The sequence below is a fragment of the Desulfosediminicola flagellatus genome (genome assembly GCF_005116655.2).
GTDB lineage: Bacteria > Desulfobacterota > Desulfobulbia > Desulfobulbales > Desulfocapsaceae > Desulfopila > Desulfopila flagellata.
Map to the genome: position 1 here is coordinate 4,726,030 of NZ_CP050698.1, position 57,671 is coordinate 4,783,700.

At 44.7% G+C, this 57,671-nt stretch carries 43 protein-coding genes and 3 tRNA genes (2 of these 46 only partly in view); 21 read left to right on the top strand and 25 right to left on the bottom strand.

Annotated features, from left to right (window positions below; all coding sequences use genetic code 11):
- The 3 genes from FCL46_RS19550 to FCL46_RS19560 all read right to left on the bottom strand — a co-directional run.
- A protein-coding gene (locus FCL46_RS19550; RefSeq protein WP_136805807.1) for a protein kinase domain-containing protein crosses the window boundary here: on the bottom strand, nt 1-527 show its start. 850 nt of this gene lie to the left of the window's left edge; only the first 527 of its 1,377 coding nucleotides appear in the window; its start codon is at nt 525-527; its stop codon lies beyond the left edge, outside the window.
- 3 nt (nt 528-530) lie between these two features.
- A complete protein-coding gene (locus FCL46_RS19555) occupies nt 531-1,256 on the bottom strand; it encodes a metallophosphoesterase family protein (protein WP_136805808.1) in 726 nt (241 codons plus the stop codon).
- A 67-nt stretch (nt 1,257-1,323) separates the two neighbouring features.
- Nucleotides 1,324-3,162, bottom strand: a complete 1,839-nt coding sequence (locus tag FCL46_RS19560; protein ID WP_136805809.1) for an ABC-F family ATP-binding cassette domain-containing protein — start codon at nt 3,160-3,162, stop codon at nt 1,324-1,326.
- A 303-nt stretch (nt 3,163-3,465) separates the two neighbouring features.
- Here FCL46_RS19560 and FCL46_RS28600 point away from each other — a divergent pair, with 303 nt between their 5' ends.
- From FCL46_RS28600 to FCL46_RS19580, 4 genes are read left to right on the top strand one after another with little or no spacing between them, the layout of a single operon-like run.
- Nucleotides 3,466-4,458 (top strand): M23 family metallopeptidase, encoded by a 993-nt coding sequence (locus tag FCL46_RS28600; RefSeq protein ID WP_136805810.1) that lies wholly within the window; start codon nt 3,466-3,468, stop codon nt 4,456-4,458.
- Nucleotides 4,459-4,486: 28 nt separating this feature from the next.
- Nucleotides 4,487-4,939, top strand: coding sequence for a bactofilin family protein (locus FCL46_RS19570; protein WP_228723255.1), 453 nt, complete (start codon nt 4,487-4,489; stop codon nt 4,937-4,939).
- Nucleotides 4,940-4,966: 27 nt separating this feature from the next.
- Complete coding sequence (locus FCL46_RS19575; protein WP_136805811.1) at nt 4,967-5,209, top strand: hypothetical protein; 243 nt, start codon at nt 4,967-4,969, stop codon at nt 5,207-5,209.
- Complete coding sequence (locus FCL46_RS19580) at nt 5,206-5,988, top strand: ATP-grasp domain-containing protein (protein WP_136805812.1); 783 nt, start codon at nt 5,206-5,208, stop codon at nt 5,986-5,988. Before FCL46_RS19575 ends, FCL46_RS19580 begins: the two co-directional genes overlap by 4 nt.
- A gap of 283 nt (nt 5,989-6,271) precedes the next feature.
- Here the strand turns inward: FCL46_RS19580 and FCL46_RS19585 are convergent, their stop codons facing one another.
- Nucleotides 6,272-6,592, bottom strand: coding sequence for a TusE/DsrC/DsvC family sulfur relay protein (locus tag FCL46_RS19585; RefSeq protein WP_136805813.1), 321 nt, complete (start codon nt 6,590-6,592; stop codon nt 6,272-6,274).
- A gap of 550 nt (nt 6,593-7,142) precedes the next feature.
- Between FCL46_RS19585 and FCL46_RS19590 the strand changes: the two genes are divergently transcribed.
- Entirely contained in the window at nt 7,143-9,032 is a 1,890-nt protein-coding gene (locus FCL46_RS19590) for a peptidylprolyl isomerase (RefSeq protein ID WP_136805814.1), read from the top strand.
- A 428-nt stretch (nt 9,033-9,460) separates the two neighbouring features.
- Nucleotides 9,461-13,645 carry a DEAD/DEAH box helicase gene (locus FCL46_RS19595; protein WP_136805815.1) on the top strand — a complete coding sequence of 1,395 codons (4,185 nt, stop codon included), beginning with the start codon at nt 9,461-9,463 and terminating at the stop codon, nt 13,643-13,645.
- Nucleotides 13,646-14,032: 387 nt separating this feature from the next.
- Here the strand turns inward: FCL46_RS19595 and FCL46_RS19600 are convergent, their stop codons facing one another.
- The 3 genes from FCL46_RS19600 to FCL46_RS19610 all read right to left on the bottom strand — a co-directional run bounded on the left by FCL46_RS19600 (nt 14,033) and on the right by FCL46_RS19610 (nt 17,084).
- Entirely contained in the window at nt 14,033-14,494 is a 462-nt protein-coding gene (locus FCL46_RS19600; RefSeq protein WP_136805816.1) for a cereblon family protein, read from the bottom strand.
- A gap of 64 nt (nt 14,495-14,558) precedes the next feature.
- Nucleotides 14,559-16,115 carry a uroporphyrinogen-III C-methyltransferase gene (gene cobA, locus FCL46_RS19605; RefSeq protein WP_136805817.1) on the bottom strand — a complete coding sequence of 519 codons (1,557 nt, stop codon included), beginning with the start codon at nt 16,113-16,115 and terminating at the stop codon, nt 14,559-14,561.
- A gap of 288 nt (nt 16,116-16,403) precedes the next feature.
- Complete coding sequence (locus FCL46_RS19610; protein ID WP_136805818.1) at nt 16,404-17,084, bottom strand: adenylate kinase; 681 nt, start codon at nt 17,082-17,084, stop codon at nt 16,404-16,406.
- A 394-nt stretch (nt 17,085-17,478) separates the two neighbouring features.
- Here FCL46_RS19610 and FCL46_RS19615 point away from each other — a divergent pair, with 394 nt between their 5' ends.
- From FCL46_RS19615 to FCL46_RS19630, 4 genes are all read left to right on the top strand, one after another.
- Entirely contained in the window at nt 17,479-18,783 is a 1,305-nt protein-coding gene (locus FCL46_RS19615) for a homoserine dehydrogenase (protein ID WP_136805819.1), read from the top strand.
- Between the two features lie 19 nt (nt 18,784-18,802).
- Entirely contained in the window at nt 18,803-20,020 is a 1,218-nt protein-coding gene (locus tag FCL46_RS19620) for a cofactor-independent phosphoglycerate mutase (RefSeq protein ID WP_136805820.1), read from the top strand.
- A 3-nt stretch (nt 20,021-20,023) separates the two neighbouring features.
- Nucleotides 20,024-20,464 carry an acyl-CoA thioesterase gene (locus FCL46_RS19625; RefSeq protein WP_136805821.1) on the top strand — a complete coding sequence of 147 codons (441 nt, stop codon included), beginning with the start codon at nt 20,024-20,026 and terminating at the stop codon, nt 20,462-20,464.
- Nucleotides 20,465-20,522: 58 nt separating this feature from the next.
- Nucleotides 20,523-20,599: transfer RNA gene (locus FCL46_RS19630), tRNA-Met, on the top strand.
- 110 nt (nt 20,600-20,709) lie between these two features.
- Here the strand turns inward: FCL46_RS19630 and FCL46_RS19635 are convergent.
- Nucleotides 20,710-21,525 (bottom strand): TAXI family TRAP transporter solute-binding subunit, encoded by an 816-nt coding sequence (locus tag FCL46_RS19635; protein ID WP_136805822.1) that lies wholly within the window; start codon nt 21,523-21,525, stop codon nt 20,710-20,712.
- A gap of 543 nt (nt 21,526-22,068) precedes the next feature.
- Between FCL46_RS19635 and FCL46_RS19640 the strand changes: the two genes are divergently transcribed.
- From FCL46_RS19640 to FCL46_RS19650, 3 genes are all read left to right on the top strand, one after another.
- Nucleotides 22,069-22,145: transfer RNA gene (locus FCL46_RS19640), tRNA-Met, on the top strand.
- Nucleotides 22,146-22,579: 434 nt separating this feature from the next.
- Entirely contained in the window at nt 22,580-24,925 is a 2,346-nt protein-coding gene (locus FCL46_RS19645) for a peptidase U32 family protein (RefSeq protein WP_136805823.1), read from the top strand.
- Between the two features lie 222 nt (nt 24,926-25,147).
- Nucleotides 25,148-25,224, top strand: a tRNA-Met gene (locus FCL46_RS19650).
- A gap of 120 nt (nt 25,225-25,344) precedes the next feature.
- On the opposite strand, the gene FCL46_RS19655 is transcribed toward FCL46_RS19650, so the two are convergent.
- The 10 genes from FCL46_RS19655 to FCL46_RS19695 all read right to left on the bottom strand — a co-directional run bounded on the left by FCL46_RS19655 (nt 25,345) and on the right by FCL46_RS19695 (nt 36,888).
- Complete coding sequence (locus FCL46_RS19655; protein WP_136805824.1) at nt 25,345-26,703, bottom strand: MATE family efflux transporter; 1,359 nt, start codon at nt 26,701-26,703, stop codon at nt 25,345-25,347.
- Nucleotides 26,704-27,387: 684 nt separating this feature from the next.
- Nucleotides 27,388-28,824 carry a carbon starvation CstA family protein gene (locus tag FCL46_RS19660; RefSeq protein ID WP_136805825.1) on the bottom strand — a complete coding sequence of 479 codons (1,437 nt, stop codon included), beginning with the start codon at nt 28,822-28,824 and terminating at the stop codon, nt 27,388-27,390.
- Between the two features lie 265 nt (nt 28,825-29,089).
- Nucleotides 29,090-30,814 carry a LytS/YhcK type 5TM receptor domain-containing protein gene (locus FCL46_RS19665; RefSeq protein ID WP_136805826.1) on the bottom strand — a complete coding sequence of 575 codons (1,725 nt, stop codon included), beginning with the start codon at nt 30,812-30,814 and terminating at the stop codon, nt 29,090-29,092.
- Nucleotides 30,815-30,818: 4 nt separating this feature from the next.
- Nucleotides 30,819-31,598 (bottom strand): LytR/AlgR family response regulator transcription factor, encoded by a 780-nt coding sequence (locus FCL46_RS19670; RefSeq protein WP_136805827.1) that lies wholly within the window; start codon nt 31,596-31,598, stop codon nt 30,819-30,821.
- Nucleotides 31,599-32,117: 519 nt separating this feature from the next.
- Nucleotides 32,118-32,690, bottom strand: coding sequence for a pentapeptide repeat-containing protein (locus FCL46_RS19675; protein WP_136805828.1), 573 nt, complete (start codon nt 32,688-32,690; stop codon nt 32,118-32,120).
- A 10-nt stretch (nt 32,691-32,700) separates the two neighbouring features.
- The gene (locus tag FCL46_RS19680) at nt 32,701-33,513 is read right to left on the bottom strand and encodes a ZIP family metal transporter (RefSeq protein WP_136805829.1); all 813 of its coding nucleotides are present in this window, start codon (nt 33,511-33,513) and stop codon (nt 32,701-32,703) included.
- Nucleotides 33,514-34,132: 619 nt separating this feature from the next.
- A complete protein-coding gene (locus tag FCL46_RS19685) occupies nt 34,133-35,320 on the bottom strand; it encodes an anaerobic nitric oxide reductase flavorubredoxin (RefSeq protein WP_136805830.1) in 1,188 nt (395 codons plus the stop codon).
- A gap of 689 nt (nt 35,321-36,009) precedes the next feature.
- A complete protein-coding gene (locus FCL46_RS28505; protein WP_267313641.1) occupies nt 36,010-36,132 on the bottom strand; it encodes a hypothetical protein in 123 nt (40 codons plus the stop codon).
- Nucleotides 36,133-36,284: 152 nt separating this feature from the next.
- A complete protein-coding gene (locus tag FCL46_RS19690) occupies nt 36,285-36,548 on the bottom strand; it encodes a hypothetical protein (RefSeq protein WP_136805831.1) in 264 nt (87 codons plus the stop codon).
- A 166-nt stretch (nt 36,549-36,714) separates the two neighbouring features.
- Complete coding sequence (locus tag FCL46_RS19695; RefSeq protein ID WP_136805832.1) at nt 36,715-36,888, bottom strand: DUF3553 domain-containing protein; 174 nt, start codon at nt 36,886-36,888, stop codon at nt 36,715-36,717.
- A gap of 1,440 nt (nt 36,889-38,328) precedes the next feature.
- On the opposite strand from FCL46_RS19695, the gene FCL46_RS19700 reads away from it, so the two are divergent.
- The gene (locus FCL46_RS19700) at nt 38,329-39,006 is read left to right on the top strand and encodes a GntR family transcriptional regulator (protein ID WP_136805833.1); all 678 of its coding nucleotides are present in this window, start codon (nt 38,329-38,331) and stop codon (nt 39,004-39,006) included.
- A 277-nt stretch (nt 39,007-39,283) separates the two neighbouring features.
- On the opposite strand, the gene ald is transcribed toward FCL46_RS19700, so the two are convergent.
- The 6 genes from ald to FCL46_RS19730 all read right to left on the bottom strand — a co-directional run bounded on the left by ald (nt 39,284) and on the right by FCL46_RS19730 (nt 47,962).
- Nucleotides 39,284-40,396 carry an alanine dehydrogenase gene (gene ald / locus FCL46_RS19705; protein WP_136805834.1) on the bottom strand — a complete coding sequence of 371 codons (1,113 nt, stop codon included), beginning with the start codon at nt 40,394-40,396 and terminating at the stop codon, nt 39,284-39,286.
- A 116-nt stretch (nt 40,397-40,512) separates the two neighbouring features.
- A complete protein-coding gene (locus tag FCL46_RS19710) occupies nt 40,513-41,907 on the bottom strand; it encodes an aminotransferase family protein (protein ID WP_136805835.1) in 1,395 nt (464 codons plus the stop codon).
- Between the two features lie 337 nt (nt 41,908-42,244).
- On the bottom strand, nt 42,245-44,023 hold the full coding sequence (gene xsc, locus FCL46_RS19715; RefSeq protein WP_136806081.1) for a sulfoacetaldehyde acetyltransferase: 1,779 nt from the start codon (nt 44,021-44,023) through the stop codon (nt 42,245-42,247).
- A gap of 622 nt (nt 44,024-44,645) precedes the next feature.
- Nucleotides 44,646-45,986: a TRAP transporter large permease gene (locus FCL46_RS19720; protein WP_136805836.1), complete on the bottom strand. Its 1,341-nt coding sequence runs from the start codon at nt 45,984-45,986 to the stop codon at nt 44,646-44,648.
- A gap of 21 nt (nt 45,987-46,007) precedes the next feature.
- Nucleotides 46,008-46,580, bottom strand: coding sequence for a TRAP transporter small permease (locus FCL46_RS19725; protein WP_136805837.1), 573 nt, complete (start codon nt 46,578-46,580; stop codon nt 46,008-46,010).
- A 389-nt stretch (nt 46,581-46,969) separates the two neighbouring features.
- Nucleotides 46,970-47,962 (bottom strand): TRAP transporter substrate-binding protein, encoded by a 993-nt coding sequence (locus FCL46_RS19730; protein ID WP_420811286.1) that lies wholly within the window; start codon nt 47,960-47,962, stop codon nt 46,970-46,972.
- Nucleotides 47,963-48,979: 1,017 nt separating this feature from the next.
- Here FCL46_RS19730 and FCL46_RS19735 point away from each other — a divergent pair.
- The 5 genes from FCL46_RS19735 to FCL46_RS19755 are packed head-to-tail and all read left to right on the top strand — an operon-like array spanning nt 48,980 to nt 53,394.
- Nucleotides 48,980-50,095, top strand: coding sequence for a tyramine oxidase subunit B (locus FCL46_RS19735; protein WP_136805839.1), 1,116 nt, complete (start codon nt 48,980-48,982; stop codon nt 50,093-50,095).
- Nucleotides 50,096-50,153: 58 nt separating this feature from the next.
- Nucleotides 50,154-50,471 carry a (2Fe-2S)-binding protein gene (locus FCL46_RS19740; RefSeq protein WP_136805840.1) on the top strand — a complete coding sequence of 106 codons (318 nt, stop codon included), beginning with the start codon at nt 50,154-50,156 and terminating at the stop codon, nt 50,469-50,471.
- Nucleotides 50,468-51,877, top strand: coding sequence for an FAD-dependent oxidoreductase (locus FCL46_RS19745; RefSeq protein ID WP_136805841.1), 1,410 nt, complete (start codon nt 50,468-50,470; stop codon nt 51,875-51,877). Before FCL46_RS19740 ends, FCL46_RS19745 begins: the two co-directional genes overlap by 4 nt.
- Nucleotides 51,867-52,985, top strand: coding sequence for an NAD(P)/FAD-dependent oxidoreductase (locus tag FCL46_RS19750; protein WP_136805842.1), 1,119 nt, complete (start codon nt 51,867-51,869; stop codon nt 52,983-52,985). The genes FCL46_RS19745 and FCL46_RS19750 overlap by 11 nt, the downstream gene beginning before the upstream one ends.
- 40 nt (nt 52,986-53,025) lie before the next feature.
- Nucleotides 53,026-53,394 carry a cupin domain-containing protein gene (locus FCL46_RS19755; protein WP_136805843.1) on the top strand — a complete coding sequence of 123 codons (369 nt, stop codon included), beginning with the start codon at nt 53,026-53,028 and terminating at the stop codon, nt 53,392-53,394.
- Nucleotides 53,395-53,628: 234 nt separating this feature from the next.
- Here the strand turns inward: FCL46_RS19755 and FCL46_RS19760 are convergent, their stop codons facing one another.
- Entirely contained in the window at nt 53,629-54,411 is a 783-nt protein-coding gene (locus FCL46_RS19760) for a sulfite exporter TauE/SafE family protein (protein WP_136805844.1), read from the bottom strand.
- Nucleotides 54,412-54,812: 401 nt separating this feature from the next.
- On the opposite strand from FCL46_RS19760, the gene FCL46_RS19765 reads away from it, so the two are divergent.
- Nucleotides 54,813-55,547 carry a spondin domain-containing protein gene (locus FCL46_RS19765; RefSeq protein ID WP_136805845.1) on the top strand — a complete coding sequence of 245 codons (735 nt, stop codon included), beginning with the start codon at nt 54,813-54,815 and terminating at the stop codon, nt 55,545-55,547.
- A 968-nt stretch (nt 55,548-56,515) separates the two neighbouring features.
- Nucleotides 56,516-57,671 carry the 5' portion of an IS91 family transposase gene (locus FCL46_RS19770; RefSeq protein WP_136805846.1) on the top strand. The gene runs 17 nt beyond the window's last position, so 1,156 of the gene's 1,173 nt are visible here — the first part of the coding sequence; it begins with the start codon at nt 56,516-56,518; the stop codon falls past the right edge of the window.

Genomic DNA, 57,671 nt, shown 5'->3' on the forward strand with positions numbered 1-57,671 from the left:
CCGGGGATTGACATTTTCTCTTCACCACGCACTCTGGACAGTCCGAAATCGATAATCTTGACACGATCGTCATTAGTGATCATCAGGTTGTACGGCTTGATATCACGATGGACAATTCCTGAAAAATGCAATCGCTCCAGACCTTTTAAGGTTTGGGTCATATAGAGAAATGTTCGAGACACACTTACTGGGCGTGATTCCTCTTCTACCTTGTAGCCTTCCCCTATCAATTCGCCAATGGAGTGAGAAAAATATTCAAGTACGATAAACGGAGAACCTTCAAACTCATCGCAATCAATGATTTTTGCTATGTGATCATGGGAGATGGCCCCCATGATTCTGGCCTCTTCGACAAATATTTCTTTAAGACGCTCTTCACCAACCAGATCGGCAAAAATGTCATCACGGGGTTGTAGAATTTTCAGCGCAACTACCCTGCCGGTTATCGGTGCCAGCGCTTTATAAACCGTGCTCATCCCCCCGCGCCCAAGACGACCGATTATTTCATATCTGCCTGCTCTATTCATACTTCACCGTAAGCGATCTGCATATGCCTGTGGAAATCCCCGTGAAACAATTTTTTTTGCTGTCGATTCTATATCATACGCAACGGCACGAACCTCAAGACTCCACGCGTCACTATCCCAGATCAAATACTTAGCTCTGTTATCTCCATCCCTGGGCTGCCCGACACTACCGCAATTAACAAAGTACCTTCTGTCTCTATCGAGCAATTGTATACCCGGGACCAGTTTTTTACGAATAACTTCTCCATCCACCAGCGACACCAGCTTCAATTGATGCGTATGGCCTACAAAAAAGAGTTTGTCGGAACTGTTTGCCAAAACTTTTTCTATATGCTGCTGTTTCATCATATAGAGATAGATCGTGACAGAATCGGGTGGTGCCCCATGAACAAAAACAGCCTCACCTCGTCTGACAGAGGTTGGTAATTCACAGCAATAGTTGAGGCAATCCTCTGAAAGCAGACCTTCAGTGGAAATATTGTTTTCTTTAGCCTGAAAATTCAGCCAGTCACGCGCCCGCTTGCTGGCAAGGGCAGCTTCGTGGTTTCCCAGTATGGCGGTGTACCCTAGTTGAATAACCTTGAGAACCACACCTTCAGGGTCAGGACCATAGCCGACAAGATCACCAAGGCATATAACCTCATCAACTATACATGTACCAAGGTCACGTGCAACAGCATTCAAAGCCTCAAGGTTGCCGTGAATATCAGATAGAACAGCTATTCTCATAGATCCCTCAACATGTGAATTAACAGGCTACGTAACGTGTATGAAATGTTTTTCAGATGAAGGCAGCTTATCCGTTCTTCTTCTCCTCAAGCTCATCCCAACGAGAGTAAAGCGTATCTACGATGATCTGAGTCTGCTCCAACTCTTCCCAGCAGGCAGCAGCATCTGAAGGGCTGGATACTATCTCCGGCAGAGCCATCTTCTGCTGCAACTCTTCAAGCCTCATCTCAGCATCGAGAATTTTCTCTTCCATTTGATCATATTCCCGCTGATCCATATAGGAGAGTTTGCCTTTTTTCTTTGCAGGCTGTTTTTCGCGACTTTTTTTATCTGTTGCGGATGTATTCTCGACAGCCTTCGCTTTACCCGTCAGATCTTTAAGCCACTGGCTATACTCAGCATAATAGGCGACTTTACCAGTGCCGTCAAACCCCAGTAACCGTTCGCAAACTCTATCAAGCAGGAAACGATCATGGGTTACCAGAACGAGTGCACCCGGAAATTCAAGCAAGCTCTCTTCAAGCATATCAAGAGAAGCAATATCCAGGTCATTTGTCGGCTCATCAAGTAACAGAATATCTGCAGGTCGCCGCATAAGGTTAGCGATCAGGATACGGGCCTGCTCACCACCCGAAAGTTGTCCAACGGGTGTTTCCAACTGGTCTGTACGGAAAAGAAACTTCTTAGCCCATGAAACGACATGAAGAGATCTGTCTCTGAAAACAATAGAGTCCCCCTCAGGAGCCAGCGCCCTCCGCAGGGTTATATTCGGGTCAATGTCTTCTCTTTTCTGATCAAAACTGACAATCTGAACATTATCGGCAACCCGCACAGTACCCTCATCCGGTTTGAGGCCGTCTTCTCTTCCGGCAGCTTCAAGAATCTGCATGAGTGTCGATTTACCGCAACCGTTTCTACCAAGGAGACCGAGCCGCGATCCTGGCGAAAGAAGCACATCAAGGCCTGAAAAGAGTGTTCTCCCCTCGTATCCTTTCCCGATACCTTCAGCTTCAAGGAGTTTTTTGGTTTTTCTACCTGTGGCATCGAAATCGATCTGTACTGCACCGGATGCCCTGTTTCGGCTTTTTACCTCAGACAGTTCATCTTTAAGCTTATACGCCTCGTCAATACGATATTTTGCTTTGGTAGCCCGTGCCTTGGGTCCTCGACGTAGCCACTCGGTCTCTCGACGAACCTTATTGGATAATCGTAATTCCTCGACTTCCTGATTTTCAAGAAATGTCTCACGCGCTTCAAGAAATTCGGAGTATCTTCCGTTAACCTGCAGTGAGCCGTTTGGATATACGCGGGAAAGCTCGATAACCCTGTTTGTACAGTTTTCAAGAAACCGTCGGTCATGACTGACGAGCAGCCATGCCTGGGGACCATCTGCAACGCCGCCTCCAAGTATATTTTCAAGCCATAAAATCCCTTCGATATCAAGATGGTTAGTCGGCTCATCCATCACGAGAATATCCGGACTGGTCAGCAGAGATCTACAGATGGAAAGTCGTTTACGCCAACCGCCTGATAATTGCCCTACAGGTATCTCGCTATCGATAAATTCAGCACGACTCAACAGTGACTGCACTCTGTGCATCCGCTCGGTCTGGTCGTACTCGGTGCCATTAAGCGCCTGAAGAAGATTTTCTGCAGCTCCCAGGGAATCATCGAAGTCATCTGACTGTGCCAGATATGATAAGCGAACATGTTTCTGCCGCTGAATTTGCCCGGAATCCCGGTCCTCGAGGCCGCATATGATTTTCAGAAGTGTTGACTTGCCTGATCCATTCGGACCTATTAAACCTATTCGATCTCCGGCATTGATTACCAGGTCGATGTCATTGAACAATTGCTGTGCGCCAAACGCTTTGCTAAGAGAGTGACAGCTAAGAATATTTGCCATTATTTGCCGTAAAATATGAGATTCAAGGATAAAGGAAAACTAAAAGTACTACAAAAAGGGAGCAGCCGGGATTCTGCTATATGCATCAACATCGCGGAATCACTGGAGCAACATCTGAAACTGGTCAAATTATCATCAGTGATCTGTTCATTATCGTTCAGATTTACTGTTGATAAAATCTCATCTGCTGGGTATAAGCTATATTCGATTCACAGTAATTTTCAGCCACTTAGTTACGTATTCTCTTTTGGATAGAGTACTTTGTGCCGACCTATTTGATAATCACTTTAGACTAATTTTGCAATGAACGAACAGTTGCATATCATCATCACAGGGAATAGCGGCAAGACGGTAAGGCTCCCGCTTGCAAAAAAGAAGCTATTGGTCTATTCGATTTCTGCCGTTCTCCTAATTGTAATCCTTTCTATCACCAGTGTTTTTTCTGTATCACTCATCAGTCGAAACCGGTCTATAGCAAAAGAACTCGCATCCCTGCAATCAAAAGTTGAGAATAGCGACGAAGTAATTGCAGAGATTAAACGCAAAGCAGATGAAGAACGGGAAAAACTCAACGTCGAGGTTGCCAGCTTACGAGAGCATAATGAAACACAGGCGGCAGCATTCAAAGAGGAAAAAGAGCTTCTCATCTCGACTGCTGTAAGTGAACTCAATGAGCGAAGCGGCCTTATTGAGACCATTATGGACAATATCGGTGTAAAGGTTTCCGACAAGGAAAACAGTAAAAGCCAAAGCAGCGGCGGACCTTTTATTGAAAAACAACCCGCGGAGCATGATGCACTGCTTTACAAGGCCGACACATACTTGAAAACCATACAGCAAATCCCGCTAGGCCTTCCCGTTTACGGCCAGATTACCTCAAGATTCGGCAGTAGAAAAGATCCACTCAACGGAAAGTCCAGTTTTCACGAAGGCATTGACTTCAGAGGCAAACGCGGAGATAAAATCTACGCAACTGCTGATGGTATTGTCAAAAAAGCATTCAAGAATGGCAGCTATGGCAACTATGTAGTTATCGATCACCTGAATGGTTACACTACATCGTTTGCCCATATGCAAAAATATGTTGTAAAGAAAGGCGACAGAGTTAAACGTGGCCAGCTTATCGGCCAGGTTGGAAACACCGGTCGTTCAACCGGACCACACCTCCACTACGAGTTGCTATATAAGGGAAAACCTGTTAATCCGCAGAAGTATATACAGACTGCGAAGTTGACTGAATCTAAAGCGCCTGTAAAAATTCGTAAATCTGCCACCCCGGCAAAAGTTGTAAAATAATAAGCATCCGCTGTGGAGAAACTGTAGTATGGGAATGTTCGGAAAGAAAAACGATGTTCAGGAAGAGATGCAGAAAGCTGAAAGTGAGGCTATCGCATCAATTATAGATACCAGCATGACTATCACAGGCGAGGTTTCCTTCAAAGGGAAAACACGTGTTGATGGAACAATCCATGGCAATATTAATGGTGAGCATCTCGTCCTTAGCGAAACCGGAAAAATAGTTGGTGATATCATTGCTTCTTCATTTAATTGCTTCGGCACCCTTGAAGGCAATGTTATAGCAAAAATTATTACTGCGAGAAAAGATTGCTCCATACACGGCAAACTTCAAGCAGGAAGCCTGACTGTAGAACCTGGAGCGAGCATTGACGGTGAGATAAAAGCTGCTACAGAAGATATGATAAACGGAACGAATCAAACAACATCATCGATTTCGTCCCCTGTGAAAAAAGAAAACACGGACAAGAAAGATAAATAATCCTTAGCGTGCAATCTGCTCTTTTTTATGCCATTTTCAAAACCTAAAGTTGCAAATAGATTTAAATGTCCAAGTTGTGGTAACGACAAGGATTTCTTCGAAATCACTGATGACGTCATCACCACAACTCACTATGTCCAGAATCCGGACGGAAGTTTCACCATTGAGGACAGAAGCTCTCAATCAATGGGAGACGTCAAACTTTTTTGTGGAAACTGTGATGAAGACCTGACACTTTTCCATCAGCGATTCTCGGAGATGATCTTTTGACAGATTCCCCAATCGTCATCATAGATAACAACGATCACCTCCTTCAATCATTCCATACGCTTACCACCAGAACAATTATCAATTGCCGCCTTCGCCTGATTCCGGGTGAAGAGCATCTGCTTGTTGACCTTCTTGAACGCGGCGTACCGCTAATACCATCCGCAACTGCGCAACTTTGCAGCAGGTCTAAAGTGCATCAGGCACGAATTTTTTCCGAATTTATGCTGCCCAACACTGTCGTTGCCTACGACGTTAATTCCCTGCTCGGCTCTATATCCACATTCAACGCAAACGACATACGCGATGTTGTAATAAAGCGCGACAGGAAAAACGGCGGAATCGGTATTCATCGATTCGCTTCGATTGAAGATGTTTACAACCTTGCAGAATTGGGAAGTCTAGCCTATCCCTTCGTCATCCAACCGCTGATACGATCATTTAAAGATATTCGCTTGCTGGTACTTGGTGATTATACCGAGGCATATGAGAGAAACAATCCAAATAACTTCCGTAAAAACCTGCACTGTGGTGGCAGCAGCAAACCAGTAGAAATATCTGATGACTTGTTGGGATTTTGTCAAAACGTGTTGCAACGAGGTGTATTTCCGTATGCACACATTGACATAATGGAGATGCCGGACGGGCGGCACTATCTTACAGAGATAAACCTGCGAGGCGGCCTGAAAGGCGCAAAGATCAATTCGGGCAGGTACCAGCAATTGATTGATGACATACACAAGCGGATGATCACTTCACTTACAGCTAAAATTACGCTGTAAACTTCTTTCACCGACGACTCGTCGTTTGCTTACTGCAGCTACTCCACACTAAATCCAAAGACTTTTTCGGAGCAATACTGAACATCGCAGACATCTGCAACTTGCAGCAATACTCCTGATGTAAACCAATACATCTTGAAGCAAATACATGCAGACTCCCTCACCCCGCAAAAAAGTTAGGCATGCTCAACCCATATTGATGCAGGTCACAGTAAACAAAAAAAAAGGGAGACACCTAGAAGGCATCTCCCTTTTTTAAACTCAACGTTTAATCGCTTAAGGATTAAACACAACCGGTAGGCTTTGGAAGGCCAGCCATTTTACAAGCTCCCTTTCCTGGTCCTGATGGGAACAACTCGTAAATTCTCTTAAGAGGAAAACCGGTGGTTTTGGAAAGAATACGTACCATAGGAGCGATACCGTTCTTCTTGTAGTATTCCTGAAGTGCGTCAATAACTTTCTGATGCTCGTCGGTGAGGTCAGAAATTCCTTCTGCACTCTTAACGTAATCAATCCAATTCTCGTTCCACTCTTCCATTCCCTTGAGCAGGAAGCCGTCCTCGTCTACTGTGAAGCTACTTCCATTATGTTCGATTGTTGGCATTTTGATACCTCCTTGAAATTTTATGTTATGGCTTATACACCGTTATTAGGCTCTGCTGAAAACTAATATGGGTTATTACTATAGGCAAAAGGGTTTGTCAAGTGAATGACCAATCATTTCGACCCAACATTTGCCACTTGACCCAACGTGCTGTAATGTTAAGGCTAATTTGACACTTATCCAAGCAAAAAAAATCATTGAAAAATTTTTTTTACTCCTTATAGCCTGTCAGGTTTCACCTTTGCAACATCACAGTTTTATCTCCCGAGCAGGTAACAGAATCATCAAAACGCGATAATACTCCTTTTCTGGCATATGTCCATATTTTTTATCTTTTTGTGGTGATTTTTTACCAGGTGATAAGGGCTCGAAAACTGCTTGTGCTATACCTCCGCGATACCACCAGCTATGGGCATTTCCGGTTTTTTCCTTGCAGATAAGAAAAAGAAAGAGTAAATCGAACGTTTACCTATTTACCGATTAGCGAAAGAGCAACCGTTGCGCTGTCGAAACAGAGCGCTTTTCAAAATAACTCCAACTCGATAAACTCATGCTGCAGATACTCCGTAATAAAGCACAATCAACCGTCATTCAGGCAATTGTTGTCGTCATCGCCCTTGTTTTTGTATTCTGGGGAGTCGGTGCCAACATGATGAACAAACGCGAAGCTGCGATAACAGTCAACGGCGAGGAAATATCATTTCAGGATTATCAGCTCGCCTATGACAGAACATACGAGAGGACAGCCAGCCAGTTTGGAGGTACGCTGCCAAAAGGTCTTGCAGAAACGCTCGGCCTCAAGCAGTCCGTTATCAATCAGCTTGTTCAGAATGCTTTGCTCAGACAAGGCGCAAATGCAATGGGCATAATTGTCAGTCAGGAAGAAATCCAGAACACCATCAATACGATGGTTCAGTTTCAGGATGGCCCTGGCTTCAGCATGGATAAGTATAAAGCTCTCCTTGCAGCAAACAGGCTTACTCCTCATAAGTTTGAAACCAATATGCGCTTTGAAATGCTTTCTGAAAAAACAATCAAAGACATCGGTAAATTTGCCGCACTCACCAGTGATTTTGAAGTTGAAGAACTATATAGACAAGACAACGAGAAAGTCTCTGTAATCTACTCCGTATTCAGTCCTGAGAATTTCACTGAATCAGTGGTTGTTGACGATGAGGAACTCGCCACATGGTTTGAAACAGCCAAAGACAATTATAAGAGTGAAGCCCAGATGAAGCTGCGTTTCCTCGATTTTTCATTTGCTGAAGTTGGTAAAAAAATATCAATTGACGATGCACAGGTTCAGGCCTACTACGACGCGAACATTGCTCAGTTCACAACCCCTGAAAAGCGTCGGGCCCGTCATATCCTCATAAAAGCCGGAGCTGAAGATTCAGAGGAAGTGCACAAGGAAAAAAGACAGCGTGCTCAGGAACTTGTAACTCTTGCCAATACGACAGATGACTTTGCAAGCCTGGCTACTGAGTATTCTGAAGGACCAAGCAAAACAAATGGCGGTGAACTCGGCTACTTTACCAAGGAACAGATGGTTCCAACTTTTTCAGATGCTGTTTATGCTATGGAAGTTGGTCAAATAAGCGATGTTGTAAAAACCGACTTTGGTTATCACATCATAAAACTTGAAGACATCACCCCGGCTTCGACCTCGGAATTGAACGACGTAAAAGATGTCATCCTATCCCTTCTGCAGAATAAAGAGGCACAGCCACTCGCCTTCCAGCTTGCCAACGCTGCCTATGAGGGTATTATCGGAGCAGGCAGCCTTAATGCTTATGCTGAGGCAAACACAGATCAGCAGGTTACAGTCACTGACTATTTCCCAAAAAGCCAACCACCTGCCGGGTTATCACTCGATGGTGAATTCCTCGATAAAGCATTCTCACTCAACGCAGGTGAATTAAGCTCTCTGATTAAAACTTCCAGCGGCTATTTCATCATATTCGCCGATGATCTTAAGGAGCCTGAAACTCCGGCACTCGAAGCAGTACTCGAACAAGCCACTAAGGACTTTATAGCAGGCAAAGCAGAGGAAGCTGCGAAGAAAGCTGCTGAAACAATGCTTGAAGAACTTCAGGGCGGCAAATCATTTGCTGATGCAGCACTTTCACTCGGTACAGAAGTTAAGGATTCCGGATTTCTTGGTAGAAGAGATAACACAGAGTCAACCTTTCCAGCTTCACTTCTGGACCAGGTGTTCCGCTTAACTCAAAAGGAGCCGCTTCCACAGCAGCCAGCACCGGTATCCGGAGACTTCTATGTATTTGCTTTTCAGGAAAGACAAATTCCAGAAATTGTTGCTAAAGAGAATCTTGAGAAATACCGTCAGGCTCTTTTAAACAGCAAACAGCAGGAACTACTCGCGGCGTACATCAGTAATCTTGAAAAAAATGCCGAGGTAACGATACATTCTAATTTGTAACAATCACCTGCTTTAGCATATTTTCATAGCCCCTCCAGTCTGCATTTTGCAAGCTGGAGGGGCTTTTTCGTGTTGCTTTTATAGTCTACATGCCACACCTTAAGGGTATGTATTTTACAACGCCAATCTGCAACACAACACAATCAAATGTATTTTGCTTTCTCGAAGCCAGGATGAATATTTTTTTACGACTGCACCTTTGAATGTACAAATGGTCACAACTGTCTGAAAGAATTATTCGAAAACAACAGGCCTGGGCACAGCTTAGTAAGCATAATCCGTATTAAATAGCCTCTTACACCTTTTTTTGATTCTCTTGAAGTCGCGAGAATGATATAATCCAATGTTTCTTCTCCCGATTCAACGTATGCGTCGGTGACAGGCCAAAACACAACTGGAACGTGTAGTTTCAAACATCCCTTAACATCATGCCAACTGAAACAACTCCCCTTGAGCAATTAGATAAGTTACCCCCATTCGAGCAGTCACTCCTCCAATTTTTGTCCATCGTTTACGAACCGGCCCATACCACTCTTATAGTGAATTGCCTGCGTAAACTTGAATTCAAGAACCCACGGGGAAACCGTCCTACCGCTGCCAACCTCAATCATTACTTTTCAAAGTTTGAGCAATTAGGTTTGCTGACAGAGGATCGGCAATGCGACCCCCAGATTGTCGAGATTCTCAGCAAGCGCTCTGTGGCAGACGGTACTTTTGCAACCTACGCAGATACCATTCGCGAAGAAGCACCTGTTTCCTACTATTACGGGAAATGGACCACCCGATGCTGGCGCGCAATCCGCGAAATGCGAATCGGTATCTACATGCAGGATTTTGACCTCATTGACGACGCCGCAGAATTCTTAAATAATCAATGCCAGGAAATGATTGCTGAACACCCTCCTGCTGTACAGGTGACTACATCCCCATTTGATGTAGATTGGATTCGCAGCCTTCCTACGTCGTTTCAGTTCTACCTGTTCAGCACAGTTCTTCAGCATTTTCAGTCGCGCCTCGAAAAATGCCCTGATCTGTTCAATTACCTGCAGGATGATTCAGCGTTCTCTCATCTGACTGCTGACGAAGTGCTTCCTTTTAGAAGGCTGCTCTTCAACCAGTTACTCTTCCAGGGAGAACTCCATTCAGCACGGGAACTTGTTATTAGCCATCCGGAAGCTTTCCAGGGAACCGGCGCTCTTGGTACAATTGCCTTTCTTCAGGACAAACAGGAAGAAGCTCAAAAATCGTTCAACGAAGACCTTGCCTTTCTCCAGGAACTCACAGGTACCGATCGTGTTGCATTTTTTGGTCCGACAGGGCTCTTTTACATCCTCGCACTCCTGAAAGAATGTGACAAAGAAGACTACGGTATTGTTGCCGATCAGATCAGCAATGCTCTGTCTCTGTTCCAGACAGCACCAGAAAACGTTGCATATGAATATCTTGCCCGGGTACTCAACTCTCACCTGAATAAAGCTACACAAGATAACGAAATCATCCTGCCTGAAGATAAACAACTCTCAGGTTTGTCGGCAATATTTGCAGGATTGTGCCAGTTTTGGCTCAACAGCACTATTCAACCCGATCTGGTAATACTGCTTGAAAAAGCCTACAAACAGGCAACAAAAGATCATTACAACCTTTTCGCCGGAATTCTTGCTGAGCTTCTTGCAAAAGCCCAACATGACGAAGAGCAGTACCAGATCACAGTGGACGCCATTCACGACACGACAGGCCTTATTCCGTTGTTGCCGCTTATGGAGCCTGAAGAACCTTGGAAAAGAAGCCTTGAAGCCCTTATCCATGCGACCTCTCTTGAGTCAGAGGAGCCACAGAAAAAAGTCCGTCTCATCTGGTTACTTGATGTACAAAACAGCACAATAAACCTGGGGCCGAGGGAACAGAAACTCCTTCCTTCAGGGGGCTGGTCGAAAGGTAGGCCTGTTTCGCTTTCCAGGTTATATCAGAGTAGTAAGCTCACGTTTCTTTCGCCTCAGGATCGCAAAATATGTACAGCGATTAAGAAGACTCACAATGTCGAAACCCAGGGCGTCAATTATAACTTCGTGATGGATAAAGCCCTTGTTGCCATGATCGGGCATCCACTACTCTTTCTCCTTGAATCACCCAGTACCCCCGTCGAACTGATCTCCGGAGAACCTGAACTTCTGGTGGAAGAACGTGGTGAACTGCTGCATATTCGTTTTGCGCAGCCAATCACCTCAGACAATATCACCATCTATCAGGAAACCCCGACGAGAATTAAAGTTATAAAAATCAGCGACAACCATCGTCGAATAGCACAGATTACCGGCAAAGATGGGCTTACTGTCCCCAAATCAGCAAGTGAGCACGTACTTACCGCCATTGGTAACATTTCATCTTTCATGACTGTCCATTCGGCTATTGCTGCAGACCGAAAAAGTGGAGAGAAAAACAACATAACCTTTGTTGAAGCCGACTCGACCATCTACATGCACCTCCTCCCTTATGGCACAGGTTTCAGACTGGAAATGTTTGTAAAACCATTCACCGAGGGTGGGCATTACCTTAAACCGGGCCAGGGTGTTGAGAATATCATGGCCGAGGTAAACGGCAAACGATTACAAACACGACGAAATCTCGCACTTGAAGAAGAGAAAGCACGAGACATTGAAGAACTCTGTCCGATCTTTGATCTAGCGATGGATCTTGAGCAGGAAAATGACCGTGAATGGCATCTTCAAGACCCGGATGATTGCCTTCAGGCATTGCACGAGCTTCAGGAAATTCGAGAAAAAGTTGTTATCGAATGGCCGGAGGGTGAGAAGCTTAATATCACTCACCAGGCCTCCATGGATAACCTCAACCTGAAAATCCGCACAAATCGTCACAACTGGTTTGCCATGAGCGGCCAGATTCAACTTGATCAAAACACAGTAATCGAACTCAAAGATCTGCTGGCCAAAATGAAAACCTCCTCAGGTAGATTTATCGAACTTGGTGACGGTCAGTTCCTGGCTCTCACTCAGGAGTTTAGACGACGACTTGAGGACATGAATGCCTATTCGGGCACTATGGGCGGACTTGGCAAAGATGACGAGGATGATAACGAAATTCTTATTCACCCTCTTGCAGCGATGCCCCTTGAAAAACTTACAATGCGTGCAAAAACATTGACGGATAGCGGCTGGGAAAGTCAGCTCACCCGAATTCGTGATGCACAGGATTTCAAGCCGGATATCCCTTCTACTTTGCAAGCCGAACTGCGAGATTATCAGCAGGAAGGATTTGAGTGGCTTGCCCGTCTTTCATTCTGGGGCGTAGGTGGTTGTCTGGCAGATGATATGGGACTGGGTAAGACCCTTCAATCTCTAGCTATCATTCTAAAGCATGCCACAGAAGGACCATCATTGGTAGTCGCGCCTACATCTGTTTCTACCAACTGGATGAGTGAGGTTGTCAAGTTTACTCCAACGCTTACAATCAAGACTCTGATCGGAAAAGATCGTGAATCTATTATCAATAGTCTCGGTCCGTTTGACCTGCTAATCACCACATACACTCTTTTGCAACAGGAAGAGGACAGGCTTAAGGATGTGAAGTGGCAGACAGTCATTCTCGATGAAGCGCAAGCGATAAAGAACGCTGCAACAAAACGCAGTCGAGCGGCAATGTCTCTACAGGCAAAATTCAAGCTGATTACCACAGGTACCCCTATTGAGAACCACCTTGGTGAGTTGTGGAACCTGTTCCATTTTATTAATCCAGGTCTTCTTGGGACGCTCAACGACTTTAATGAACGTTATGCTATACCTATTGAACGTTTCCAGGACCGCGATGCACGCATGAAGCTTAAAAAGCTGATTCGTCCTTTCATCCTCAGGCGTATTAAATCGCAGGTACTTGATGAGCTGCCTTCCAGGACAGAAGTCACTCTTGATGTTGAGATGAGCCCTGAAGAGACGCATTTCTATGAAGCGCTTCGACAAAATGCCATCGATATACTTGAGAGTAATAAGGAGAAGAAAGGCCGCCATCTACAGATTCTGACAGAAATCATGAAACTCCGTCAGGCCTGCTGTAACTCGCGCCTACTTGATCAGAACAGTTCAATACCAAGTGCCAAGCTCGAAGTATTTTCTGCTGTTGTAGAAGAACTTATTGAGAGTCGACATAAGGTTCTGGTGTTCAGCCAGTTCATTGGACATCTACAGATCATTCGCGAATACCTTGTAGAAAAAGGTATATCCTACCAGTATCTGGATGGAGCAACGAGTTCTAAACTTCGTAAAGAACGTGTTGAAAACTTCCAGGCCGGCCAAGGTGATGTTTTCCTTATCAGCCTCAAAGCTGGGGGACTCGGCCTCAACCTGACAGCTGCAGATTACGTTATTCATATGGATCCGTGGTGGAACCCTGCCATTGAAGACCAGGCTTCCGATAGAGCCCATAGAATCGGGCAGACCAGACCTGTCACCATTTACAGACTTGTCTGCAAAAACACCATTGAGGAAAAAATCGTCAGACTCCATCAGGAGAAACGTGATCTCGCCGGTAGCCTTCTTGAAGGTAGTGACATGAGTGCGAAAATGAGTTCGGACGACCTGCTTGACCTGATTAAAGAAAAATAACACACAAGGAGTCTGTCGGGTTATAGCATTTTTTTCACAGATCAAGGCATTTTCGAATAATCAAGCACAGCCATATATTTGATATTGCGAGCATTGTTTTTTTTGTAAATAACGCCGAGATGGGGAATAAGGGTATAATCCGACAGGCTCCTAGGAGGCTGTCCGAGAATTAGGGTTTTGGTCAAAATCGAGAAGTTTTCAGAAAATAAGCACAGCCATATACCTAATATTGCGAGCATTATTTTCTAAAAAATCCGGAGATTTTGGGCCAAAGCCATTCTCGGACAGCCTCCTAGCACCGTTCAATCAGAGTATTGGCCTGAAAACCACCTGGCCCATACTCTGCCATATCGTCAGGCCAAATACCTGCCCTACCAAAACAGACGCTTAAAATCCCGATTGTAATTGAAGCAGTATCAAACCATAAAAATATAGATCGCCGGACTGAAACTGCCACCCCATATGCACTCCGCACTTTGAACAAAGTGCTACCTTCCAGAGAAACCCAGGGAACCACGAAAATTCAGCACTTGATTCGCCAAGCACTGCACATCCCGGAGCGTTACTAAAACACCCCAATTCATAAACAATCCCGGCTGGATTAAAAAAGGTATGGCGATGTGTACCCGAAATCTCAATTTTTCGGTCTTCAGATGTGATCTTGTGATTACAACTACGGCAAATCAGAACTGGATGCTTCTCAGGGTTCGAATCGTCCTGAGACTCAGCCTCGATTATCTTCTGCAGATCACCAACCTCCTCTTTAAAAAGAAGTAGGCCGGATGTGTAAAGGTACGGCAGGCCGGGGATAGCAGGGCCTGCCGGTATATCAGGAAGTCCATCTCTCATAAGCGGATTCCCCCGGCAACCGGCAATCATCGTAATCGCCGGTCACCATTAAGCATTATTTGGGCTACTGCTTAGTGAAATAATCCACAATCGCCTCAACCATTGCAGGAATTGTGTACTCTTCAGGTTGAATATCAACCTGCAAACCGTTATCGGTCACTGTCTTTGCAGTAATAGGACCTATTGCGGCAATTTTCACACCATTAAGCAGACTCAACAACTCTTCCTCATTCGCTGCATCTACCATGGTGAGGAAGTTGCGTACTGTAGAGGAACTAGTGAATGTTAGCATATCCACGTTGCCAGCTTCAAGTTCTTCACGCAATGCTTCTTTACGACCGGCAGGTGGTACATTCTGATAGACAGGCGCTATAGTTACCTGTGCTCCGGCTCCGCGAAGAGTCTCCGGAAGAATCTCACGGGCCTGCTGTGCCCTCGGAATAAGTATATTACGTCCTTCAATTCCCTGGTCAAGAAGACTTTCGGCAAGCCCTTCGCCGGTGAAAACACTCGGAATAAGATCTGCGTTAAGTCCGTATTGAAGCAGGTAGTCTGCAGTGCTTTTTCCTACAACACCGATATCAGGCCCTTTAAGGTCCCTGGCATCCATTCCTTTTGCAAAAAGACGCTCAAAGAAATACTTTACACCGTTAAGTGATGTAAAGAGTATCCAGTGGTACTCATCAAGTCGCTCCAACTCTCCATCGAGAACAGTATAATTCTCCACCGGTGTTATGTTGATTGTAGAGCATTCTATGCAGTTTGCTCCTGCTTCCTCAAGCCCTGCCATCAATTCACTTGCCTGCTCACGGGTACGGGTCACAATGATCTTGCGACCAAACAACGGACGCTTCTCAAACCAGTCAACAGACTCTTTAAGACTGACAACCTCACCGACAATGATAAGCGATGGAGGAGTGATTCCTGCATCTTTTACCACATCAGCTATAGTTTCAAGGGTTCCAACAACTGAGCGCTGCTCCGGAGTTGAGGCCCAGCGTACGACAGCAACAGGAGTTTTAGGATCGCGTCCATGCTTTAACAGGTTCTTGACAATGATTGGCAGATTCTTGATGCCCATGTATATAACAAGGGTACCTGCACCTGTAGCAAGCTTGGACCAGTCGATATTTGAATCTGCTTTTGTTGGGTCTTCATGGCCTGTCAAAAATGCAACAGAAGCGGTAAAATCCCTATGGGTAATAGGAATACCGGCATAGGTTGCAGCTGCTGTAGCAGAGGTAACACCGGGAACAACCTCAAAAGGGACTCCCGCCTTGTACAACTCCTGCACTTCTTCTCCGCCACGGCCGAAGATGAATGGATCCCCACCTTTTAAGCGAACAACGACTTTTCCGCTTTTAGCATGATCCACCAACATCTGGTTAATCTCTTCCTGGGTGTGAGTGTGCTTAACACCGCCACGCTTTCCGGCATAAATGAGGATAGCATCTTTGGGAACATGCTTGAGCAGTTTTTTGCTCGCCAGGTAATCGTAGACCAGTACTTCCGCCTTCTCCAGAAGATATTTACCACGTACAGTGATAAGGCCTGGATCACCGGGTCCTGCTCCTACGAGATACACCTTTCCGCTTCTGTTCGTTTTCGTCAATTCTTCCATAGCATTTTCTTGATAACCGCCTTACATCATAGAGGTTATCATACGCCGACAGGATCGGCCTTGAGTAATTAATTCGTACCAGGCTAAAAACCATAAAAGGCCAGTAGGAGTCTACTCATAAAGCACACACCCTAATGACCTGTCTCCCCGTATCCGGGGGGTACGACTTTCGTAAAGCCCTTGATTCAAAGGCAAAAAAAAGGGCACACCTTACAAGTGAGGGTATGCCCTTGAGCTTACTATAAACATGAAATCCAATGATTCTACCGGGATTTCACATAAAGTATATTACAGCTCGCTCATGATGGCTTCAGTAACTTCACCGATAGACTTGGAACCGTCAACAGAAATTACTTTTGGTCCGCTGCCGTTTTTGAAATAATTAACAGCAGCCATGGTACCGGTGACGTCATCGTAGTAGATACCATGACGTTTATCAATTGCATCTACGTCCTGATCATCAGCGCGGGTGTTGAGGTCTCCGCCACAAACACGACAAACCAGTTTACCGTCTTTCTCTACAGGCTTGATAGCCTCAAAAGCGATATGGTTTGGATGGTTGTTGTCGTTAACACAAAGACGACGACCCATGATACGCTCTGCAGCGATTTTACGGTCAAGTTCGATCTCGATTACGTAATCAAGTGCCAGACCTTCTTTCTCAAGAGTCTCAGCAAGGGTAATTGCCTGATCTTTTGAACGTGGGAAACCGTCAAGAATCCAACCGGCTTTACAATCATCTTTCTGCAGACGTGCAATCATCATAGGGATGGTGATGTCATCAGGAACAAGGTCGCCGCGATCGATATACTCTTTCGCCTGCTTGCCAAGCTCGGTACCGCCACCAATGTGCTCTCTGAAGATAGCGCCGGACTCAATATGCGGAATATCGTATTTTTTCTGTACGATCGCGCCCTGAGTACCTTTACCGCTTCCGTTTGGTCCGAAAACCAGGATATTCTTACCCATAGCATTTCTCCTTAATAGAATTATATAAAACAAAGACCATGTGCCTGATGCACACGGTTATACATTAAAGTAAATGTGCTCTCCTCCACCGCTGCCCTGTAAAGGCGGTTTCTGCATCAATATAATACGGGTGAAGCATGCTATACAATCTCCGGTAAACGTAAAACCAGGAGTGCCGGTAGCAAGGCAAGGCGTAAATATAGCCGAATTTTATCTACGAGGCCAGAAAAATATCTGCCCGAACTTTTTGACTTTCAACCTGAAAGCGGGTATTTTTTCAGCATCATTGTTCCATGGAGATAGTCAGGGCGCTCCACCATTCAGCCCTTCTAATTGTGTACTTCCCTGCCCCAGCGCAAACACTCTTATAAATTTATACATTTCAATACCAGTTATGAAACACATCCGAATAGGTCTTATTGGCTTTGGTACCGTTGGCAAAGGTCTTGCACAGGCATTGCTCGAACAACGTGAACGACTTCAACAGAAAGTTGGAGCGGACATTACTCTTTCCCGGGTTGCAGACATCAGTATAACTGAGCTTCCCGAGCAGTTCAGTGACGTTACATTCAGCCAGGATGCCAATGATATATTCAACGACCCTGATGTCGATATAGTCGTTGAACTCATAGGTGGCATGGAACCGGCCAAAACCTTTATGCTCAAAGCCATCTCCAAAGGTAAGCATGTCGTTACCGCCAATAAAGCACTGCTCTCTATACATGGTAAAGAGATCTTCGATGCTGCGGTCAAAAACAATGTTGAAGTTGGATTTGAGGCAAGTGTAGGCGGCGGAATACCAATCATCAAGTCCTTGAAAGAAAGTCTTGTTGCCAACAGGATCAATTTCATTAAGGGGATAATGAACGGCACAGCCAACTATATACTCAGCCAGATGACCGACCATGGCCTGCCATTTACCGAGGTGCTGAAAACAGCACAGGAGCTAGGCTTTGCAGAAGCGGATCCGACCTATGATGTTGAAGGAATCGACACCGCGCATAAGCTGGCAATTCTCATGACCATCGCTTACGGGCTTGATGTTAAGCTTGACGATATCAGCGTTGAAGGCATCTCCTCTATTGAGCCGATTGACATCGATTACGCCAGAAAATTCGGTTATCGCATCAAGTTGCTGGCAATCAGCCGCAACCATGGTGATCATGTAGAGGCTCGAGTCCATCCGACAATGGTTCCCGAAAATCATATGCTGGCTACTATCGGCGGAGCGTTCAACGGCATCCTCATTAACGGCGATACAGTCGGTGATGTCCTGCTTTATGGAGCGGGTGCAGGAATGATGCCTACAGGTAGCGCTGTTGCTGCCGATGTTGTTGATATCAGCCGTAACATACTTACCGGCTCAATCAATCGCGTACCGGCTCTTTCCTACCTGCCTGAGCATATCGGCAAACCGACCATCACTCCAATGAGCGATCTGGTTTGTCCATATTACTTCCGGGTTACTGCACTCGACAAGCCCGGTGTTCTCTCCACAATTACCGGAATATTTGGCAAGCATGACATATCTATCCGCTCAATGATCCAGCCGGGCCAGGATGCAAACGAGCCTGTCCATATAGTTTTCAGGACTCATCGCGCGCCAGAAGGATCAGTTAAAGACGCCATCAAAGAAATTGACGCGCTTGAACTCTGCACCGCGCCAACAGTCAAAATCAGACTCCTCAATCCTGAATAATAGATACCTATAATATATAATGAAATATCTCATTCTTGTAGGCGACGGTATGGGTGACCATCCCGTCGCTGAACTCGGCGGAAAAACCCCTCTCGAAGCTGCCAAAACTCCGATGATGGATGAGCTCTGCCAAAAAGGCGAGCTGTTTTTGAACAACACCATCCCGGACGGCTACCCGCCAGGGAGCGATGTGGCGAACATGTCGCTTCTGGGGTACAGCCCTGCACTCTATTATACAGGGAGGTCTCCACTTGAAGCCGCGTCAATGGGTGTTGAACTGAGTCCTGACGAGACCGCCTTTCGCTGTAACATGGTGACTCTCGATAAATCCGCTGACGGCAAGGTGACTATGGTTGACTTCAGTGCCGGTCATATCACCAATCAGGAATCACACGAACTTATTGCTGCCCTGGAAGCTGAGTGCTCGTCTGAGATGTTTCATTTCCATCCGGGCGTGAGCTATCGTCATCTGATGGTATTGAATGGTGAGTTACCTGGTATTACGACAGTCCCACCACACGATTATATCGAAAAGGATGTCACTGAACACTACCTGAATTACTTCAAAAATCCTCAATGGAAGGCGCTTCTTGAGAAAGTAGAAAAGATACTCGCCAACCATCCGGTAAACCTCAAACGGATTGAAGAGGGCAAGGCCCCGGCCAATATGATCTGGCTCTGGGGAGAAGGCAAGATGCCCAGTGCCCCGACGCTGGTTAAACGATTTGATATCAGCGGCTCAATGATAAGCGCTGTTGATCTTTTAAAAGGTCTGGGCGTTGTTGGTGGCCTGTCTGTAATCGATGTGCCCGGTGCAACCGGATATATTGATACCAATTACGAAGGTAAAGCCCAGGCAGCGATCGACAGCCTGAAAACTCAGGATTTTACTTTTGTACATCTTGAAGGCCCTGACGAAGCTGGTCATAAAGGCAGCCTTGAAGATAAACTGACCGCTATAGAAGACTTCGACTCACGTATCGTCAAACCGATATACGAGGCTCTACAAGCATCAGGCGAAGCGTTCAGGATGGTGATCACCATGGATCACTTCACCCCACTCGCCGTCCGCACCCATACACTTGAACATGTGCCGACTATCCTCTTTGACTCACGGAATATCGAAAATGGCAGTGGCCGGAATTTCAATGAACGCGAGGCCAATGCCCATGATCAACAAATGCACAATGGTATAGTCGACGGACACACCATGATCGAAAAACTGCTGGAAAGGTAAATTATGGAAAAACATGTCTACCAAACAACAGTCCGGGTGCTTTATGGCGATACAGATGCAGGTGGTGTCGTCTATAACGCCAATTACCTGAGATACTTTGAACACGGCAGAACAGAACTCATGCGTGAATGGGTATGTGCCTACAGCGAAATTGAAAAGATGGGATTCATCCTCCCGGTCACCGAATGCTGGACCCGCTTCAAAGCGCCTGCAGTCTATGACGATCTGCTGATCATCGAAACCGAGATAAGTGAACTGACGAAGATCACATGCAAATTCAGCTACAGAATCTGTCGTGATGAAGGCAATGGAAAAAAGCCCAAACTTCTGGTTAAAGGCTATACGGTACATGCTGCCGTTACCCGTGAGGGAAAACTCACCAGATTACCATCTGATATCATAACCAAAATTGCTAAATACACGCCTGGAAAGGTTGAAACATAAGCAATAAACTACAATTTCATTGACAGTTTTTCCTCACGCAGTATATTAGTTGTCTCAACGCGGGGTGGAGCAGTCTGGTAGCTCGTCGGGCTCATAACCCGAAGGTCAGGGGTTCAAATCCCTTCCCCGCTACCAATGCCAGGGTAAGGACTTACAGATCTAATCTGTAAGTCCTTTTTTTTTACTTTTTTATCCACAATCGACATCTGCAACCGATTAGAGCTAAGTCGAAATTGAGACTTCCATTATTTTAGCAGGGTCTGTTTGTAGTTCAACAGCGCATCAGATACAGACTCAAGAATATCTTCATTCGTATCTTTTCGTGCAACAATCACTGCCTCAACACATGCCGTTGTAATCTCTTTGTCATTAAAGAAGCCTTTTTGAGTGTCGATTTTTCTAAATTGATATACAGGTTTTCCTGTAGAGGGAAGCTTATCGTTGAGATCTTTGTCATTAAAACCTACGAGTTCTAAATCTTCGTTTTTCAGAACAGTCTTCGCCATCTGACCATCCAGATTCGGTTGAGTAACCCACATCACGGCATCAACCTGCTTGGCAATGAGTTTGCTCAGTGCTCTGGAACCTCCGGTAAATTCAACCCGGCTGTTTTTATATTTAGGCTCAAGCTTCAGCATATAATCCCAGGTTACTGCTGTGCCGGAACCTTTACTGCCCACGGCGATAGTTGCATCTTTAACGGACTGAAGATCATCTTCACTTTGCACCTTACCTTCTTTGCGTACAGCCAGGTATGCGCATTCTTCATATAATCCGCCAATGATCTCAAGTTCCGTCGAGACTTCAGGATGCTTCAAGGCATACCAGGCAAATGCATCCATCTGAACAAGTCCAATCTGAGCCTCACCCTTCATTAGACGTTCGAGATTTTCTACTGATCCTTTACTGGTGATCACTTCACCTGTGCCGAGCATATTTTTTAGATTATGACCCACCTTTACATATGAACCAGTTTTACTGCCAGTTGTTATAACAGGCCCTTCGGCCATGGCTGCACCAGCAACAAGCAATACCATCACGGCAACAAGCATCCTTTTCATTTAACCCTCCTGTCTGTTTATTGTGGCTAGAAGTCTGTCGGGGTCAACGGATCGTTACGAAATATTTTTGCAATCTTAACCGCCTCACCATTTTCGTCGTAGATTCGTTCCTGAATTCGACACGCTTCTGGATATTGAGCCAATCAGAGTTGACCTCATTACGCGTAACAGAGTGTAGTGTTTCCAGCTAAACAACAGCGTTTACGCGTATCATCCTGCATGATGCAAGTGATCCAGTTATCATGATATCATAAACTCAAAACAGAGAAGTATATTACTTTCATTTCAATTTAAAAGGTGCGCCACTCCCCATACAAAGCTGCTTTCCATGTGATTTATACAACCATTTCCTGTCCAAGGATTTTTGCAAAACCCCATTGGTAGCTATTTTTTTTCGTTGCCAAACCTGCATGTGCCCATGAACCTCCTTTCCCCGCATTTCTCATGAACTGTATTGATTAGAAATCCGGGCTATATATATTCAAACACCATCACTATTAGTATTGACACATATTTTTAAGCGTGTATAGTGGACCCTTCCAACGCGGGGTGGAGCAGTCTGGTAGCTCGTCGGGCTCATAACCCGAAGGTCGTAGGTTCAAATCCTGCCCCCGCTACCAAAGTAAAAAAAAGGACTTACAGATTTATCTGTAAGTCCTTTTTTTTTGTTTCTGCTGACCTTTTCCCACCTGAATAATTACCTTACTCTCTAACATAGATGATGAGATGGAAAAATTGCTTTAAATGGATTAGAGTATGTTAATCTGTTGGCTATAACAAACGCCAAACAATACGAATATGATTCAGTGAATATTCAGTAGTTGATACGTCAAGATATGTCCCCGACAATCTGCTATAAGCAAGCCCGCAATTACCGGTAACAATCTTTCCCGCTGAGACTCAGAGATCACATCCATTCGACATACGCTTATAATCGACATAACACTGTTACCTGTCTTCACCATAGGTAGATAGCACGAGGAGACAATCCCTCGGAATCACCTGCGATTGATTTTCCAGTGTGAGCGAATTACGCATAACTACACTCCTAACTATGATAAAGAAAATTGAATTACTGGCCCCCGGTGGCGATCTCGACTCTATCAAGGCTGCAATTGCTGCAGGGGCCGATGCTATATACTGTGGTCTGAATAGATTTAATGCCCGGAACCGGGCTGCCAATATCTCTATAGAAGATTTACATGAGGTTTTGCGGCTGGCCCATGCAAACAATTGCCAGGTTTTTCTCACGTTAAACATCATCATTGTTGAAGATGAAATTCGGTCTTTTGTAGGATTGCTGAACAAATTAGTCAACACAGGCATTGATGGCATAATTCTGCAGGATTTAGGGATGCTTTACCTCGTATCCACCTACTTCAAAAGTCTAAAAATCCATGCTTCCACTCAGCTTACCACCCATAACTCCGGCCAAATACACTTTTTAAGCAATCTCGCAGTTACCCGTGTCAATCTCTCACGAGAGTTAAACCTTGGTGAGATCAAAAACCTGGCCGCAGTAGGACACAGTAAAGGTATCTTAACCGAGGTGTTCGTCCATGGGTCAAACTGCATCTCGTTTTCAGGCCTCTGCTATATGAGTTCGGTATTTGATGGAAAATCTGGAAATCGCGGCAGGTGCAGCCAGCCCTGCAGGGACGAATACCTCACTACTCCTCAAGGCAAATCGTACCCGCTCAATCTCAAAGACAATACTGCATACTCAGATTTAGCTGAGCTAGCTGATGCCGGGGTTGATTCGATAAAGATAGAAGGGAGAATAAAAAAATTTCACTATGTCTACACGATCGTAAAGTCCTGGAATGAACAGCTTAACAACCTTTACAACTACAGACCGCTGAACACAGATAAGACCGTCCTGCATTCGGTGTTCAACAGGGATTTCACCAACGCATTTTTGAAAGGTGATATCAATAAAAGTATGTTCATAGATAACCCCAGAGATAACTCAGCAATACACCGCTCTGAATCACATGGTGGCATCAACGAAAAAAACGTAGCCAGAGCTAAACGAGAAATTTATGACGAAAGAACTGAACTCATAGAATCCGTAAGAGATAAAATCGAATCACTCACTATTGAAAAGGTACCGTTACTCTATAGCATTTCAGGGCAACATGGTTCACGTCTAAAACTCTATGTTCAGACTCCCAACGATTCATTTTCCGTTGTTTCCAAAAGTAATCTTGTAGAATCAGCAACACCAGGAGTTCTGCCTTACACAGATAACCAACGACCCGATGAGCAGAAATTAGGCAAAATGGGTAACGAGGCCCTATCTAAAAAAGAGAAAAAACACCTTTCCATATGCCTGAACCATGTAAGTTTACTAGAGCACCTCGCCTACGCTGGCAACACCGACTATTACATCAGTGATCTTGAGGTAGAGAATCTTGACAGTAATCTTTCGCTGCCGTTTGCAGATCTCACCGCCATAAAAAAACGAATAGCCTTCTATCTGAATGGCTCAAAAAAGCCGATTCCACCAGTTGAGTTACCTCAGATCAAAACTCATGAAGATCCGAAGATTAAACCAACTCTGGCTGTATTGATTTCATCTCGAAAGGATCTAGAGCTTTGCAAGACAACCTCTGCGGATTTCTACTACCAGCTGCCCAACTATATAGGAAAAGAGCTTTCCAGCTTTGTTGAACTCTTCAGGAGCACCACACATCTTACCCCCTGGTTCCCATCCATTCTTATCGGAAACGAATACACCAATGCTGTTGAATTACTCAGGCAGGTTGAGCCCAAACGGATTGTCACGAACAATACCGGAATAGCTTATGAAGCTTCTAAGCGCAGAATATCCTGGATAGCCGGCCCTTACCTCAACATAGCTAATTCCTACAGTCTGCTATACCTGCAAAAGCTTCCAAATTGTTCCGGTGCCTTTATTTCAAATGAACTCAATCGATTTCAGGTGAAAATCATTAAGAAACCTGAAGGTTTTAACCTGTACTACAGTATCTACCATCCGATCTTACTTATGAAGAGCAGGCAATGTCTGTTCCATCAGGTTATTGGATGTACTAAGCCTTCCATGGATGATGATTGTCTTACGAACTGTGATCAATCTACGTCGATTACTCGTTTAAACGATACCCCTCTTTACATTAATAAATCAGCAGGCAACTTGAACTGTATCTACAATAGTGAAAATTATCTCAACACAGATGTTGTCACTAACCCACCGAATACATTCTCAAGCTTTTTCATTGACCTGCGAGAGATAGAGACCGAGACAACAGTAACAACGGACAAACAGGGAATACTGAAAAATTTTGAACGTCTTATCAATGGAGATTCCTGTTCTCAAGCAGAAATTTTTGAAATATTTCAAAACACAACGAATTCTCAATATACTAAAGGAATCTGATGAGAGTCTCATGATGAACAGACTCCTCTGTACCACTCCAGAACAAGAATGAGTTGATTTGTAATATTAACTGCGCGACAAACAATAAACATTCAATCAGCCTACTCCCTATTATTTCATCGTTTTATCATGGTACCTCTAAAGATCCAGACACCTATGATCAAATAGCACCACTATTATGATTGACACACTTTTTTAAGCGTGTATAGTGGGCCCTTCCAACGCGGGGTGGAGCAGTCTGGTAGCTCGTCGGGCTCATAACCCGAAGGTCGTAGGTTCAAATCCTGCCCCCGCTACCAAAGTGATAAAAAAGGACGTAAAGCAATACGCTTTACGTCCTTTTTTTTTGCCCTTTGATATGACTAAAAAGACGATAATAGTAACCGTATTAACGTGATGTGTTACAAAATGATTTACAATCAACACTCGCTTTTATCAATTACTGGACTATTCAAGCGACTTGTACTCATCCCGGGCCAGATACGAAACACTCCCAATATAGCTCTGATCAACACCCAGCCACCGGTTATCCACCAGATTAATGACAGACTTACTGTAGAAGTCACTTCCAGCAGTATAATTGCCACCACACCACTTAGAGTGGCGGAGATCACCACATTTCGTAAATACGTAAAATCTCCTGTCCCCCAGTGAATGCCGTCTGTTACAAAAGCGATAGCTGCAACTGGCTGAAGAATTGCTGAGATTGTCCAGGCTGGATAAAAGAGCACTACACCTGATGCTGGCACAAGGATGGCTGCAACGGTAGATGCTCCGGCTAACATAACAGCCATAAGAAACAGGCCTACCCATATACTTATATAGCAGACCAGGCGAGCTACCTTCCTGGCATTATCAATATGGCCTGATCCAAAGAAATAGCCGATAATACTCTGGGCAGTAATTGCCGATGCATCGAGAAATAGACTTGTAAATACCCACACCTGCCGAATAGCCTGATGTGCCGCACCGCTCTCAGCGCCAAGCATGGTTGCAGATCTGGTAGCAAGAAGCATAAAGAGGATGAGCGATCCGGTACGTACAAACATATCCCGACCGATAGCCAATAGTTTTTTCACATCTGCCAGATCGATATTTTTTGTAAATCCAATCCTTTTATAGATGATGTATCCGCACCATAATGCACCAATCCATTGGCTTATGGCACTGGCTATCGCTGCACCAGCAATACCCAGTGCCGGTATTGGTCCAAAACCAAATATGAGTAGCGCATCGAGCAGGATATTAAGCACATTAACTGCTACAGCAATCACCAGTGGTGAGCGCATGTCCGTTAAACCATAAAGAATACCAAATGATGTCATGGTCACCAGTATGGCAGGGCTGCCGAGTGCACGAAAGCGTATATAGATAACTGCATGTTCACTCAACAGATCGGTTGCTCCCATGGCTATGGTCAGCACTGGAGCCAATAGTACAAGCAGGACTGCCATCAGCAATCCGATAGTAACAGCAAAGATGAGTGCGAGACTGCCGAACCGCCTGCCCCTATCCATATCCTGGCTACCAAATGCCTGGGAAACTTCAGTTTGGCTTCCTACACTCAAAAAATTAAACAACCACATACCGCTGGTAAGTACTACTGTGCCGACACCAAGGGCCGCTAGTGATTCCGCTCCAAGCTTTGCAACAAATGCGGTATCAACTAGTCCGGTTAATGGTTCAGCCAGTATTGAGAACAACACAGGAATCCAGAGAAGAAAAAAATTTCGATATGGGCGATGCAGGAACTCCCGCACCCTTGATGTTGATGACATGATGTGATGTAAAAAATATATAAAGAACCTTCGAATACAGCTTCCTCTGCTCTTCCTTACAGTTGCCAACCCGCATGCAAACATGGGGCATTCCTTGCTGTAAATGTCTCGGATATGCCTTACTTGTACCGATCTATTACATACGTGGACATTTTGCTATCGCCATTTATTGTGATACAGCGATTGCGACACAACATCTCTTAACGACACTCCACTTTCTCTATCGTATTTCCTGATAGGTTCTCCTGACAACGAAACAGCACGTTAACAACTAAATTCAGTCACTTGCATGAACATAAGTGCTTTTTTTACAATCAACACCAATAAAGAATTGGATAGCAGTTAAAACCAAAATTACCACAACAAATCAGCTCTTATATTTTCTACTATAAGTAAAAAGGATCAAACGGATTATCTCAAAATAAATTCACTGCCTCGATATCAGCAAACTACTGTTCACTGGGCCCGGCAGTTCGGCAGTAGCACCTCTCCGCGAACTTCTTAATTTTAAACATGGTATTTTTTCTTTTGAAATATTTGCCAGCGCCACCGAAGGACACGGAGCACGAAAAGATAATTCGACTGAAAAATAGCAAAGGCACCTACATACAAAAAGCCGTAAATGATGCAGCGGCAGCATCATTTACGGCTTTTGGGTACTCTAACGACGTAGCGAAAATCAGGTTAGGCTGATTGCTCAGCTTCTATCTGTTTATCCGTCTGCACCTCAGGTTTAGCATAAAACAGGAAGAGGGCAAACACGACGATAGCAATCGCCACACTAGCCACGTTAGATGGTGCCGCAGGCAGACCCAAACCTATCTTTGCCTGCAGAATGAAGGCTGCATCCACTGCTGTCATAAAGGTTGCCGGAAGTGAACAGATCCAGTGACATTTCCCTTTTCTGGCAAGATAAATTGCAGCACTCCAGAGAACCATCATAGAGAGCATCTGATTTGACCAACCGAAGTAACGCCAGATAATTTTGAAATCTACCTGAGTAATAAAAAAGGCAGCAATGAAGAGCGGAATAGCAATCAGCAGACGCTTTGTAGCTTTGGATTGATCCATCTTAAAGGTTTCAGCAATAATAAGACGGGTTGATCGGAATGCTGTATCACCACTGGAAATGGGAAGAATTACCACACCCATAATTGCCAGGAACCCACCAAGCGGGCCAAGAAGTGTATTACATGCTTCATTAACAACTGCAGCAGGGGAACCAGATGCGATAACAGCGTTCATCGCTCCCGCATTCTCGTAAAACGACATACCAACTGTTGCCCAGATCATGGCAATGATACCTTCCATAATCATTGAACCGTAAAACACCTGACGACCGCGATTCTCATTTCTGATACAACGCGCCATAAGCGGCGACTGCGTAGAATGAAATCCGCTGATAGCGCCACAGGAAAGAGTGATGAACAGCAGTGGCCAGATAGGCTTTTCACCAGGATGGGTGTTGGCTGCAAAGTCGAGGTTCGGCAGAATCTCATACCCATGATAAACCAGACCAAACATGATGCCGATGGTCATGAACAGTAAGAGTGCACCGAATATCGGATAGAGTCGACCGATTACCTTATCAATTGGCAGAATAGTCGCTATGAAATAGTAGAAGAAGATACAGCCGATAAGCAGTTGCAGGTTAAAGCCAGTAAGGTTGCTCAGGAGTTTTGCAGGTCCGAGGATGAAGACAACACCAACCAGCAGCAACAGGATGACAGAGAAGATGCGAAGTGTCTGGCGTGCAGGCATTCCCATGATATCGCCGACAACCTCAGGAATAGACTTGCCACCACTACGAACAGAAAGCATACCGCTGAAATAGTCATGGACAGCACCGGCAAAGATACAGCCAACAACAATCCAGATAAGCGCAGAAGGCCCGTAGAGCGCGCCAAGAATTGGTCCGAAGATCGGTCCGAGTCCAGCAATATCGAGAAGCTGAATGAAAAATACTTTCCAGGTCGGCATGGATATGTAATCAACACCATCCTCCTGGGTCAAACATGGGGTTTTACGATTAGCATCAATCCCAAAAACTTTTTCAACGAACACTCCGTAGGTGAAATAGCCGAGTATCAGCAATGCCACACATGTTAAAAAAAACACCATTTGCTACATCCTCCAAGTAAAAATTTCAAACTCTATGCCGCTAATTTCCTGTTAATTCCGGGCACAGAGTAGCCTGCAGAATGAGCACTGCCCACTGATTGGGGATGAGAGGTCGTTTTGAGATGTTGAAATGTCGGTGAACGGAGTTGAAATGCATTCGTGCTTCAAGGGTGGGAACACCCTTGAAGCCATTGTTACTCCGACAATTCCGGATGGTGTAAAGCAGATAGGTCGAGGTTCAATATGATTCTACACAAATGATGTATCACGAGTTTTCGGCAACCAGGCCAACATCATGCATTGCCGGTATACGAAATGAGATCGACGTTCCACCGCGTCGTGAACCGGCAATCTCTATCGCATAATCAGGTCCGTAGATCTGTTCAAGCCGATGGTTTGAGTTGCGTAACCCAACACCCTCTTTATGCGATTCAAGATCATTTCTGGCAAGCAATGAAGCCCGAATATTTTCTGGAATACCGGCACCATCATCTTCAACAGTCACTTCCAATACATCGAGGTTTCTGTATATTCGTAAACCCACGGTACCACCACCTTCCCTGGTTTTGATGCCGTGTTTAATCGCATTCTCAACAAGAGGTTGAATAATAAGAGAAGGAATTGGCCAGTTTTCACATCCCGGTTCAACATCGATATTAACCTGTATCAAGTCACCAAACCTCGCTTTCTCAATGGCAAGATAGGAATGTATCTGCTCAAGCTCATCCGCAAGAGGAATAAACCCTCTGCTTGAATCGAGGTTTTTCCGCATATACAGCGACAGATCAAGTATCAGATCCCGTGCCTTTTCCGGCGCTGTGCGGCAAAACGAGGCAATGGTATTGAGTGAATTAAAGAGAAAATGTGGATTTATCTGTGCCTGAAGATGTTTTATCTCAGCATGGGCCAGCAGTCTGTCCTTTACCTGGATATCCTCAAGTTCCAGTTGGATAGAAAACAGATCTGTAAGACCCTTGACTATCTCAAACTGAATCCGGTTCAATGTCTGGCTTCTTGAACCATATAATTTTAGCGTTCCTACAATAGATCCGCCTTTTTTGAGCGGCACAATTATCGCTGAATAGAACGGACATTTTTCGTGGTTACAGCCGATATTGACGCGCTTTCTCAAAAAAATCGGATTCCCCGTTGCAATCACTTTACGTGTAGCACTGGTTGCGATTGGTCTCCCTGCCAAATGGTGGTCATCCCCCTGCCCGACATGGGCCAGTACATGCGTTGCATTGGTAATGGAAACTGCCGCAACCGGCAGGCGTTGATAGATTATCCGTGATGTAGCTAGAGCCGTCTCGCTGTTAAGGCCATCACGCAAATGCCCTACCGTTTTGTTGGCAATATCAAATATTCTCTGCGCCTGGGTTGAATCCTTTTTGTCCCTGAATTCAAAGAGTGTTTTGATAACATGTATAAACAGACCTGCCCCCAGGGTATTACAAATCAGCATCGGCAAGGCTATAACCTTGACCAGTTCCACGGCATGGTCAAAAGGACGGGATATCAGCAAAACAAAACCCATATGCATTGCTTCTCCAAGAAACGCGAGCACCATCGCGATATTCCAGTCCATGTGCTTTTCTGCATATCTATAGTGGACGTATCCGGCAATAAGCCCTTCAACAATCGTTGCCAACGAACAGGGAAATGCACTGAATCCCCAAGGATCTATGAGAAATCGATGCCCTCCGGCAATCAGACCTGCACCCAGCCCGACAACCGGTCCACCATACAAACCAGCCGTAATCACTGCCATTGCCCGCAGATTAGCAATCGAATGAAATATGGCATTGCCACTGTATGTACCGAGAATTCCAAAAAAACCAAAGAACAGGATCAGGAACATCGTGTTATAGATGGTATTTCGCTTAAAATTCAATTCCTGGACCGGTGAAATCGTGAGTAAAACAAACGCACCCGCGACCAGCAGTCCCACATGTTTTAACAGAACTGTTACTAATGCATAGATGCCCATACTGTTATATTCCCAATCTCTGCTTAAACGCTTTTACCCGGGTTCTGCTTACGGTAAGTTCTGTGCTCTTACTATCGTTCATGATCAGGTTATATTTGCCGTTAAACCAGGGGCTGAATTCGCGAATACAATCGAGGTTAACAAGTACTGCTCTATGCGTTCTGAAAAATGGCGCTCCCGCAAGATGCTCTGCCAGTTTATCCATGGTGGCAATGCCATACATTGTGAACACTTCATCATGAGTATGAATACATATGCCGTTTGACTCACACGAGCAGAACACAATCTCCTGAGGTGCCAGCAACTGGATGCGACCATTTTTCTCAACCGATACTTTTACTGTCTCCCGCGGTGTACCCATCTTGTTAAGCAATTCCTGAAGAGTAGTTTGCAGATCACCTGACTCTTTCGGCTCTTCAATAAGAAGATTGCGAATGCGCCCCAGCGTAATATCAAGCCGCTTTTCAGAAAATGGCTTCATAATATAGTCCACTGCGCTCTCTTCAAACGCCTTCACAGCGTAGTTGTCATAGGCTGTGGCAAAAACAAAGAGCGGCATTGGTGTATGGCCTGCAAGTTCGGCAATTACATCAAAACCGTTTTTACCAGGCATCTGTATATCAAGAAAGACCAGATCAGGAGTTATCTTTTTAATCAACGAAACCGCTTTACCGGCTGAGTCCGCTTCACCTGTTACCTGTACATCATCATAGCGTGACAGGAGATAACGTAACTCATCACGAGCAGGTTGCTCATCGTCAACAATGACACATTGAATTTTCATAAGAATCGAAAATAGTGGAAGAGAGTGGAAAATAATGTCTACGAAGAACAGGGAATATCTGCTTGCGGAACAACGTTGAAGGTAATCTCGTTCTCAAGTAATTTTACAAATTCAGGAGTAACTATACTCGCTCTTCGACACTATTTCAAATGAGCCGTTTGACTCATTAGGCTGTACTTGGGTATTTGTTCTACAATTTCAAAATGTTTTTTCGCTATTTGGGCAGTTCAAAAATACTCTTAATTCGTTTTTCTGGCATTTCGCGAATTCAAGCATAAATAGCTCAAAAGAACCCATTCCAGGTACCATTCATCAGATATTTCAGCATGAACAATATAGTATATACCGTATAGACTATATACTATACTCAGCTACGAATTTACCCCCAGGAAGAACGCAGAACATCCTGATATTTAGAACATAGTAAGAAATACACGATTTACTGAAACAGCTACATAGTCGGGAAAATAGTGTGCAGAAATGAAATTGCCTGATGAATATACAGATAGAGATGAAAATTCACTCAATACGAATGTTGTACTTTTCGAGCAGACCGGCAAGACCGAAAATTGAAAACCTGGCATTCTTTACCCGGTTTCCTTCAGGATCTATGGAGTAGTTTATCGACGTTCTGAAATCAGCAGATATCAGAGTGGTTCTCCCGAACGTGGCACCACGCAGATCACAATTATCAAACACCGCACGCGTAAGATCGGCCTGAATGAAATCGACATCATGGAGCCTGCACTCCCTGAACTCGGTACCTTTCAGCTTAAGGTCGTAAAAGGATGCCATACTCAAATCACACTCTTGAAAATAGAGTGAAACAACAAAGGGGTTACATTGCGAGAATGCAACCCCGAGAAGTTTGCAGCTATGAAATCTCACGTCATTGAGCGAGGTATTGCTAATGGTGGAATTGCTAAAGTTACAGGTCTCAAACTGACAATCTATAAACACGATATTTGAGAGATCACACCTACTGAAATCACATCCACGGAAAGTGCAGCTTTCATACTCTGAAGCCAATACATCTGTTCTGGTGAACGCTATTTGTTCAAATTCCTCGTCTTCAATCAGTGTGTCGCTCATTATTACCATCTCAACCGAGCGCGACATCCAGTGTCATCATGAGGGCAAAACCACCCATAACACCTATTGTCGCTATATCAGAGTGTTTCATTGCCTGCGACTCAGGGATGAGTTCTTCAGCAACTACATAGATCATTGCGCCCGCTGCAAAAGAAAGTGCATACGGCAAAATTGGCTGCATGACAATAACCAGCGCAGCGCCAATAACACCGGCAATAGGCTCGACCGCTCCTGAAAGCTGGCCATACATAAAACTTTTTCTACGAGACAACCCCTCGCGCCTCAGGGGCACGGACACGGCAGCACCTTCAGGAAAGTTCTGCAATCCAATACCAACAGCCAAAGCAATTGCCGCTCCAATTGTTGCGGCAGAATTACCCGATGCAGCAGCACCAAAGGCCACACCCACTGCCAGCCCCTCAGGGATATTATGTAAGGTTATAGCTAGCACCAGTAAAATAGAGCGCTGCCAACTCGTTTTAACACCTTCTGCTTCACTGGTTGGAAACCCGGGATGCACATGAGGCAAAATTTTATCAACACCCCAGAGGAAAAATCCACCACCTAAAAAACCGATAAGCGGCGGAACCCAGGGAATACCGCCCGATGCTTCTACCATACTGATCGCCGGTGCAAGCAAAGACCAGAAACTTGCAGCTATCATAACCCCGGCTGCACAACCAAGCATGCCATCCATTACTTTTCTATCGATCTCTTTAAAAAAGAAGACCAACCCGGCCCCCAGAGCTGTCATAAACCAGGTAAAACACGTACCGAGCAAAGCCTGCATAATTGGTGAAAGCTCAAGAAACCACTGAACCATTTTATTCTCCTTCGTGAATTAGCGCGATTCTGCCACAGGGAACAGGTTATTCTGTCAATATGTAACCTGTAGTACTCTTCTGAAATAACGGGATGAATTACGTACTTTCCTCAAAGGATACCATGATTTAATCTGATGATACAACAGAGATTAGTGCCTCAAAAGCACAAAGCTTTCAAACGGAAAACCGTAAGAAAAAAGACGTACCCACAAACACCGCGAAATACGATTAATATATTGAAATCAAACAATATGTGTTTTTTAGAGGGGAAGCGGAAACGACTGGGTGTTCATTTCTATCACTGAATAAGTGAGGAACACAACTCCGAGATCTGAGTTTTTGCAATCTTAGCTTTGATCTGGTCAAAAACAAAAGAACATCGGCAATGTGACAGTTGGCAGAAACCAGGTAGAGGAGGTACTGCCACATTGCCGGATCGGCGCACTTCAGGAATTAAGCAGTAATACATTTTCTACATATGTATTATCCTATCGTCGATTCACATCACCGTCAACTACTCTTTGAAGTTTTTTCCGCACCATTAAATGGAGCAGATTTTTTCATTTTCACTACCACGCCTTTAACGTTTGAGCAGATGGTGTACTGGTAAGGATAATTCTACACACTCTGCACAAAGTTTCGTCCATACTCCCGACATTCTTTCTTGCTTTCGTCGTTTGGTGCCCAATTGACACGCAGCCCTTTATCAACAACCTCAAAGCCACAGTCAACCAGTCTTTCAGAGAGGATTTTTACAGACTCACCACTCCAGCCATAGCTACCAAAAGCACCGGCTTTCTTATTTTTGAACTTCATCCCCTTCACTTCTTCAATAAGCCCGGCAACTGCGACGAGTATGCCATTATTCACTGTTGAAGAACCCAGCAATATCGCCTTTGATTTAAAAATCTCAGTGATCACGTCATTCTTGTCGGTCTTGGCAAGATTAAAGAGCTTAACCGTTACCGCATCATCTTCCCGAATTATGCCTTCAGCGATCTGCTCGGCCATAACCCGTGTGTTTTCCCACATTGTGTCGTAAAGGATAGTGATCTGGTTTTCCTGGTAACTGTCTGCCCATTCGAGATATTTATGAACTATTTGTGCCGGGTTGTCCCGCCAGATAACACCATGGCTTGTACAAATCATATCAAGTGGCAGGTTAAAACCCAGCACTTCCTTGATTTTACGAATGACCATAGGGCTGAACGGTGTAAGGATATTGGCATAATATTTAATGCATTCTGCATACAACTCAGCCTGATCAACACGATCATTAAACATATGCTCTGAAGCATAATGCTGGCCAAAACCGTCATTCGAAAACAAGATCTCGTCTCCAGTCAGGTAGGTAAACATACTGTCAGGCCAATGCAGCATTGGAGCCTCAACAAAAATCAGCTCTTTGTCACCAAGACTCAGTTTGTCTCCTGTTTTAACGACATGAAAATTCCAATCCTGATTGTAAATCCCTTTAAGTGACTTTACGCCGTTTCCTGTGCAGTAAACAGGAACATCAGGAATATGCTGCATCAATTCAGGCAATCCTCCGCTGTGATCATTTTCGGCATGGCTTGAAATGATATAATCAATTTTGTTCAAATCAATTTCCTGCCGGAGATTATCCACAAACTCTTTTGCATATGGCCCCCAGACAGTATCTATCAGGACTGTTTTTTCTTCTTTGATCAGGTATGAGTTATACGAAGAGCCCTTATGGGTTGAATATTCGTCACCATGGAACTTCCGCAGCTCCCAGTCGATCTTTCCCACCCAATGGATATTATTTTTTACTTTAAAACTCATTATCCTATTCTCCTTGTATAGTTTTATGCTGATTCAACACAACAGCCGAAAGAGACACAAGATTCATACTTTAGATTCCCACTGCATCTCACGAACTATTACGGGTTACTTTTGACCTGAATCAATCCGAAGCAGTCTCTTGTATTATACGCAACGGACCCGAGATAAAAAGTAAAGGTATGAATGTGCATGCCCCGTGGTGCCGGCAAACGTATCTGCTTTCCGAAAATACGACTACCAGACCTGTTGTCAGTGAAGGTTTTCATCCCTGCACACTGGGTATAGCAATCATAATGCCAAATATATTAGTGTATATTTTCAGACAATTATGCGGCGAAGAGTCATTTATACAACTCAAGCACGTTGTTTAAATGACAACAACGTCATATATCAAACAACAATGAGTAAAGAGATTTCAGCTGGATAACACGTAGTGATCGAAGTATGGCGAAGTATGGCAGTCAAGGTAGTCTATTATGTACGAAGACTATCGGCTACCGGCAGGAGGGAACTATAATAAAAGATTGGAGAAGTTAGATAGAATTAAGTGCTATTATTACGAGTGAAAAAAAATCGACCCGGTGATAACTGATTCTATAAAAAAATGAGCGACAATGCCCTTTAGCAGATCCATTTTATAATGGAATCGTCATAGATGTAACGATCCCATGGACATCTGCAAAGCGAGCTTAGACAACCATGACGAAGTAGATTTCCATCATGTTCATCTGCAAGATATTCAAATACATGTAGATACGGGATCCATACGCCGAACCGTCAAAAACAGAAAAACCGCCGCGATGTTGTGTCATGCGGTCTCGTGAGAAACCGGTCCAAACACGACGACGTTTACACATTCATGAGAAGGCAAATATCAGTTCTGATTTCAACAGAGTGTATTACAGATTCATAGCCATGTGATGAGGAAGAGATCACAATAAAAACTATTCAGGGATATTTCTCTTTATGTCATAACACCAAAACGAAATTCTTTAGTGCTCTTATTGCCTTGGTTCTGCCTGTTTGTTTTATTCTGTCTTGAAAGTTTTACTTTCTTGGCAATTAAACCGTCTTTGTGACGATGACATTCAAATTCGACAGTCACTCCAACTTTTAAAAACTGACAGCCGACAAGGTCAGCTTTGCGAACAAGTATATCTCCTCCACCACCATTCTCGAGAAATCCTGATTCCTTATCGCGAAACCACTTCTTAACTACAGTTTCCAAAAAACACCTCCAATTATCGTTTTTCTTTATAGTAATGAGACATATTGACTGTCGAGAATATCTCTGAAAATACTCAATACAACTTCCTGTTCAACACATGAAGGCTAAACAAATCATCTGTTTGATATCTATATGTTGAATCAGGATAACGCCTACTGCCCCAGGATCAAGATGCTTTAACTAAAAAATTCGCACCTTTAGCTATCGACACGTTTTTATTCCCTTCAAAGACGACTCTAATTGCGCCGCCCTTTTCTATCGAGATAATTTTTCCTATTCCCCACTCCGCCTTTTTATTGTGTCGAACGTTTTCGCCTGCACGTAAAATAGCTATTGCCATCGTAACCTCCTGGAAATATTTAACAAACTGTCTTGGGAAAATGTGCGACCGCTACTCATCTTCAGATACAACACGACTGAAAGATTCAGACAACTGAAATGACAGTACAATTCGCGATTGTATTTACTGTATGGAATTGTCCTGATAAAGACAAAAATAAAAAAAAGATAAAGAGTTTGCGGTCTTTGATAAGAAATCGCTCAACATGAGTTTGCATTCTTCAAACAAAATATGTGTTCAAATTCGATATGTGGAGTGATTTTACCTCGGACATTTAGTCGACTCAAAAGTCTTGAGTTGTCTTTGAAGATAAAATATGACACACAACATTGAGCTTGAGCAAAAGATTGGTTTGAGAATGGAAACGAGCTATTTGAGCTTAGTGATAACTTTTAAATTATACGTCTTAAAGAGATTTTTTGCCCTCTTTTTCTGAGAAAGAGAACATGACAGGCAACTATATTACTGTATTTACAAAAATAAGTGCATATTCTTTTTTTCAAACTCAAACTGAAAAATCACAATTTGCACAAAAAATGATCCACGAACCTTCCTTAGAACGCTTTTCATACCAGTTGTTATGAAAAACTATCAACAACTCCTCCTGAAAATCTGTTACTTTTCATCTAATTTTGAGCGCAGCGTATCTTCTTCAATCTCCGCTTCTTCATCTGAAACAATTCCTCTCAATTGAGAGCATACTTCATCAAACAATGGCGTCGGTTTGAGTTTTTTAGTATGTCGCGGGCTTTTGTCTAGGAGGCTGTCCGAGAATAGGAATTTTGGTTAAAATCGAGACATTTACAAAAAATAAGCACAGCCATATAGATGATATCGAAGTCTCATTTCATTCGCTTATCTGCGAGCATTATTTTTTGAAAATTCCGAAGAGTTTGGGCAAAAGGCCATTGTCGGACAGCCTCCTAGGGCCTTTTCATATATGGCCTTAGCCCCTGGCTTCATATGATTAAACGTGTACTTTTCAGTAATGGACTGACTTAAGGGCCTTGCCTTCGAAATCACATCCACTACCAAGGTTTCCTCATTTCCCCGAATACCATTAACAATATGTTTGACCATCCAGGATCGCTTGTCCGATAATAAGAATTTTCTCATAGATAGAGGAAAAAATGCCGACATGGCAGTTAAACAGCAATAATCATGTAATACCCAAGCGAGGATGTGACAATTTCCCTACATAACCAACCAGATTCTCGCCATAAAATACATCTACTCACACTATGGTAAAACGTCAGCATAAACCTTACAGGCAATCTATCATGTAACTTCGGCAAAACATCACTGCACATCCTCTTCAATCTCCCGCTATTACAGCGATTCAGAAGAATTTCTGTTGCTTGACAGTAGCGATTGAATAGTTTAATAAAAATGGTTCACACCCAAAAATTCACCAATACAGGATAATTTAAGAGGAATATAATGGCAGGAGAATTACAGGTTTCATCTCTTAGTGAACAAGTATACACATATTTGCGCAAACAGATGAACCTTGGCGATTTACTTCCCGGTTCAACCATCAATATCGGCGAGATCGCTAAACAGTTAGGTATAAGCAAGACCCCTTTGCGGGATGCACTCATCCACCTGGAATTAGAAGGTTTTGTAACCATCCTTCCACGGAGAGGCGTTCGGGTAAATCCACTACACATCCAGGATGTGAAAAATGCCTACGATGCCATTGGCCTGGTTGAAGCATTTATCGTCAAAGACTGTATAGACAAATTCACATCCGCCCATATCAGGCAGCTTGAAAAACTTAATAAGAAGATGATCTTGGATATCGAGAAAGATGACTTCTCAGACCTGTTTGAAGCCAACCTTGAATTCCACCATACCTACCTGGACATCTCTGATAACGAACCGCTGAAAAAGTTTATTCTTCCAATCAAGCACAGATTATATGACTTCCCCCGACAGAATTATATTCGTGACTGGGAACTGAGAAACTGCGAGGAGCACAGTCAGTTTATCGCTTATCTTAAAGACGGCAATGGGGAACTTGCAGGTAAAATTATGCAGGAACAACATTGGTCATTCGAATTCCAGGAAGATTTCATCCGGAAATTCTATAACATGGAAGGTGAGCCAGTCAAATAGCAGCTCATCCAGCCATTACATTGACATTAAAGAGGGGCAGATAACACACGTTATCTGCCCCTCTTTCTATTAGGTAATTACCACTGAAACTCAGCAGCTATTCTTATGCCTGCACACAAAAACACCCTGCACCGTTATGAGTAACGGACAGGGTGTTTTTGCAGAATGGCAGCAGGGCGATGCCGAAATTCAGGGAGAGAAATCTGACACAGAAGTGAAGATTCTACTAATGAAATTTTCAGGGTAGCCGGAGACCGCTACCCTGAAATGGTCTCTATTAGAGGAAATTACTCACTGGAACATATTCAAGCCCGAACGCCTCTGCAACTGCTTCATAGGTAACCTTACCCTGGATAACATTTGCACCCAGCGCAATTTCTGTATTTTCCTGCATTGCTTTTTTCCAGCCCTTGTTTGCAATCTCTACAGCATAAGGGAGGGTTGCATTGGTGAGTGCTGCGGTAGATGTACGTGCAACTGCACCAGGCATGTTAGCAACACAGTAGTGAACAACGCCGTCTACAACGTAGGTAGGATCAGCGTGTGTGGTAGCTTTTGAGGTCTCGAAACAACCGCCCTGATCGATAGCAACATCAACTACAACAGCGCCTTCTTTCATTTCTGCAATCATCTCTCTGGTAACAAGCTTTGGAGCCTTCGCACCCGGGATGAGAACAGCGCCGATAACTACGTCTGCTTTGGTTACATACTCTTTCAGGATTGCAGGATTGGACATAACCGGGAAGCAGTTAGCAGGCATAACATCATCAAGGTATGCAAGTCTTTCAAGGTTGGTATCGAGCATGTACACCTGAGCGCCGAGTCCACACGCCATTTTTGCTGCATTGATACCTACAACACCACCACCGATTACAACCACGGTAGCTGGTGCAACACCTTTTACACCACCAAGCAGAACACCACGACCGCCTTCAGGCATCTCAAGATACTTTGCACCTTCCTGAGCAGCCATACGGCCTGCTACTTCACTCATAGGCACGAGCAGTGGCAGGGATCCGTCTTCTTTCTCGATGGTTTCGTAAGCGATGTTGATGGATTTAGCTTTTATCAGACCGCGGGTCTGCTGCTCATCCGCTGCAAGGTGCAGGTAAGTAAAAACAATCTGATCTTCACGGATCATGTCGTATTCTGAAGGCTGCGGCTCTTTAACATGCATTACCATGTCGCAATCAGCATATACCTGTGCAGCAGTCTCAGCAACGGTAGCTCCCGCGGCTACATAATCAGCATCAGGATAACCTGCGCCAGCGCCTGCATTGGTTTCAACTACAACCTGGTGTCCGTTTGCAATCATTGTTGCAGCACCGGAAGGAACCATACACACACGTTTTTCGAGTACTTTGATTTCTTTTAAGATTCCAACTTTCATTTTACTGTCTCCATAGATACTGCGTTCGTTGATCAGAGCTGTCTTTCAGGTTGTACAGCCCTGATCAGATTGTCTGGTTGCCTGGCGATGTAAGTCAATAGCAATAGGTGCCTGACTTAGATACCCTTTTCGATTGCTTTACGTACTGCTGCTACCACTCTATCCACCTGCTCTTTGGTGATGATGAGGGATGGCGCAAAATTCATAACTGTATTCAGGCCTGAGAAACTTGAATTGGTCCTGCCGACAATAACATTCTCGGCCATGACACTCCCCATGAGTTTCGCCATTTCTGCTTCAGAAATAGGTTCTTTGGTGGCTTTGTCGCGGACAAATTCAATACCGCAGAACAGACCTTTACCGCGCACATCACCAACAATCGGTAATTCTTTTAATTCCATGAGTTTTTCGAGCAGATACGCACCAACTTCCTCGCAATTCTCGACAAGATTTTCTTCCTCGATAATGCGGGTCGACTCAAGTGCTGCAGCCATAGGACCGGCGCAACCACCGTAGGTGCTGATGTCTCGAAAATAATTCAATCGTCTTTCAGGATCTGATGGATCATTGAGGAAGCAGTCATATACATGTTGCTTAACCACAGTGGCGGAAAGCGGCTCGTATGAGCTTGCAAGACCTTTAGCCATGGTGATGATGTCTGGGTCAACATCATACTGCTCATGTCCCCAGAACTTACCGGTTCGGCCAAATCCACAAACGACCTCATCCATAATCAACCAGATGTCGTGTTTTTTGCAGATTTCCTGAACAATCGGGAAATACTCTGGTACCGGTGGAATGATGCCACCGCCTGCAGTGATTGGCTCAACAATCAGGCCGCCGATGGTATCTGCGCCCTCTTTAGCGATAACATCTTCAATTACACGGGCACAATCAATGTTACATTCTGGGTAGGTCTTATCAAATGGGCAGCGGTAACATGAGCAATGAGGAAATTCGACAAAGCCATCCAGAAATGGACCGAAGTCATGCCTGCGCTCGTGTTGACCTGTGGCACTCATTGCGCCGATGGTAGTACCGTGATAATCGCGATCGCGATACATTATCTTGAATTTGCCTTCACGCTCAGGAACGATACGGGAAGCCTGGCGAACAATTTTGAATGCTTTCTCGTTAGCTTCTGAACCACTATTGGAAAAGTAAACCTTATCCATGCGAGGCAGTTTCTCAAGCAACTTCTCAGCAAACTTAATGGCTGGTACATTTCCAAAAACACCAGCAAAATACGGCATTTTCTTTAACTGCTCGCAAACCGCTTCAGCTATGGAATCACGACCATAACCAACCATGATGCTCCACACACCACCGGAGGTGACATCCATGAACTCACGTCCGCGGATATCTTTCACCATGATGCCTTCACCTTCAACTATGATTAACTGTTCCTGGGATTCGAATACTTTGTGCGGCTTTAAGTGATGCCACAAGTACTCTTTATCGCCTTTAACAATTTCGTCTGCATCGTAAGCTAGCCAATCATATTTTTCCATGACCATGATCCCTTATATGTCGGTGTCGGATAGTGCCTGTAAGAGTCGATTAACGAACCGATATCATGCTTACAAATCGACTACCACCACCATTCATAAACCGTGTTTCTTTTTTGAAGACAGAGAGCCGAGCCGCCATAAACAATGCGAACAAGCCTTTAACTCAATGCCATGTAATGAATCAGTTCAGTCCAACCGGAATTCATCCTCGGTCCACTCAACTGTTATGTGTTGTGTTACTGCTTCGCGACGTTTATGCGACTTCAAGTGCTAGGCAGGGTATCGGGTGTCGCGTCCCGACACCCTCCTAGCTGCATTGCAGGGATGATTCTATCCCTTATGCACCTTTCTGAGGACGCATATCGTCGATGCTGATTCCAGCAACAACAACCGGTGCCTTCATAGCATCACGACGGAAAGGCTCGCCAAGCTCCTGATTCAGGAGAACCTCAACGAAGGTGGTGATTCCATTTTCCATCTGATCTTTAACTGCCTGCTTCAGTTTGGTGGTCAATTCGTCCATGGTGATAGCCTGAACACCTTTAACACCACAAGCTTCAGCAATTCCAGCGTAGCTTACATTCTTGTCAAGCTCTGTACCTACGAAGTTATCAGCGTACCAGAGTGTGGTGTTACGCTTCTCAGCACCCCACTGGTAGTTACGGAAAATGATCATGGTAACTGCTGGCCAGTCTTCACGTCCGCAGGAAACCATCTCGTTCATGGAGATACCGAAAGCGCCGTCGCCAGCCATACCTATTACCGGTACGTCAGGCTGTGCAACTTTAGCACCACAGATTGCGGGGAAACCGTAACCGCATGGTCCGAAAAGGCCAGGTCCGAGGTACTTACGTCCTTCTTCGAAGGTTGGGTATGCGTTACCGATCGCGCAGTTGTTGCCGATATCACCAGAAATAATTACACCTTCTGGCATTGCAGCTTTAATTGCCTGCCAGGCCTGACGTGGAGACATTTTTTCGGTCTCACGATCACGTGCACGCTCGTTCCAGGTGGTACCTGGATCATCTTCTTCGTGTACCAGAGTTGCAAGTTCTTCAACCCAGCTGGCTTTGGTCTTAACGATAGTCGCTTTACGCTCTTCACGGTTGGTGTCACCTGCAGTAGCGGAGAGACGTCCCAGGATTCCCTGAGCAACTTTCTTCGCATCACCAACGATACCAACGGTTACAGGCTTGGTGAGACCGATACGATCAGGGTTGATGTCAACCTGGATGATAGCAGCGTCCTTTGGCCAGTAATCGATACCGTAACCGGGAAGGGTAGAGAATGGGTTCAGACGGGTTCCGAGTGCCAAAACAACATCAGCCTGAGCGATAAGCTCCATACCTGCCTTAGAACCGTTGTAACCAAGAGGTCCGGTTGAAAGAGGATGGCTACCAGGGAATGCATCGTTGTGCTGGTAACCGCAACATACCGGAGCATCAAGACGCTCGGCGAGTTCCATGGAATCTTTGATTGCGCCACCGATTACAACACCGGCACCGTTAAGGATAACCGGGAATTTAGCATTAGAGAGAAGCTCAGCTGCTTTTTCAAGTGCCTGTTCGCCACCGGAAGGAAGCTCGAAGTCTACGATTGCAGGAAGCTCAATCTCAATAACCTGGGTCCAGAAGTCACGAGGAACGTTGATCTGTGCAGGAGCTGATGCGCGCTTAGCCTGCATGATTACACGGTTCAGAACCTCAGCTACACGACGAGGGTCGCGAACTTCTTCCTGATATGCAACCATATCTTTAAAGCATGCCATCTGCTCAACTTCCTGAAAACCACCCTGACCCATGGTTGCGTTAGCAGCCTGAGGGGTAACAAGCAGAAGTGGAGTATGGTTCCAGTATGCAGTTTTTACAGGAGTAACAAAGTTAGTGATACCAGGGCCGTTCTGAGCGATCATCATGGACATTTTGCCGGATGCGCGGGTGTAACCGTCAGACATCATACCTGCGTTACCTTCGTGAGCGCAGTCCCAAAACTTGATACCAGCTTTAGGGAAAAGATCAGAGATCGGCATCATTGCAGAACCGATAATACCGAAAGCATGCTCAATACCGTGCATCTGAAGAACTTTGATGAAAGCCTCTTCTGTGGTCATCTTCATAGTGGCCATTTGCTACCTCCTAATGTTTTACATGTTGAATGAGTCGTAATGATCTCGAATGTGTTTGATCAGTTTTCTCATCCACGTCTTTAAATAGGTTGGACTGTTCAGAGCCTAATCTGGTCCAACCTGTTAATGAGTACAAATCGTGTCCTTCTGGTGTCTGATATATCAGATATCAGGATACAGTCAAGTAAAATCCGCCTCTATTTATACTCTCACTGGAAATTATTTTTCTACCCTACACATGTCGTTGTTTATTCGCGACTTTTCTCAGGTGAAAAACGAGGCTGAATGGTGTTGTTTTTCGCTTGAAAAGTTCATTACCAATCAAGCTGTAAAAGAACTCAGAGCTGCAATAACTCCTAGGAGGCTGTCCGACAATGGCCTTTCGAAGTCTACGCTATCTGCCCAAACTCTTCGGAATTTTCAAAAAATAATGCTCGCAATATCATCTATATGGCTGTGCTTATTTTTAGAAAATGTCTCGATTTTAACCAAAATTCCTATTCTCGGACAGCCTCCTAGGTTTTTATCCCGTAACTGCTTAGCACATTTCCCTGAAGAAGTTGCTGCTCAACCTCTTCAGGGTATGCACTATCGAGAGCCTGTCAGGATTCTATCAATACCCAAGGAGTCCCGGTAAAAAGAGGGAAATCTGTGGAAAAAATGCAATCAGGAAGATAGCCACCGTCGACAATATGGCAAACGGAATTGCGTTAACCGATATTCTCTCGATCGAGGCCCCGCCAATACCTGAAGCGACAAATAAATTCTCACCCAGCGGCGGTGTCTGAAAGCCGATAGCCAGCGTTGCAACCATGACTACACCGAAGTGAACTGGATCAACACCAAGAGAATACATGATTGGCAGAAGAACCGGGGTAAGAATCATAATGGTTGCAAGCGTCTCCATGAACATACCGACAAAGAGCAAAAAGCCGATAATAAGCGCCCAGATAAGATACATATTATCTGTAAAGGCAAGCAACTGCTCAGCAACGATAGCTGGAATTTCGTTCTCAACAAGCAGTCTGCCGAAAACGGTCGCGGTAAACAGAATGAGCAAAACTCGACCGGTAATCCAGGTTGTTGTTTCCAGCGAATGAAAGAACTCTTTAAGTTTAAGCTCTTTATGCAGAAAAATACCAACGAACATCGTGTAGAAAATTGCAACTACTGCAGATTCTGTCGGCGTAAACAAACCTGTGTAGATGCCACCGAGAATAATAAGCGGTGCAAGCACAGACCAGATACCGCTTTTCATGGCCCCAGCCATTTCACCAAAGGACCATTTGTCTGTAATACCAGTGTATCCGCGTTTTTTACTACGAAAGTAATTGACGACAAGTACACACGTTGCAATCAGTAATGCGGGCAGGAAACCGGCGATAAACAGTTTAGGGATTGATAGCGACTGAAACTCACCATATTTTGCCACTGCCTCAGCCGGAGCCTGCATGCCCATTCCGGAAATACCGAAAATGACCATCGGGATTGAAGGCGGAACAATAACGCCCAAGCCACCTGATGATGCCGTAATTGCCGATGCATAACCACGATCATACCCACGATTCACCATAGCAGGAATCATTAACATACCAACTGCTGCGGTGGTAGCCGGTCCTGACCCTGAGATTGCGCCGAAAAAGATACAGGCAAATACAGTTGCAGCACCAAGACCACCAGTCACCGGCCCTGCAAAAGTTTCAGCAATCTTAACAAGCCTTCGCGATACGCCGGACGCCTCCATTAACGCACCAGCCAGAATAAAAGCAGGAAGCGCCATCAAAGGGAAAGAACCAACTGACCGAAAGGCAATTTGAACAAGTTTAATAGGGTTCTCGTCGAGGTACATGAAGGCTGCCATAGCCGACACACCAAGCGAAACCGTAATAGGCGACCCGAGTAACAAGAGACCCAGGAAAGCGCCGAATAAAATCCAGACTACATTCGTATCCATGAGAAAGTCCTCAGATCAATTTTATTTGTTGTTTCCGATTGGTGCCGACGGCTTATCATCCGCCATGATCTCCATAGTACCTTCCAACTCACATGAGTCAGGATCACGGATATCAACACCTTTAAATAATTTGAGATAATTGACCTGCAGGACCCGAACAGTCATGAGTGCAAAAGCTATCGGCAATACCACATAAAAATACTTCATTGGTACTCCGAGAGTCTGGGATTTCCAGAACAGGTTCATCTTATTGAAAACGAAATCGTAACTGAGGTATACAAAGTAGAGATTGAATGCTACCCAGATCATGTCTGCGATGAACTCACATATAGTCGCGACAATCTTGGGAAATGGTTTAAACTGAAAAGTCACCCGGTTATGGGCAGACATTTTTGCAGCATGACTTGCGCCAAAATACGCAAACCAGACAAACATATAGGTGGATAACTCTTCTATCCATGATACCGAATAACCAAATACACCGCGCAGTATGATCTGCACAAATAAAAGGGTTACGAACATCACCAAAAGCAAACGGCAAATATAACTTTCGATGTTGTTGAATAGCTTTTTGAACAGTGATTGCAGCTTCATGCAAGGCTCCTCAATCGTGGGAGGTAATTCGTTTTATCTGTAGCAGGCCAGATGAAAGTTCTCAGTATACCAGTTGTGCAGATGATCGTTTATTACAGGCAACCGGAAGTCGTCACACTTTTAATGCAACCACTTCCGGGATGTTTGACTCACGCCGCAAAGACAAGGAGACTCGTAAAACTCACGCCTGGGAGGACCTATTCCCTGATAGTCTTCCCTTATGCAGGTTATTCTCTAACCCAGATTTCTCATCAGCTCTTTAGGCAGTTACAACGTTACACGTCATTTGCGGTAGTTTACTACAGCAGCATGACTTATGCCTAGACCTGCGAGAAATTCTACTGATGAGAAATCCAGGCGAACCTGCATATTTCCTGCAACTGGCCAACTTATCTACCAAGCAGCTGCAATATATGATCAAGTTTCTCTTTACCACCAATACTGTCGTAGTATTTTGGCCATACTGCTGTTGTGGCTTTTTCGATCCATTCTTTCTCGCCATCTGCAGGATCGGAAATCTCCATACCCTTTGCAGCCAGGTCTACCTTAATTTTATCTTCAGTGTCTCTCAGGTACTGCTCAGCGAACAGTGTAGCCTCATGACCTGCTTCAAGAATAGCTTTCTGTACCGCTGGCTTCTGGTCCTGGAATACAGACTCACTGACTACAAGCGGCTCAAGAGAGAAGATATAACGGATGTTGGTGATGTATTTCTGCACTTCGTAAAACTTCATTGCAGCGTTGGTGATATATGGGTTGTCCTGACCGTGGACAACACCCTGCTGCAGACCGGTGAAGGTCTCAGACCATGCCATAGGGGTAGGGTTTACTCCCCACGCCTGGTAAGTCGCGATCATTATCTCATTTTTAGGTACACGAATTACAAGGCCCTGGAGGTCTTCAACTGTTTTAACGGGCTTTTTGGAGTTGGTGAGTACGCGAAAACCTGAGTATGCCCAGCCTACAATACGCACGCCAGAATCACGAATAGTGTTCTCAATAAGTTCTTTACCAACATCACCTCGTGTGAGTGTTACAGCCTCATCAAGACTCTGGATAACATACGGGAGAGTCAGAACACCTACTGTTGGGGAAAACGGAGTGATGTTATTAATTGCCAGGACAGAAAAATCAAGCGTTCCCATTGAAGCATCGTTAATTGTGTCCTGCTCGCTACCAAGCTGGCCATTAGGGAACATGCTTATTTTGTGCTTTCCGCCAGTTTTGGCCGTAAACAGTTCAGCGAATTTCTCACCCATTGCATACTGTGTACCGCCCTGAGCATCGCCAAGAGCCATCTTAAATGTTTTTGCCTGCACTACCTGGGTACTGAATGCAAGAAACATTGCGGCTGCTACAATTACTGGTTTAATGCTTTTCATTTTGACTGCCATGCTAAAACCTCTTTGTTTTTTGTTGTGTGCACCTACACACTTTCGGTGATTACGATCCTCCTCAGACCCTAATCACCAGACCGAATAAACTCACTGCCGAGAGTAGAATAACATTATACATCCACCTGCAACCAGCACCCTGACGTCTGATACCTGATGTCTGAAATATCAGTTGCGGACGTATGAGGGCTATAATACCACGGGGAAATTGTCAACACAAATGCCTGCTAATTGGTTAAAGAAACGTTATTTCAGCTGGAAAAATAAAAAAAATACCAGCGAAATGCGATCTCTATTTCCTTACCTGATCGACTATGCTACACTGTGATGCTTTCCTGCAACAACTACCATGAAAATGGCTCATTATTAATCCGTTATTTTTTCATTACAGATTTCATCACCAAGATCCCCACCCCTCTTTCACAGACATTCTACAAACCTCTCAATAATACTGCTTTTTTCCGAACTTCATTCCGATACAACGCACTCTTGCAGGTAATCAATTCATCAAACTGCAGCTGAAAACACCATATCAAATGTCATGCCAGTGTGATTTTTTTTGCATAATTAACAGCGATTAAGTCACTTACGTTTTTTTATTGCTTCAGCCCTGATTGCATCTTTTACATTTTCGTGAAAACGGAGGAGTATTTACCACACATTAGTGTAATCCCCCCCACCGACCAACACGTTTAGCACACTATTACATTCGCTTACATTACTACTGCCACTCCGTTTTATAACGTTTTCCACGTACTCCCCTCCTAACTATGTTGTGATGACTTCAACCAGATGCCCAATCACTGTTTTCAGATCTTACAGTTTTGTTTTACTCGTCTCGTAAACTCAGCGCATTTCCCGCTAACTTTTTGAAATGTGCTTAATCATCATCATTTTTGGCACATTCTATCTTCTTGACAGATGTCTAATATGTGATATATCAGATACAGTGATTTGGTTTTTATACGCTTGAATATATCCTTTTTTTTTCTCCAGGAGGTCTTGATGTCATCTTCCAGACTCGCAATGAAGTTTCTCTCCCAAAAAGACATGATCGAAGCAGGTGTCACCGATATGAGTCAGTGTATTGACCTTATGGATGAAGCATTTAAGCTGCTCGGTGTTGGTGACTATGTGATGGGCGGATCCACCAGAAATTCCCATGGTCAGCGTGTTTGGTTCCCTAAAGAACCGAAATTTGAGGGCATGCCTAAAGGCGGCCCTGATCAACGCTTTATGTCTCTGCCCGGTTATCTTGGCGGACGTTTCAAGGTTTGCGGAAACAAATGGTACGGTTCCAATGTTAACAACCCGAAGAACCACGGCCTTCCCCGCTCTATCCTTACTATGACCATTAACGATGCGGAAACGGCACGCCCTCTGGCACTCATGGAAGCCAACATCTTAAGCGGCATGAGAACCGGCGCTGTTGTTGGTTTAAGCGCACGCTACCTCGCACGTGAAGACAGTGAAACCCTTGGTGTCATTGCAGCAGGCCCTATCTCTAAGTTCTGCACCGATGCCATCGTAAAAGCTGTACCGTCCCTTAAGAAAGTTTCCGTCTTTGATATCAATAAAGAAGCTGCCAGCACGTTCTGTGAAGAACTTGGCGAACGACATAATATCGACATGACAGTAGTCGACAGCTTCGAAGATGCAGTCAAAGGCCAGGATGTCATCACATCAGCCATTTCAGGTGATCACACCCCGCTCTTTGAAGACATAATGTTAAAAGAAGGTTCTCTTCTCACCCTTCCCGGCCGCGCCAACGTAGAAGAATCCTACCTGCGCAGCGCCTACATTGTTCCAGACAGCTGGGAAATGCAGAAGACCTACAAAATCGAAGGCCTCATGCTCCCTGAAGATGAGCGTGCCATCCCGCATATTCAGCTGCATAACCTTGTTGACAGCGGTGACATCCAAGAGAGCGACATCCACGACCTTGGCAAAATCGCTGCAGGCATTGCCAAAATAGACAGAGCAAGTGACAAGCGCAGATACTTTATCTCCAACGGTATGATCCTTCAGGATATCGCCTGGGCAATGCATGTTTATGAGAACGCAGTAGAAAAAGGTATCGGCCAGGATCTCGTAATGTGGGATCAACCATATCGCGTATAAGTTTTCTGACAATCATACGAAACACCAATAAGTACTTGGTTTAACAAATGAGTAACTAATGAGTATAGGCAAGAGTAAATTTACCTGGAACAATCTTCCAGCAGACGACAACACCGTAACCATCAACTTTGAAGGTGAGTCCCGCAAGGTTCCTGCCGGAGTTACAGTTGCAGCGGCTCTGCTTGGACATGATGACGACCATATCTGCCAGTCAGCAGCAGAAGGAGACAAGCGTTCTCCGTATTGCCTCATGGGCGTCTGCTTTGAGTGTCTGGTTGAAATTGATGGCCTTCTTAACCGCCAGGCGTGCCTGGAACCTGTATATGAAGGCATGCACGTAAAAAGGCAGCATGCACTGGTTGATGAGATAAAATGAAGAATAGATATGATGCCATAGTTATTGGCGCCGGCCCTGCCGGTCTTGCCTGCAGTGCCGAACTGGCCGACAAGGGGCTTCAAGTAGCCATTGTTGATGAACAGGCAACGCCCGGAGGCCAGATATATAGAAACATCACAAAGGCTTCAGCACGACAACATACCATCCTCGGTAAAGATTACACCGATGGCATGGACGTCATTGACACCTTTAAAAAGGCGGCACCCGATTACCTTCCTCAGGCCAGAATCTGGCAGGCGGAATCTAACGGCGATGTGTTCCTCTCTCATGGTGGAGCATCACGAAAAATCAGTGCCGACTATCTCGTGCTGGCAACCGGCGCCATGGAACGCCCCGTTCCTTTTCCCGGCTGGACCCTGCCGGGTGTTATGACCTGCGGCGGTATGTCCAACCTTTTTAAGGATTCGAGCCTTTCACCGGTTGAGCCTGTAGTTCTAGCAGGCAGCGGCCCTTTGCTCTGGCTTATTGCAGAGCATCTTTTCACGCTCGATGCACCGGTTAAGGCAATTCTTGATACAACTCCGCTTGGTCAGATTTTCCCGGCGATGAAGCATCTCCCAATGGCGTTACAACGTTTCGGATATATGATGAAAGGCGTCAAGATGATTGCCGATGTTCATATCACCGCCATGAAGAGAAAAGTGCCGATTCACAGAAATGTTACCGATCTGCGGGCTGTTGGTAAAGATCGACTTGAAAGCGTAAAAGCCAGGTGCGGCAGCAAAGAGATTTCTTTTGAAGCTACCACCCTGCTCGTTAACGAAGGAATAATCCCGAACACCTCACTTCTTCGCCAGGTTGGTGTTGACCACACATGGGATCCGGTTCAGCGCTTCTGGCATCCTGATGTGAGTGAAGAAGGACGCACCAACTTTCCGAATGTGTTTGTTGCAGGTGACGGCCAGTTTGTTCATGGCGCCAAATCCGCTGAATATAAGGGCCAGCTTACCGGTCTTACCATCGCTAAGGAACTCCATCGCTTAAGTGACGCTGAATATGAAGAGCAGGCTGCCCCGGTTCGCGAAAACCTGAAACAGGAACTGCTGCCTCGTCCGTTTATCGATGCACTTTATGCACCACGGGAAACTCTCTACACAATGTCAGACTCTACCATTGTCTGTCGCTGTGAAGGAGTTACCGCCGGTCGTATTCGTGATCTCGTGCAGGATGGATACACAGATCATAACGAAATCAAGGCCATTATCCGCTGCGGCATGGGCCCATGTCAGGGGCGCATGTGCGGCTCTGCTGTGCTCGAACTGATTGTAGAAACCTCCGGCATCCCACCTTACAAGGCGAGACCACATCGTTTGAGGCCACCGATCAAACCCGTAAGTCTGCAGGAACTTGCCAACGCAAAACTGGGAGAAACCGATGAAAGCTGATGTATTGATAGTGGGCGGCGGTATCATGGGCTGTGCCACTGCCATTGAACTTGCCCGCACGGGTAAATCGGTCATAATTTTTGAAAAAGATGTACCCGGCCGACATGCTTCCGGTAATAACTCCGGTGGTGTACGCTGCCAGGGTCGTGATGTCCGTGAGATCTCCTTTGCTGTCGAAGCACGTAAAATGTGGGATCATCACGAATCTTCTCTTGGTTCTGACTGTGGTTTTTTTGTTTCACCACGCCTTCGACTCGCTGAAAGTGATGCGGATATGGAAGTTCTAGTTAAGCGCGAGAAACTTCTCAAAAGCATGGGCTATGACCATGAGGTTATCGTAGATCTCGAAGAAGTAAAGCGCATGTCGCCAAACGTCTCCGATCATATCGTGGGCGGCCTTGCATGCTACACCGATGGTCTTGCCAACCCGATGCTCACCTCGAAAGTATACGCTACAGCTGCAATAAATGCAGGTGTAACTATTCTTTCTCACACCCGTGTTGTAGAAGCAAAGACCACCTCCAGCGGCTTTAAGGTACGTACCAGTTCCGGCAAAGAGTACGAAGGCGAAACACTGGTTAACGGTACCGGCGCATGGGCCGGAAGATTCTCTGAGATGCTTGGTGATCCGCTTCCGGTATTTGCAGCTGCACCGACCATGATGGTTACTGACCGCATGCCGGGAATGCTTAACGGCACCTCTCTTGGCCTGACAGGTCGCCTGCTTGGCCTGATGGCAGCTAAGAACGGTACGATTGTTGTGGGTGGCGGTTACCGTTCACCTTGTGATCTTGAGAAAGAGAAAATCTGGGTCGACCCGATGCAGATGGCAAAGGCATCCAAGCTTATGACCGAGATTCTTCCAGGTCTTAAGCAAGCACAGATGATTCGCTGCTGGACAGCCTTTGAGGGATGTATCAAAGACAAAGTGCCTGTGGTTGGAGAATCCACCAAGGTTCCCGGACTGTTTCATGTCTGTGGTTTCTCAGCACACGGTTTTCAGCTCGCTCCAATGATGGGACGTGTGATGTCTCAGATTGTTCTGGGCAAGACTCCTGATATCCCGCTGACAGACTTCCGCCCTGACCGTTTTGAAGATGCAGCGTAACACTTGAAATTATACTATTATCCATAACTGGAGATACGATATGTCTGAAGGAAAAATTGTAGTTCTCGAAAAATCAGAGCCGGTTTCAAAAACCTCTCAACCAAAAGTAAACCCAAAATCAGGTGAGCCTTTTGCCAACAACCTGACTTATTTCCAGCACAGTTCTGACAATTTTAAGGTTGGCACCTGGGATTGTACCAAAGGCAGCTGGGAGCATAACCACCCAAAACTTGAGTTCTGCTACATCGTTGAAGGCAGTGTGAAAATTGTTGAAGAAGACAGTGGTGTTACCCACACGTTCAATGTTGGTGATTCGTTTGTTGTGCCCAAAGGCACCCGCGTTACCTGGATAGTTGAAGACTACGCGAAGAAGATCTTTGTATCCGCCAAGGATCTCGACGGCGAGTAATCTGTTTTTTACAGTTTTGCAGCCACAGAATTCTGATAATAGAGTTCTCCTGACAGGTCATAGAGTCCCCCTAGATGTTTCGCTCTATGGCCTGTTTTATCGATCTAAACGTGATCGCAATTCCCTGTGTCAGCTATCATTCCAACGGCTTGTAATAGAGTCTATATTCTTGATGCTCAATCTCCCCTGCCCAAATCAAAAAAACACCATCGCAGCCACTCTCTGGTAAACTATTCAACTATAGAAATAGATACTGATTGATCGAATAATTCCGACTGAGGATAATCCAAGCAACAGGATCAGCGAAAGCTTTCGAAACAACTCAGGCCTGGCTACATGAAACAGTTTCTTTCCAACTGTTACCCCAACCAGCAAAAGCGGTAAAGAGAGAATCGAATAAGCAATAACAGTGCTATCGAGTATTCCATGTCCTCCAGCAAATATAAGCGCATAAACATCGGTGCCGAAAAATATTGCAATGAGCGTTGCCCGAGTAACAGCAACACTCATACCTGTTGAAAGTAGAAACGTTACAACAGGCAAACCTCCTAATGCTGCAGTTCCGTTACATACCCCAGAGACAAAACCAAGCCCTGCATGTACCGAAAATGTCTGGGGACCTTTGTAGCAAAAGCCACGCAGGATGAGCAGAGCAAACACCAGCACCAGACATGAGATAAGCAATCGCATTAATTGCGGGTCAAGCAAAGCTAGCAGCGACATACCTATCGGTGTCCCAAAGCTGATCCCTACTCCCAAAGAAGCAACCAGCATCCAGTCAATAGATCGCCATACAGATCTAAGCAAATGTGCACTTGCAGTAATTTCCAACAACAAGGCCATCACAACGGTTGTAGCCGGAGGCAGAATGAACGTTAAGCCTGTAACAAGAATTGCAGAAAAACCAAAACCGGTAAGACCTCGAATAATTGAAGCGAGGAATAACACTGCACCTGCAATACAGATCTGAGATGTTGACAGACTACTTAGTGCACTATTAAAAAATGAGAGATTCACTCTTGCTCCAGGTGACGTTCAGTATTTGAGATGAAGGATAAAAGCAGCAAACACCACGCCACTCACTGATATCTGATATATCTGTAATGTCTGAAACAAATATACAATATTTCATTTAAACCGGCAATTTAAACGACCTGGTTTTCAAGTAGATGGTTGATAGTTCATATCTATAATGAACAGATGCTAGGTATACACGCAGAGCAATCGGGACATTGAATTATCAAGGCAGGAGACACTAGATTCTCTTTACATAATCTTCATATAATCTTCACTTCACCTTCATCTAACCCAATAAAACCGTGATTAACTTCGATACAGAGTCAGGGCAGGCACTGTGAATTTTAATTATTCACTAACCTGCTCATCATTACTAATCATGTATCAATGGGGTGAAAATCATGACACATTTTCTGACAAAAACGCTGGTAATAGCTCTTGCAGGAACATTCCTGACAATTGGACAAGCTATGGCAGCACGGGTTAACGTCACAGTTAAAAATCTGACTAACGGAATATATTTTACACCATTACTTGTCACAGCCCACGATGGTGACACGATCCTTTTTGAAGTCGGTTACGGAGCTTCTCCAGCTTTGCAGGCAATGGCTGAAGGAGGAAATATTGACTCACTCACTGAACTTGTTGGAGGAGAAGACAGCGACACAGCAGTAAACCCTGCTGCGGGTCTACTGGGACCAGGAGAAATGGTCACTGATATCTACTTAGATACAACACGAACCCGAAATACATATCTATCGCTAGTAGCAATGATGCTCCCAACAAATGATGGTTTTGTAGGACTCAATTCACTCCGTATTCCACGTGTCCCAGGAACGTATCGCTATCACCTCTATGGATATGATGCAGGAACCGAAGCCAATGACGAACAGATTACAGGTGGTGGAGCTCCCGGCATCCCAGGAATCCCTGCCGCACCCGGTGGGGATGGCGGAAACAATGGCACCGGTGTCGCTGATGCAGATGCAAATGCAACAGTTCATATACATCGCGGAGTTGTGGGCGATACAGACTCCACAGGAGGAATAAGCGATTTAGACAGTACCATTCATCGTTGGTTGAATCCTGTTGCTGAAGTTGTTTTAGAGGTGAGTTTTAAACAATTTCGCGATTGATGAGCCCATGTAGTTCCTTGCTGCATTGAAAACGGACGACTTTCAACTGAGACAATCATTCTGGGTAGATAACGGTCTATCAACAATTGAGCTTAAAAACCGTTATCTACCCAGGATTAAAACATAAACGTAAACAGTTGACTGACAGATACCATCAAGACATCTCAATTGCATTGGGAAATATGTTGGACAAACGGCACTATCCAATCAATCGACGACGATTTCTAATACGTGGACAAAGTACGAACAAAGTACAAACCAGGACGTCGTATCCACCAATCATCACCCTCCCCCCAACAACAATATTCTGTAATAAAAATGATATCGATTATAACCGCTAAAACATCCGAAATTACCACTGCGTGATACGTATTGTTAAATTGTCTTAAACTCAATTGACGATAAAATTGTCCTTACCATATGGAAAAAGAGGAAATTCAAGGAAATCTTCCCGAAATGTGTGTTCCCAATCATACTGTTATCTATCACTATTCATGAAATAATCTCAATATCGCGACTTATTACGACTAGTCGTATATCTTGGGCTATTGCAGATATCCCAACCTCTGATTTCAGTAAACTTCCCCCTAAAAGCACACAAAACTGTAAGGAAAATATCAGAATTGCCAGTTATACGACTAGTTGTATATCAAGGTCTATTTCAGTTATTCCGACCTCATTGAAATCTCAAGCATTCACCTTGCAACAATGATTTCATTAAGATACTATATTGAATTATTGAAACATTACTGAGACATACATTTAAGAGAAGCGACTTCATCGGGATTAGTGACAGATCCTCCGTTGACCTCGACTAACTGTCAAAAGACGAAAAACAGGTCAATTCTCCCCGAAATGCGACTAGTCGTATATTACACGTTCGAGTAAGATAGAATCAAATAAAAACAATCAGTTGCACCAACCGCCCCCAGTGCAAATCTGAAATAAATTTCAAATCATTCCTTTCTATGGGGCGAAACGGACTCGAACTGGCAGGTATAATAAGAAACCACGGAGATAGTTTTTCCGAAGGGAGAAGTCTATCTACAAAACAGAAGCGAGTTTTGAGTGCCATTCAATATTGCCGAACAGAACGATTGGGTTACCATCTGGATCAATGTCCCGAATGTAACCACAAAGAAATCAGTTATAATTCCTGTCGAGATCGTCACTGTCCCAAATGCCAGGGAATAGCCCAAAGACAATGGGTAGAAAAAAGAACTAATCAACTCCTGCCTGTCCCCTATTATCACGTCGTATTCACTCTTCCTGCCGGCCTTTTCCCCTTCGGCATTTATAACAAGAAACTGATCTATAATTTGCTGTTTGATGCAGCGGCATCCACTTTGAAACAGTTTGGCGCAGACCCGAAATGGCTAGGTGGCAAGATTGGCTTTTTTGGTATTTTACATACTTGGGGTCAGACTTTATGGCATCATCCGCATGTTCATTTTATCGTTCCGGGAGGTGCAATTGGAGATAAAGGGCAATGGATAAAACCGAAGCATGATGGAAAATTCCTTTTTCCGGTTCATGCTGTCTCAGATGTCTTTCGCGGCAAGTTCATGAAGAACTTAGAAGATGAAATCAAGAAAGATAACTTTGTGTTGCCCGATGAGATGTCAGTATCAAAGAAGACTTGGAACTCAGAGAAATTTCTTAGGTCCCTGACTAAAAAAGACTGGATTGTCTACTGCAAGTCTCCCTTTAAAAAAGCAGATCAGGTCATTAAATACATTGGCAGATACACACATAGGGTCGCTATCAGCAACAATAGACTGCTCTCAATGTCTGGAGGGAAAGTTACTTTTGCGTATCGGGATTATAAGGAAAACAGATGCAAGAAGATAATGCATCTAGATGCGCACCACTTTCTTCAGAGATTTCTATGGCATGTATTGCCTGAGAAATTTCATAGGATTCGCCATTATGGTTTCCTTGCAAACGGAATTGCAGAAAAATCTGTAGCAAAAATCATAAATCAAATAGGTGCTAAAAAGTCAGGAAAATCGGCAGAAAAGACTCAGACTGGATGTATTTGTAAGAATTGCGGAGCAGGAATCATGGTGGTGTTGAAAATGATCACAGCTACGGGACACCTGATAACTCTGCAAAACAGTCCAT

Excerpts from the sequence above, each read along its gene's own strand:
- FCL46_RS19555 (WP_136805808.1), bottom strand. The coding sequence starts at position 1,256 with ATGAGAATAGCTGTTCTATCTGATATTCACGGCAACCTTGAGGCTTTG.
- FCL46_RS19560 (WP_136805809.1), bottom strand. The coding sequence starts at position 3,162 with ATGGCAAATATTCTTAGCTGTCACTCTCTTAGCAAAGCGTTTGGCGCA.
- FCL46_RS28600 (WP_136805810.1), top strand. The coding sequence starts at position 3,466 with ATGAACGAACAGTTGCATATCATCATCACAGGGAATAGCGGCAAGACG.
- FCL46_RS19570 (WP_228723255.1), top strand. The coding sequence starts at position 4,487 with ATGGGAATGTTCGGAAAGAAAAACGATGTTCAGGAAGAGATGCAGAAA.
- FCL46_RS19575 (WP_136805811.1), top strand. The coding sequence starts at position 4,967 with ATGCCATTTTCAAAACCTAAAGTTGCAAATAGATTTAAATGTCCAAGT.
- FCL46_RS19585 (WP_136805813.1), bottom strand. The coding sequence starts at position 6,592 with ATGCCAACAATCGAACATAATGGAAGTAGCTTCACAGTAGACGAGGAC.
- FCL46_RS19590 (WP_136805814.1), top strand. The coding sequence starts at position 7,143 with ATGCTGCAGATACTCCGTAATAAAGCACAATCAACCGTCATTCAGGCA.
- FCL46_RS19595 (WP_136805815.1), top strand. The coding sequence starts at position 9,461 with ATGCCAACTGAAACAACTCCCCTTGAGCAATTAGATAAGTTACCCCCA.
- FCL46_RS19600 (WP_136805816.1), bottom strand. The coding sequence starts at position 14,494 with ATGAGAGATGGACTTCCTGATATACCGGCAGGCCCTGCTATCCCCGGC.
- cobA (WP_136805817.1), bottom strand. The coding sequence starts at position 16,115 with ATGGAAGAATTGACGAAAACGAACAGAAGCGGAAAGGTGTATCTCGTA.
- FCL46_RS19610 (WP_136805818.1), bottom strand. The coding sequence starts at position 17,084 with ATGGGTAAGAATATCCTGGTTTTCGGACCAAACGGAAGCGGTAAAGGT.
- FCL46_RS19615 (WP_136805819.1), top strand. The coding sequence starts at position 17,479 with ATGAAACACATCCGAATAGGTCTTATTGGCTTTGGTACCGTTGGCAAA.
- FCL46_RS19620 (WP_136805820.1), top strand. The coding sequence starts at position 18,803 with ATGAAATATCTCATTCTTGTAGGCGACGGTATGGGTGACCATCCCGTC.
- FCL46_RS19625 (WP_136805821.1), top strand. The coding sequence starts at position 20,024 with ATGGAAAAACATGTCTACCAAACAACAGTCCGGGTGCTTTATGGCGAT.
- FCL46_RS19635 (WP_136805822.1), bottom strand. The coding sequence starts at position 21,525 with ATGAAAAGGATGCTTGTTGCCGTGATGGTATTGCTTGTTGCTGGTGCA.
- FCL46_RS19645 (WP_136805823.1), top strand. The coding sequence starts at position 22,580 with ATGATAAAGAAAATTGAATTACTGGCCCCCGGTGGCGATCTCGACTCT.
- FCL46_RS19655 (WP_136805824.1), bottom strand. The coding sequence starts at position 26,703 with ATGTCATCAACATCAAGGGTGCGGGAGTTCCTGCATCGCCCATATCGA.
- FCL46_RS19660 (WP_136805825.1), bottom strand. The coding sequence starts at position 28,824 with ATGGTGTTTTTTTTAACATGTGTGGCATTGCTGATACTCGGCTATTTC.
- FCL46_RS19665 (WP_136805826.1), bottom strand. The coding sequence starts at position 30,814 with ATGGGCATCTATGCATTAGTAACAGTTCTGTTAAAACATGTGGGACTG.
- FCL46_RS19670 (WP_136805827.1), bottom strand. The coding sequence starts at position 31,598 with ATGAAAATTCAATGTGTCATTGTTGACGATGAGCAACCTGCTCGTGAT.
- FCL46_RS19675 (WP_136805828.1), bottom strand. The coding sequence starts at position 32,690 with ATGAGCGACACACTGATTGAAGACGAGGAATTTGAACAAATAGCGTTC.
- FCL46_RS19680 (WP_136805829.1), bottom strand. The coding sequence starts at position 33,513 with ATGGTTCAGTGGTTTCTTGAGCTTTCACCAATTATGCAGGCTTTGCTC.
- FCL46_RS19685 (WP_136805830.1), bottom strand. The coding sequence starts at position 35,320 with ATGAGTTTTAAAGTAAAAAATAATATCCATTGGGTGGGAAAGATCGAC.
- FCL46_RS28505 (WP_267313641.1), bottom strand. The coding sequence starts at position 36,132 with ATGACACAACATCGCGGCGGTTTTTCTGTTTTTGACGGTTCGGCGTAT.
- FCL46_RS19695 (WP_136805832.1), bottom strand. The coding sequence starts at position 36,888 with ATGGCAATAGCTATTTTACGTGCAGGCGAAAACGTTCGACACAATAAA.
- FCL46_RS19700 (WP_136805833.1), top strand. The coding sequence starts at position 38,329 with ATGGCAGGAGAATTACAGGTTTCATCTCTTAGTGAACAAGTATACACA.
- ald (WP_136805834.1), bottom strand. The coding sequence starts at position 40,396 with ATGAAAGTTGGAATCTTAAAAGAAATCAAAGTACTCGAAAAACGTGTG.
- FCL46_RS19710 (WP_136805835.1), bottom strand. The coding sequence starts at position 41,907 with ATGGAAAAATATGATTGGCTAGCTTACGATGCAGACGAAATTGTTAAA.
- xsc (WP_136806081.1), bottom strand. The coding sequence starts at position 44,023 with ATGAAGATGACCACAGAAGAGGCTTTCATCAAAGTTCTTCAGATGCAC.
- FCL46_RS19720 (WP_136805836.1), bottom strand. The coding sequence starts at position 45,986 with ATGGATACGAATGTAGTCTGGATTTTATTCGGCGCTTTCCTGGGTCTC.
- FCL46_RS19725 (WP_136805837.1), bottom strand. The coding sequence starts at position 46,580 with ATGAAGCTGCAATCACTGTTCAAAAAGCTATTCAACAACATCGAAAGT.
- FCL46_RS19730 (WP_420811286.1), bottom strand. The coding sequence starts at position 47,962 with ATGAAAAGCATTAAACCAGTAATTGTAGCAGCCGCAATGTTTCTTGCA.
- FCL46_RS19735 (WP_136805839.1), top strand. The coding sequence starts at position 48,980 with ATGTCATCTTCCAGACTCGCAATGAAGTTTCTCTCCCAAAAAGACATG.
- FCL46_RS19740 (WP_136805840.1), top strand. The coding sequence starts at position 50,154 with ATGAGTATAGGCAAGAGTAAATTTACCTGGAACAATCTTCCAGCAGAC.
- FCL46_RS19745 (WP_136805841.1), top strand. The coding sequence starts at position 50,468 with ATGAAGAATAGATATGATGCCATAGTTATTGGCGCCGGCCCTGCCGGT.
- FCL46_RS19750 (WP_136805842.1), top strand. The coding sequence starts at position 51,867 with ATGAAAGCTGATGTATTGATAGTGGGCGGCGGTATCATGGGCTGTGCC.
- FCL46_RS19755 (WP_136805843.1), top strand. The coding sequence starts at position 53,026 with ATGTCTGAAGGAAAAATTGTAGTTCTCGAAAAATCAGAGCCGGTTTCA.
- FCL46_RS19765 (WP_136805845.1), top strand. The coding sequence starts at position 54,813 with ATGACACATTTTCTGACAAAAACGCTGGTAATAGCTCTTGCAGGAACA.